A 55,486-nucleotide genomic window follows, 5' to 3' on the forward strand; every position below is an offset into this window, starting at 1 on the left:
GTCGGCGGCCAGCACCGCGATCCCGGCGCGGCGCACCTCGTCGTGGCCGCGGCCCGGCGCGGCGGGGCGCGGGCCGGTCAGCCCGGCGACGATCTGCTGCAGGTCGTACAGGGCCAGGCGAAGGTACTCGCCGGGCGCGGTGTCGCGGACCATCGGCGTGGCGAACTCGGCGGGGCAGCGGCGCCGCCACTCCTGCAGGATCGCCTCGGGCCCGTACCGGACGGTGGCCATGTCCTGGTTGACCATCCGCAGCGACGCCGCGGTCACCGCCGCCAGGGCGTCGGCGCCGGGACGGAACCGGGGGTCGGCCTGCAGCCCGGCGGCGACCTCGTACATGACGCGGGCGATGTGGGCGGCGCCGCCGCCGTCGCCGGCGCCCAGGCGGTTGATGTAGTAGCCGGCCAGGGTGGCGAAGTCGGGCGGCATCATCCAGTGCAGCTGGTCGGCCGAGGTGGTCAGGAACGGGATGAACGACTCGATCAGCGGATGCTCGGTCAGCACCACCGGGGACCCGGCGCACCACAGCAGCGCGCCCCACGCGGCGGCGACGGTGCTGGGCGTCCCGGGCTGGAACATGGGGTCGCGCTGGGCGAACTGCTGCGGGTTGACGGCCAGCGCGGTGGTGAGGGCCTGGGAGATGCGCGCCACGACCGCGGTGTCGGGCACGGGCCCGAGGAACCCCAGCGGCGCGACCCGACCGGCGGACAGGTCCGGGCCGGTGGGGAACAGCTGCGGCGGGACGGGCGGGGTCCCGGCGCCGGGCGGTGCGGGGACCGCGACGCGGCGGTCCTCGAACGCGGCGGGGGGAGGGCAGGGGTGCCAGGCGCCGTCCAGGCCGCACCGGTACCAGCGGCCCCACGCCCCGTACAGCCACCATTCGCCCGCGCCCCACAGCATCCGCGCGGCGATCTGGCCGGCGCGGTCGGCGGGCTGGGCGGTCTGCCACCAGGGGGAGGCGACCAGCTCGCGCACGTTGCCCTCGACCGATGCGAACAGGTCCCCGCTCGGCCCGCCTCCGGTTCCGCCGGGCCCCGCCCCGGCCGCCTGCCAGCTCATTCGGCGAATAGTAGTCCCACCGGGCGGCGCGTCCGGCATCGCCGCAGTCACGGCCCGGTATCCCTGTGCGGGCCGGTGCCCCCGCCATCGACGTGTAAGGAGTGTTATGGCACCATGCTCATTAGCCTGCGCGGGGCGGGTGAGCGGACGGTGCGGCGCGTGCGGCGCGGGGGTGAGCAGTGGCGGCGGCGGACGGGGCGGCGCGGGCGCGCGCCTGGGGCGTCGGCCTGGTGCTGGTGGCGTCGGTGTGCTTCGGCGCGTCCGGGCCGTTCGGCAAGGCCCTCATCGAGGCCGGGCTGGGACCGCTGCAGGCGGTGTGGCTGCGGATCGCGACGGCGGCGCTGGTGCTGGTCCCGGTCACGGTGATCCTGCGGGGACGGTCGGCCGCGCGCGGCCTGCGCCCCCACCTGGGGCGCCTGGTCTTCTACGGGCTGACGGGCGTGGCGGGCTGCCAGGCGTGCTACTTCGTGGCCGCGTCCCGGCTCCCGGTCGGCGTGGCGATCCTGCTGGAGTTCAGCGGCCCGGTGATCGTGCTGGCGTGGCTGCGGCTGGTGCGCCGCGTCCCGGTGCACCGCGCCGCCGCCGCCGGCGTCGCGGTCGCGATGACCGGGCTGGCGATGGTCGTGCAGGTGTGGGCGGGCCTGTCCCTGGACCCGCTCGGCCTGGCCGCCGGGTTCGGCGCCGCCGCGTGCCAGGCCGCCTACTTCCTCATCGTCGACCGCCTCGCCGGGAAGGTCGACCCCCTGGTCATCACCGCGTCCGGCACCGCCGTCGCGGCCGTCGCGCTCACCGCGCCCGCCGCCCCCTGGGCGCTGCCGTGGGGCGTGCTGCCCGCGCCCGTCCCCGTCGCCGGGTTCGCCGCGCCCGGCTGGACGCTCGTCGCCTGGATCGGCGTCGTCAGCACCGTCGCGGCCTACCTCGCCGGCGTCGCCGGGCTGCAGCGGCTCCCCGCGCAGGTCGGCGGTGCGATCTGCTACACCGAGGCCGTCGCCGCCGCCCTCATCGCCTGGGCCGTGCTGGGCGAGCGCCTCACCCCCGCGCAGATGCTCGGCGGCGTCATCGTGCTGACCGGCGCCTACCTCGCCCAGCGCGCCGCCGCCCGCCCCGCCGCCCTGCCCGGCGACGCCGCGCCGGGCGCGCGCCGGGGGTCCTCGCCGCCGAACAGGCGGGCGCCCGACGCCGGCGGCACCACCGTGACCGGCGCCCCCTCCGCGACCGCCGCCGAGGCGTAGCCGCCCGGGCGGAAAGCACCGCGGGAGGGACCGCCGCCCGAAAATGAGTGTCGGGCCGCTCCCGATCGTTCCTACACTCCATGATTGCGGAGGCGAACAATCATGGACACCCCCACGCTCCTTGCCCACCTGCACGACCACGACACCCCCCTCACCCTGCCCAGGGGAGGCACCCTGCGCTGGGACGACGCCGGGCTGCACCGCGCCGCCCACACCCTCGACGCCGAGGGCTACGCGCTGCTCGGCCTCGCACCCGGCGTGCGGACCTGGCAGCGCGCCCGCGTGCTGCTGCAGATCCTCGCCGCCACCCAGGCCGGGCTGGACGAGCACACCCGCGCCGTGCAGGCCCGCGTCGCCCGCGTCCTGACCCTCGCCCTGCCGCCCGCGCACGTCATCACCGTCCTGCTCGCGCTGCGGCGGCTGCGCGCCAACCACAAGCACACCACCCGCACCGCGCTGCGGTTCGTGCTGGAGCACCCCGACGCCGACGCGCTCATCGCCGCGCGCCGCCCCGCCCTGCTCGACTGCTTCGAGCACGCCCTCGGCAAGGCCGCCGCCCGCGGCTGCGCCCGCCGCATCGCCGACGGCGACACCGCCTCGGACTACCTGCGGCGGCGCCTGCTGCGGTTCCTCACCGACCCCGCCGCCGCGCCCGCCCGCGTCCGCGACCTCTACGACGCGGCGCCGCGCCCCGCCGCGGGCCCGGCGGGGCAGCGGGCCGTGCCGAGCGAGCCGGTGCTGCCCCTCGACGCCGCACGCGAGCGTCCCCCCACCGTCACCGCCACCAACCGCGGCGACATCGCCGCGACCCTCGTCCACCTGTACCGGGGCGGCCCCGCCGAGGACCTGTACGCCGCGCTCGGCCGCTACGTCGGCGCCGCCGCCGCCGCGTTCCCCCGCTTCGAGGGGACCGTCGCGCTCGTCCTGGACGCCTCGGCGTCCATGCGCGGCTACGGCGACCGCGAGTGGGCCGTGCTGTCGCAGGCCGCCGCGCTGCGGATGGTGCTGTCCCAAGTGTGCGCGGGGCTGGAGGTCATCGAGGTCGGCGGCGACGAACGCGCCCCGCGCGGCGCGACCGACCTGGCCGCCGGCGTCCTGGACGCCCTCGGCACCGCACCCGACCTGGTCGCCGTCGTCTCCGACGGCTACGAGAACGTGTTCCCCGGCGACCTGGCCCGCGTCGTGGCGAGCCTGCCGCGCGCCGGTGTCACCACCCCGGTGGTGTTCTGCCACGCCCTGTTCACCGGCAGCGACGACCTGACGCTGCGGCGCCCCGCCCCGGCCCTGCCGCAGCGCGGATTCTGGCACCAGGACGACTTCGCCGAGCTGCTGCCCTGGATGTTCGGGCACTGCGACGCCGGCGCGCCCTGGCTGCGCGCCGCCCTGCACGCCCGCCTGGACGTCCTGGACCGGCGGGCCGACGGCCTGGCCACCGGCCTCGCCGCCTGACCCGCCCCGACCCGCCGGTGTGCGCGGCGGGCCCGCCGATCCCGGGCCCGCCGCGCGCGCCGCATGAACGGAAAGGAGCACCGCATGACCCAGATGACGGCGCTCGACACCCTCGTCCCCGGCCCGCTCAGCCTCGCCGGGCACCGCCTCGGCACCCCCCAGCAGGCCGGGGCGCTGACCATGGTGCCGATCTCCGGGCCCGCCCACCCCGGCTTCACCCCGCCCCGCACCGGCCTGAAACTGTCCAGGGTCACCGGCTACGGGCGCGTCGAGCTCAGCAACGCCGCCGATTCCGGCGTCGCGATCGTCCCGCTGCACATCGGCTACATCCAGGACCGCGCCCAGAACCACGCCCTGTGCCGGTCGGCGTTCCTGGCGCCCGGGCAGAGCCTGCTGTTCGACGACGCCTGCTGCGTCCAGGAAAGCCAGGGCGGCTACCTCGCCGGGGCCGACCAGTGGTTCTTCGTCCTGCCGCTGGAACTGCGCGCCCGCGCCCTGGAACTGCGCGGCGTCCACGGCTACAGCAAGCTGTGGGACGACATCTCCGGCCTCAACGCCCGCTACGGCCTCGCGCGGCGCGGGCACCTGGAGCAGATCCTGTCGCGCAAGCGGCCCGTCCTCACCCAGTTCCGGTCCCGCCTGGAACCGCAGCCCGGGCAGGTCGGCGCCCTGTTCCTCATCTCCGGCGCCTTCGCCGGCCTGGAGATCACCCCCGGCCCCGGCTACTTCGCCGAGATGTGGACCGCGCTGGTGTGCTTCGCCTACGGCGTCGCCGCCTGGCACGCCGAGCCCGCACCCCCGGCCGCCGCCGCGCCGTTCGGCGGCCCCGCCGGCGGTGTCGCCGGGCTGCGCGGCGCCCTGGAACGCGACCGCGCCGCCCGCCTCGCCGAGATCGGCGACCGGCTCGCCGCCGTCCCCGCCGGGCCCGCCGACCTGCGGGAGGAGGACCGCTACCTCGGGCTGAGGCTGTCCACCGTCACCGCCCCGCACCTGGCCGGGCAGATCGTCACCGACGGCGACCGCACCGTCTACGCCTCCCTGTTCGCCCGCTGAACCCCCGGGGCCGGCCCTGATAAAGGGGTTGCCCCGGGGACGCGGCACCCAGTTGAATCAGACGCGCGGGAACTGTGCCGGGCACGTCAGGCGGAACCCCGATTCCAAATCCGGGATTCGCGCGATGTTGCAGACGTCGTCAAGGCGAAAGTGAGCCTGACGAGGCGCCGGCCGCCTGTCCCGCCCCATCCCGGCCCGGACCCTCCAGACGGGGCTCCAGGGCCGACCTGACCTCCGGCGGCATCTCCCGCTTGGCCTTGGACGCCGGGTCGATGAACACGTGCCGCACCTCCCCGTCGGCGATGAGCCGTTCCCCCACCCGGAACACCGGACGGACCACCATGCTCGTCACCCCCAGATGCGCCACCGGCATCGACACGTCCAGCAGCTCGTCGAACCGCGCGCCGTCCCGGTACCGGATCCGCGCCTCCGCCACCACCAGGTCGTAGCCGTCCTCCACCATCTGCCCGTACTCGCCGATCAGCGCCCGCCACATCTCCGTCAGCGCCACGTCGTAGAAGAACAGGTAGTGGCCGTTGAACACCACGCCCTGCTGGTCGCACTCGCTGTACCGCACCCGCAGCCGGTGCGTGAAGACCTCACCCATGCCGGGCATCCTGCCTCATCGCGGTGAGGCGGTCGGCGCGGCCCCGCAGATACCGCTGCTCCGGCACGCTCGTCGTCAGCCGCGCCGCCGCCCGGAACTCCGCCAGCGCCCCCGCGCCGTCACCGGCCATCTCCAGCAGATGCGCCCGGACGGCGTGCAGCCGGTGATGCCCCGCCATCCGCACGTCGTCCTCCAGCGGTCCCAGCAGCGCCAGCCCCGCCCGCGGCCCCCGCGCCATCGCGACCGCGACGGCGTGGTTGAGCGTCACCACCGGACCCGGGTCCAGCCGCTCCAGCAGCTCGTACAGCGCGACGATCTGCGGCCAGTCGGTGTCGCGCGCGCGGGCCGCGTCCGCGTGGACCGCCGCGATCGCCGCCTGCGCCTGGTACGGCCCCAGCCGGGCACGCGCCAGCGTCCGGGTGATCAGCCCGGTGCCCTCGGCGATGGACGCACGGTCCCACCGGGTGCGGTCCTGCTCGGCGAGCGGGACCAGGTTCCCGTCCGCCGCGGTGCGGGCGGGGCGGCGCGCGTCGGTGAGCAGCATCAGCGCCAGCAGCCCCGCGACCTCCCCGTCGTCGGGCAGCAGCCCGTGCACGGCGCGCGCCAGCCGGATCGCCTCCCCGGTCAGCTCACCGCGCTGCAGGTCAGGGCCCGAACTGGCCGTGTACCCCTCGTTGAAGACCAGGTACAGGACGTGCAGGACGGCGCGGATCCGCGCGTCCCGCTCACCCTCCGGCGGCATCCGGAACCGGCCGCCCGCCGCCCTGATCCGCTGCTTGGCGCGGCTGATGCGCTGCGCCATCGTCGCCTCCGGCACCAGGAACGCCCGCGCGACCTCCGCCGTGGTCAGCCCCCCGACCGCCCGCAGCGTCAGCGCGACCTGCGACGGCGGCGTCAGCGCCGGATGGCAGCACAGCAGCAGCAGCGTCAGCGTGTCGTCGCCGCCCGGCTCCGCCGAGTCCGCGGCGGCGTCGGCGGCGGGCGCGACCCGCTCGTGCGGCGGCGTCCGCGCCGCCGCCGTCTCCTCCCGCCGCCGGGCCGCCGCCGCACCGCGCAGCAGATCGGTCATCCGCCGCGACGCGACCCGGACCAGCCACGCGTCCGGGCGATCGGGCACCCCCTGCCGCGGCCAGCGCGTCGCCGCCGCCAGCAGCGCGTCCTGCACCGCGTCCTCGGCCGTCTCGAAGTTCCCGAACCGCCGCACCAGCGCCGCCAGCACCCGCGGCGCCGCCCCGCGCAGCACCTCCTCGACCCGGACGCCGGACCCGGGGCCGCCCCCGGCCGCGCCGCCCGGGCCGCTCACATCTCCTGTCCGGACATGTTCATGATCGGGCGCACCTCCACGGCGGCGAACCGGGCGTCGGGGAAACGCGCCGCGATCTCCGCCGCGCGCTCCGGGGAATCGCAGTCGACCACGAAATACCCCGCCAGCTGCTCCTTGGCCTCCACATACGGGCCGTCCGTCGCGACCGGCACACCGTCGCGGACCCGCATCGTGCGGGCGGTCACCGGATCGGCCAGCGCCGTCCCGGTCACCAGCTCACCCGACTCGGTGATCTCGGTGAACAGCTCCTCGGCCTGCGCGGCCAGCGCGTCCCGCTCGTCCTGCGGCAACGCCAGGAACCCCGGATCGCGCAGGAACATCGGATGCTCCCAGTTCTCGGCGTTGCCGTAGATCAGCAGCAGGTACTTCATCACGTCCCCCTCCGCTCGCTCCGCGGCGGGCCGGCGACCCCGACCACGTTGCCCTCGGGGTCGGCGAACCACCCGACGGCGAAATCCCCGCCCGACCGCGGCTCCGGGCCCATCCGCCGCGCCCCGCCCAGGCTCTGCGCCCTCGCCAGCGCCGCCTCCACGTCGTCCACGCCCACGTAGAACAGCACCCGCGGCTCGAAGCCGTCGCCGCCGCCGACACCTCCGGCGATCTCCGCCGTACCCTGCCGCAGGAACCCGTACCCGCCCGGCCGCGACACCTTCTCGCTGGCGGCGTCGCCGACGTCGAACTCCCAGCCGAACAGCCCGCCGTAGAAGCCGCGCAGCCCCGCCGGGTCCTTACCGATGATCTCGAAATGCACCACAGGGCGTCCCATGGCCGTGTCCCTTCCGCCGGTGCGCCCCACCCGGGCGCCTCACACCAGAGGACGGACCCGGAACGGCCTTCTCGACATCCCCCGCGAAATTCCTCCCGCCCCGGCACGGTGCGCCCGAATCGTGGCACGATCACAGCATGGCCGAGGTGCTGCTGTTCCACCACGTCCAGGGGCTGACGCCCGGTGTGCTCGCCCAGACACGCCCCGGCGCGCGGGGCGCGCAGCTGCTGCACGCCTGCGTCCCCGCCTCGGAGTTCGGCGGGGCGTGGCCGCCCGGCGTCCCCGTCCAGGTGCACGGCATGGACGCCGACCCCGTCTTCACCGGCGACGGCGACATCGACGCCGCACGCGCCCTCGTCACCGAAACCACCGACGCCGAGCTGTTCCTCTACCCCGGCGATCAGCACCTGTTCACCGACGCCGGCCTGCCCTCCTACGACGAGGAGGCGACCGCGCTGCTCCTCCGGCGGGTCGCCGCGTTCCTCGCCGCCCTCCCCTGACCCGGATCCCCGCGCGCCGCCCGGCACGGCCAGGAACGGGCCCCGCGGCCCGCCTACCGCGGCGGCACGAATTCGGGCTGGTCCAGGACCCGCAGCCAGCTCCCGTCGGGCTGGCGGCGGGCGACCTGCGCGCGGGCACCGGCCCCGTCCCTCGGCGGCGTCGAGGTCAGCGCGACGTCGCCGCTGACGAGGGTCGGCAGCGGCTCCTCCGGCTCGAAGCGCGGACCGCCGGCCAGCACCTTCTCCCACAGCTCGCGGATCGCTTCACGCCCCACCGTCCGCGAACCGGGCGGGTAGGCCAGCACCGCGTCCCGCTCGTAGAGCGCGGCGACGCCCGCCGCGTCCCCGGCGTTGGACCGCTCCACGAACAGCCGGGTGATGTCCTCCGGCCGCATCGCCTTCTCGTACCGCGTCATGGTTCCCCCTGTGCCTGAGCCGTCACCCTCATCGTCGGCGCGGGACCAGAAGAAGTCAAAGACATGAATCTTCTGGGAATCAGAAGCAATCGTTATGGCGCCTCCCGCAGCGGCCCGCACGGCGGGCGGAACGGATCGCTACGAGCCGGGCCTCTTGTCCCGCTGGCGCTTGTCGCGCACGTAGATGATCCCCGGCTTGCCGTCACCCGGGCTGCGCCGGTCCAGCTCGAACAGCGTCGTCGCCGCGATCAGATCGCTGAGCTTGGCGTAGCCGTAGTTGCGGGAGTCGAACTCGGGACGCTGCTTGGTGATGATGTGGCCGACCGACGCCAGCGCCGCCCACCCGTCCTCGTCCGAGGCGCCCTCCACCGCGTTGCGCAGAAGGTTCACCAGCGCCGTGTCCTGCTTGAGCGCCGCGGCCGACGAAGGCGGCGCCGGCGTGAGCGTCGCGGCGGCGGGCACGGCCGAGACCTGGTCATAGGCCAGGTTCTCGATGTAGACGAACTTGTCGCACGCCGCCACGAACGGCTTGGGCGTCTTGCGCTCGCCGAACCCGTACACGGTCAGGCCCGACTCACGGATCCGCGCGGCCAGCCGGGTGAAGTCACTGTCGCTGGAGACCAGGCAGAAACCGTCGAACCGCTCCGAATACAGCAGGTCCATCGCGTCGATGACCATCGCCGCGTCCGTGGCGTTCTTCCCGGTCGTGTAGGCGAACTGCTGGATCGGCTGGATCGACTGGGCGAGCAGCTGCTCCTTCCATCCCCGCAGGCTCGTCCCGGTCCAGTCGCCGTAGGCGCGCTTGACGTGGGCGGTGCCGTACTTGGCGACCTCCGCCAGCAGCCCCTCGGTGATCGTGGGCTGGGCGTTGTCGGCGTCGATGAGCACCGCCAGCCTGGCGGCGTTCTCGCTGACCATCTCGCTCCTCCCCGGACAGTCGCCCGGCCGCGGGCGGGCCGAGCGGATCCGCTCATCGCCCGCCCTGACGGGTCACCTATGCGGCCGAGCCTATGGGGTGGAAGCCGGCGAGGAGGCGCGCACGCACGACCAGATCACCTGGAAGGCCGCGCCCGACCGGCGGCCCGGTGAAGGCGCCGGCTGTCGGTGGGGGGTGGCATCCTGGGGTGATGATGCACTTCGCGGACGCCGGCGAGTGGGAGGCGTGGCTCGCCGAGAACCACGAGCACGAGGGCGGCGCCTGGCTGAAGATCGCCAAGAAGGGGTCGGCCGTCACCTCGGTCCAGATCGGGGAGGCGCTGGAGATCGCGCTGTGCTACGGCTGGATCGACAGCCACCGCAAGGCCCACGACGAGGACTTCTACCTGCAGCGGTACTCGCGCCGCCGCAAGGGCAGCACCTGGTCGCAGGTGAACGTCGAGCGGGTCGAGGCGCTGACCGCCGCCGGCCGGATGCGTCCGCCCGGCCTCGCGGAGGTCGCCGCCGCCCGGGCCGACGGCCGGTGGGACGCCGCCTACGCCGCCCAGCGCAACGTCACCGTCCCGCCCGACCTGGCCGAGGCCCTGGCCGCCAGCCCCGGCGCCGCCGCCCGCTTCGAGGCGCTCGACAAGACCGCCCGCTACCTGGTGATCCTGCCGCTGCTGAAGGCCAGGACCCCGGCCGGACGCGAAGGCGCCCTCGAGAAGGCGATCGCCGGCCTGCTGAGCCGCTGAGAGCCCCCCGCGCGCCGCGCGCATCGCAGCCGACCGACCGGGCGGACCGGGCCTGCCGGCTGAAATCTCGGCAAAGATCGGCCCCGCGGCGGGGCGGGACGCCCGAAACGGGCGGCGGGACGTGGTTAGCGTGCGGACATGTCGCAGACGCCCGGCGACAGGCCCGCGTACGCGCCCGCCGACGTCCCGCCCGACGCCCCCACCGGACCGCCCGCCGGACAGGACGCCGGCGACGCGCACAGGATGCCGCCCTGGCTGCCGAAGGCGTTCGCGCTCGCCGGCGCCGTCGTCCTGGCGTTCATGGCGGCGATGTGGCTGCTGCAGCGGCTGCGGGACCTGCTGCTGCTCCTGCTGATCTCGCTGTTCCTGGCGTTCGCGATCGAACCGGCCGTCAACCGGCTGGCCCGGCACGGGTGGCGGCGCGGCCCCGCCACCGCGGTGATGTTCCTGGTCGCCGGCGTGCTGGTCGGCGGGTTCCTCGGCGGCATCGGGTCGCTGCTGGCCACCCAGGCCGCCAACCTCATCGAGGGGTTCCCCGGCTCCGTCCGCCAGGTCATCGGATGGGTCAACGACACCTTCGGGACCAGCCTGTCGCAGGACACCCTGTTCCAGCGGCTCCCCACCGTCACCGGCGCCCTGTCGCGGCACCTGTCGTCCCTGGCGACCAACGTGTGGGGAATCGGCGCCACCGCGTTCGGCGTCGTCTTCAAGGCCCTCGGCGTGCTGCTGTTCACCTTCTACCTGTCGGCCGAGGGCCCGCGGTTCCGCCGGACGGTCTGCTCCCTGCTGCCGCCCCGCCACCAGCGGCACACGCTGCGGGCCTGGGAGATCGCCGTCGACAAGACCGGCGGCTACATCTACTCGCGCGGTCTGCTGGCCCTGATCTCCGGCGTCGCGCACTACGCCTTCATGGCCGCCCTCGGCATCCCCTACGCCGCGGTCCTCGCGCTGTGGGTCGGGGTGGTGTCGCAGTTCATCCCCGCCGTCGGGACCTACCTGGCCGGCGCGGCGCCTGTCGTGATCGCGCTGACGGTGGCGCCGTCGGCCGCGCTGTGGATGCTGCTGTTCATCCTCGGCTACCAGCAGCTGGAGAACTACCTGCTGCAGCCCCGCATCACCGCCCGCACCGTCGACGTCCACCCCGCCGTCGCGTTCGGGCTCATCCTGGCCGGCGCCGCCGTCGCCGGCCCGGTCGGCGTGCTGCTGGCGGTGCCGTTCGGCGCCAGCGTGCAGGCGTTCGCGAGCGCCTACGTCCGCCGCTACCACGTCGAGGAACATCCGCTGACCGAACCCGACCCGCCCGGCGGCCACCGGTGGCGGTGGCTGCGCCGCAAATGACCCGTCCCGGCCGCGGCGTCGTCGATCCTTGCCGTGGACGGCGCCGCCGTCCCGGGTTAGCGTGCCGGGAGGAACCTTGATCATCCGCAGTCCGGGGGGCCGGAGGGAGCCGTCATGTACCGTCCCCGCATGCGCCGCCGCCGGTGGCTCGCCGGCCTCACCGCCGGCGCGCTCGCCGTCACCGGCCTCACCGCCATGACGACGCCCGCCGCTCAGGCCGCGCCGCCCGGCGGCGGCCACGGGAAGAACCCGGAGCTGATGCGCATCCTGCGGTCGATGACGCTGGAGGAGAAGGCCGCCCAGCTGTTCGTCCTGCAGATCTACGGCAAGAGCGCCGACACCGCCGACCCCGGGGACGTCGCCGCCAACCGAAGGCTGTACGGGGCCGACAACGCCGCGCAGGTCATGGCCCGCTACCAGCCCGGCGGATTCATCTACTACGGCACCAACATCGACGGCCCCCAGCAGGTCGCCGCGTTCTCCAACGGCATCCAGCGCGCCGCGATGGCGCGGCCCCACCGGATCCCCGCGACGATCGCCACCGACCAGGAGGGCGGCATCGTCGCCCGCATCCTGCCGCCCGCGACCCAGTCGCCCGGCGCGATGGCCCTGGCCGCCGGACGCCGCACCGGCGACGCCCGCGCCCTGGCCCGCATCACCGGCCGGGAACTGCGCGCCATCGGCATCAACCAGGACTACGCCCCCGACGCGGACGTCAACGTCAACCCCGCCAACCCCGTCATCGGCGTCCGGTCCTTCGGCTCCGACCCCCGCCTGGTGTCGGACATGGTCACCGCGCAGATCCGCGGATACCGGTCCGGCGGGGTCACCGCGACCGCCAAGCACTTCCCCGGCCACGGCGACACCACCACCGACAGCCACATCGGCGTCCCCGAGATCGACCACACCCGCGAGGAATGGGAACGGCTCGACCTGCCGCCGTTCCGCGCCGCCATCGCCGCCGGCGTCGACTCGATCATGACCGCGCACATCGTCGTGCCGTCGCTGGACCCGTCCGGCGACCCCGCCACCCTGTCGCGGCCCATCCTCACCGGCATCCTGCGCGACCGCCTCGGCTACCGCGGCGTCGTCGTCACCGACGCCCTCGACATGCAGGGCGTCCGCGACAAGTACGGCGACGAGCGCGTCCCCGTCCTCGCCCTCAAGGCCGGCGCCGACGTGCTGCTCAAGCCGCCCGCGGACGACGACGGCACCGGAGTGTTCCCCCGGCAGCTCGCCGCCGTCGTCGCCGCCGTCGAGTCCGGCGAGCTGACCGAGGAGCGCATCGACGCGTCGGTGTACCGGATCCTGAAGCTCAAGTACGAGCGCGGCCTGTTCCGCGATCCCTACGCCGACGAGTCCGAGGTCGACCGGGTGGTCGGGATTCCCGCGCACCTGGCCGCCGCCCAGCGCGCCGCCGACCGCACCACCACCCTGGTCGAGAACGACGCCGGCGTCCTGCCGCTGCGGCCCGGCGCCCGCGACGTCCTGGTCACCGGATGGGGCGTGTCGACCACCGCGGCCCTCGGCACCGAGATCGCCCGGCGCGGCGCCACCACCACCATCAGCCAGACCGGCGTCAACCCGTCCCAGGCGCGGATCGACGAGGCCGTCGCCGCCGCGCGCGGCCAGGACCTCGTCGTCGCCGTCACCAACCGCGCATGGGACGTCAAGGACGAGCCCGGGCACAACGGCCCCGGCCAGATGAACCTCGTCAAGGCCCTCGTCGCCACCGGCACGCCCGTCGTCGTCATCGCCGTCCGCGACCCCTACGACATCGCCTGGTTCCCCGAGGCCACCACCTACCTGGCCACCTACTCCTACACCGCCGAGGCGCTGCGGTCGGCCGCCCGGGCCCTGTTCGGCGAGCTGAACCCGCGCGGGCGGCTGCCGGTCACCGTCCCCGTCCGCGGCGAGCCCGGCACCGCCCTGTACCCCTTCGGCCACGGCCTCGGCTACCGCTGACACACGGCGGCCCGGTTCCGGGACGGCAGCCGCTGCCGCCCCGGAACCGGGCCGGGACCGGGAAAGGGCGGGACGGGACGAGGCAACACCGCACGGGCCGGGCGGGCGTCACACCCTGCGGGCGCCGATCGACTTCATCAGCGTCGGCCAGATGAAGCCCGCCTCACGGATCCACGCGGGCCAGTTGTGCCGGCCGTCGCCGTAGATGTGCGCCGTGTGGGGGATGTTCAGCGCGTCCAGCCGCTTCTTGAACTCCTTGGTGTTCGCGCCGATCGCGATCTCGCTGAGCAGCCCGATGTCCCACGGCGCCACGTTCGGGTCGCCGGGGCCCGGACGGCCCGTCGTGCCGGAGGAGAAGAAGATGCCGGTGCCGCGCAGCTTGGGCGCCAGCGAGTACGGGTCGTGCGCCGCCCAGTTGGCGTCGTCGGCCCACGGGATCCCCCAGATCGCGAACGGGTCCTGACCGTTGCTGGCGTTGGTGAACATCAGCATCGCCGGCATGCCGATCGACCGCATCGACAGGATTCCGCTCAGCGACGCCGCGTACTTGAACAGCCCCGGGTGCCGGGCCGCGTAGCTCATGGCGCCCGCTCCGCCCGAGGAGTTGCCGATGGCCGCGCGCAGCGCCCCCGCGCCGTAGTTGCGCTCCATGAGCTGGCGCACCTCGGCGGTGTGGAAGGTCTCCCACTTGGGCGTCCCGCCCTTGCCGTAGTTGTACCAGTCGGTGTAGGAGCCGTCGGCGGCCTCGGGCATGGCGACGATGACGTTGTACTTGAGCGCCCACGCCTCGATGTCGGTGTTCCTGGCCCAGGAGGTGTAATCGTCCTGGCCGCCGTGGAAGGCGTACAGGACCGGCCACGTCGCCTGCGCGCCGCGCTTCCAGTTCTTCGGCAGCAGGATGCGGGTCTTCACCGACCGGCCCAGCGACGGGGAGGAGATCGTGATGTCGACCGCGTGGTCGCCGACCTTCTTCTCCGCGGTGATGCGCGCCCCGCTGTCGGCCGCGACCGGCGCCGCCGCCGTCCGCGCGGGAGCGGCCTGCGCGGCGCCCGCGCCCACCGCGCCGATCCCGGCGACGAGGACGACGGCGACCGAGCCGGCCGCCATCGGGCGCCGCCACTGGTACCGGAGTGGCCGACGGCGGACGGAGGGTGACATCTGCTCTCCTCGCGGAATCAGGCCCGACCCCCGTGGCCGCGCGACTCGGCCGAGTGTCCTCGCCTCCGCCGGAACGATCTACAGGGACGTGTAACAAGAAAAGCGCGGCAGGCTGTGGAGAAGTGAGTGATCCGGACGTGTTCGGCGATGCGGTCGTCACCCTGCGGCGGGGTCCAGGGCGGCCACCTCACCCAGCAGCGCGGCGAGGTCGCGCGGCCGTGACAACATCGGCCAGTGGCCGGTCGGCAGCTCCCGGTAGGTCCAGCCGGGCCCGACCATCATCGAGAAGACCGGGTGGCCCTGCTCGCCCATCGCCTTCACCGCCGCGAGCGGGATCGTGGTCGCGATCAGCGTGCGCGGCGTCGCCGGCAGCGGGTCGGGACGCGTCAGCGCCTGCGTCGCCGTGCCGAACGGCTGCGGGGTCCCGCGCTCGCGCATCACGGCGAGCTGATCGGCGGTGAGGCCGGCGAGGTTGTCCGGGTCGGTGTCCGGGTCGAACGGCGGCACCGGGATCTTCCACCCCTCGCCCTCCTCGGCGACCTGCTTCTCCAGCTCCGCGCGCGCCTGCGGGTCGTGGAAGTCGATGCCGGCCAGGCCCGACGGCATCGGCCCGGTGTCGACATAGACCAGCCGCGCGATCCGCCCGGGGATCCGGTCGGACGCCCCCGTGGCGGCCATGTTCGCGCCGCTGTGCGCGACGAGCACGACCCGCTCCAGGCCGCCGTCCTCGACGACCCGCACGATGTCGGCGATGTGGGTGTCGACGTCGACGCCGGGTGCGGCCTCGCCCGCCCGCTCGGCCAGCCCCGCCGGAGTCACCGCGTGGACGTCGTGGCCCGCGGCGCGCAGCTCGGCCGCCACCTCGTCCCACGCCCATGCGCCGAGCCAGTAGCCGGGGACCAGTACGAACGTAGCCATGTCAGCCGTCCTTCCTCAGTGGGTATGACCTCACGCTATGGTCAAAACCGGACAGAAACCGCCCGGATTAAGTGAGTGACCTGTGTCATACCCCGCACCGTCCCATCCGACGACCCGGGTGCTGGCGATGCTGGAACTGCTCCAGGCGCACCACCGCATCGGCGGGGCGGAACTGGCGCGGCGGCTCGGCGTGGACGAGCGCACCGTCCGCCGCTACGCCGCGCGGCTGGGCGACCTCGGCGTCCCCGTCGCCGCCGAACGCGGCCGCCACGGCGGCTACCGCCTCAGGCCCGGCTACAAACTGCCCCCGCTCATGCTCACCGACGACGAGGCCACCGCCGTGGTGCTGGGCCTGCTGGCCGGACGCCGCCTCGGGATGCCCGGGCAGGCCACCGAGAGCGCCCTGGCCAAGGTCCAGCGCGTCCTGCCCGCCGCGCTGCGCGAACGGGTCCAGGCGCTGCGCGACACGCTCGGGTTCACCCTCGCCGCCCGCGACGCCGCCGCGCCCGACACCGGCGCCGTCCTCACCCTGGCCGCCGCGGCCCGGGAGCGGCGCCGCGTCCGGCTGCGCTACCGCTCCTGGCAGGGCGAGGAGACCGAACGGGACCTGGACCCCTACGGGCTGGTGTTCCACTCGGGCCGCTGGTACGTCACCGGCCACGACCACCGCAGCGGCGAGATCCGCACGTTCCGCGTCGACCGCGTCGTGTCCGCCGAGCCGGGCACCGCCGGGTACCGGATCCCCGGCGACATCGACCCCGTCCAGCACGTCACCCGGTCGCTGGCGCGCGTCCCGTACGCGCACGAGGTCGAGGTGCTGCTGGAGACCGGCCTGGCCGAGGCGCGGCGCCGCATCCCCGCCACCACCGCCACGCTCACCGAGGTCGGCGGGGGAGTGGTCATGATCACCCGGGCGGAGCGGCTGGACGGGATGGCGCGGATGCTGGCCGGGCTCGGCTTCCCGTTCGTCATCCGCCGCCCCGCCGAGCTGCGCGACCACGTACGCGACCTCGCCCGGTCCCTGGACGAGCAGGCAGGCCGCTGACCGGGCCCCGGCCCGCGCGCCTCAGGCTTCCGCGCGCCTCAGGCTCCGGCGCGGCCGTCCCACTCGTGCCGCAGCATCGCGTAGACGACCTCGTCGGACCACTCGCCCTTGACGATCTCGTTCTGCACCAGGTGCGCCTCGCGGCGCATCCCGAGCCGCTCCAGCACCCGCGCGGACGCGGTGTTGCGGCCGTCCAGCCGCCCCACCACACGGTGCAGGTCGAGCCCCTCGAAACCGAGCCGCAGCACGACCTCGGCGGCCTCGGTCGCGAACCCCCTGCCGTGGTAGGCGGGATTGAAGATGTACCCGATCTCGCCCTGCCGGTGCTCCCGGCTGCGCCACTGCAGGTTCACCTCGCCCATCAGGTCGCCGGTCTCGCGCCACACCACCGCCAGGACGAGCCAGTCGCCCTCCTTCTCCACGGTGGACGCCGTCATCTTCTGCTTCAGGAACGTCCGCGACTCCTCCATGTTCCGGGGTTCCCAGTACAGGAATCGCGCCACCTCGGGCAGGGACTGGTAGGCGTACAGCCCCTCGAGGTCGTCCTCGCAGAACGGCCGGAGGGTCAGCCGCTCGGTCTCGATCGGGTAGGCGGGACGGAGCATACGATGATCCTATTCACCGTGTTCGGCCTTATGCGACCCGTAGTTACCCGGAAAAGCGCACGGTCCCGCATCGGAGGCGGCCTTCAGGGAGCGGTTTCAGGGGCGGCTTCTAGGAGCGTCCGCCGCGCGGCCGTCCCCGGCGGGGGCCCGGCGCCGCCTCGGGTTCGGCGCGCCTGGCGCCGCCGTCGGGACGCCCGCCCTCACCGTCCGGCCGCCCGTCGACGCCGGTCTCGCGGCGTTCGTCCTCGTCGAACGCGCGGGTGTCGCGGAACTCCACGTACGGCTCCTCCTCGGCGTCGTGGCCGCCGGCGATCGCGCGGCCGCGTTCCAGCTCGGCGTTCAGCTCGGCGCCCAGCAAGATCGCCAGGTTCGTGATCCACAACCACACCAGGAAGATGATGACCCCGGCGATGCTGCCGTAGGTCTTGTTGTAGGAGGCGAAGTTCGCCACGTACAGCGCGAACAGGCCCGAGGCCACCAGCCACAGCGCGACCGCCAGCAGACCGCCCGGCGTGACCCACCGGAAGCGGCGCCTGGCGTTGGGCGAGGCCCAGTACAGCAGCGAGAACAGCATGCTGACCACCAGCAGCAGCACCGGCCACTTGGCGATGTTCCAGATGGTGACCGCCTGGGAGCCCAGCCCGAGCGCGCCACCGATCTCGCGGGCCAGCGGCCCCGACACCACCACCGCGATCACCGAGACCGCCAGCCCCAGCAGGGCCGCCAGCGTCACCGCGACCCGCGTCGGGATCGTCTTCCAGATCGGCCGGCCCTCGGGGATGTCGTAGACGACGTTGGAGGCCTTCATGAACCCCCCGACGTACGCCGACGCCGACCAGATCGCCCCGAACAGGCCCAGCAGGGCGAACAGCCCGGCGCCGCCGCTGCCCTGAAGTTCGCTGATCGAGCTGACGAGCAGGTCGCCGACCGCGCCCGGGGCCAGGTCGCTGACGCTTCCGATCAGGTCGTCGGTGGCCGACCGGCCGGCCAGCCCGACCAGCGACACCACCACCAGGATCGCGGGGAAGATCGACAGGACGGCGTAGTAGGTGAGCGCGGCGGCCCACATCGTCAGGTCGTCCTTCTTGAACTCGCCGGCCGCGCGTTTGAGCGCCTGTTTCCATGACGTGGCGGGCAGTGCGGTCGGTCCGCCTGATCCGGGCATGACCGGACCCCTCTCACAGCATCGTGCGGCGGCGGCGGCGCACGCGGACGGCGCGCTTCTGGCCCGGGCGGAACACCACCCGCACCGGGGCGTGACGGCCTCGCCCGCGCCCCGGGCGCAGCCGCGCCTTGGGGGAGCGGCGCCGGCGCATCCACACCGCCGCCAGCGTGACCGCGCCCGCCGACGCGACGACGACGCCGCCCCGCTTGGCCTGCCCGGCGGCGCCGGCGCCCTTGGCCCACGCGGTGACCTCCCGCGCCGACGCGGCGGTCTCCCGCATCCTGCCCCTGGCCTCGGCGGCCTTCTGCCTGGCCATGGCCTTCACATCGGCCTTGGCGGCGAGCTGCTCCACCGTCTCGCCCAGATCGTGGCGCGCCCGGTCGACCTCCTGGCGCAGCTCCTCGGTCCCGGCGTCGGCGCCCTGCTTGCCCTGCGTGGTCATCGGTGCGTCGCCCTCTCCTTCAGCTCGGCCACGGCCTGCCTCGCCTCGTCCATGGCCTTCTCGGGCTTGGCCGGTGTGGCGCGTCTGGTCTGCGAGCGGCCGATCACGGCCAGGACGCCGGCGACCAGCATCAGGAACCCGCCGATGATGAGCGCGGCCGCCCACACCGGCAGCACCAGCGCGATCGCGGCGACCGCCGCCGCGAGCAGCACGGCCAGCCCGTACAGCGCCATCAGGGCGGCGCCGCCGAACATCCCGGCTCCCGTCCCGGCGTGGCGGCCCTTGTCCTTCAGCTCGGCCACCGCGAGACGCAGCTCGGCGCGCATCAGCTCCGACACCTGCCGCGTCGCCTGCCTGACCAGCTCGCCCGTCCCCGCTTCGTGATCCTCGCGGTGGAACTCGGGGGCGCGCCCGAAGTCCTGCCGGTGCACGCCCGCGGCCTCGGTGTCGGTCCCGGCCTCGGTTCCGCCGTCATGTGCCGGCCGCACGATGCTCATAGCTCCGGCCTCCTCCACGTCCTCGTATCGAAGCCTGGCTACAGCCGTTCCCCCTGGTCGTGGGCTAAACGTGGCGGCACCCGGACCGCGGGTGACCGGCCCGGCCCGCAGCGGCGGCGCGACCGCCGGTCAGCCGCCGGTCAGCCGGTGGTCAGCCGGTGGTCAGCCAGTCGACCCGGTGGGCCTCGGTCGGGTCGGGGATCTCCCAGCGGCGGACGAGACGGTCGATGACCGCGTCCGGGACGGGGGAGCGCCGGCCCCGGTTGCGGTCGCGGAGCACGCCGGGCGGCGCCTCCAGCGCCACGACCTCCACCCGGCCCCGGTAGCGGGCGATGAGCCCGGTGCACAGATCGCGCTGCGTCCGCGACACGTTGGTGGCGTTCCACACGAACGACCGCCCGGCGCGCAGATGCCCGCGGGCCGCCTCGTGCGCGGCGGCGGCCACGGCGCGCTGGTCGCCGGCGGGCGAGACGCCCATCTCGGCGCGCAGCCGGTCGAGGCTGACGACGGGCACGTCCGGGCGGTTGGCGGCGATCCAGTGGTCCTTGCCGGCGCCCGGCAGGCCGGACAGGACGGTCGCGGTCAGGCGCGTGTCGTCGTAGGCGGCGTAGCCGGGGTCGCGGCCGGGCTTGCGGAAGTACCAGAACCGGGCGTGGTCGGACGGGAACACGCGCGGGCCGTCCAGGCACAGCTGCTCGGCGCAGTACTCCCCGTACAGGGCGACGTTGTCGAGCAGTTCCCCGGTGTCGGGGCAGATCCGGCCGAGGATGTCGGCCGACGCCAGCAGCACCAGGTCGTCGTTGCGGGCCAGCAGGCTGACACGGAACGCGATCTGCTGCAGGTCGGGGCGTTCCAGCGCCCAGAACGGCACCTGGTGGTGGCGGATCAGCGCGGCGACGTGCTCGCGCCAGACGGGCGGCGCGCCCATCTCCCACAGGATCCGCCGCACCATCAGGTCGCCGCGCCGCGAATGGCCGCGCGCGGTGATGCGGCCCTCGTCGTCGATGCTCGTGCAGTCCGGCTTGGCGATGTCGTGCATCAGGACGGCCGTGAACAGCCGCACCCGCTCGGCCGGCGGGCGCGCCCGCCACTCCGGCAGCGACGCCAGCGCCTCGCACGCCATCCGGGTGTGGACCTCGACGTCGCCCTCGCCGTGGAACACCGCGTCCTGCGGGACGCCGGCCATGTCGCGGACCCAGCCGAACGCGTCCCGGATCCGCTCCCACGGGACGCTCCAGTGCGGCGGCGCCGGGCACAGGTCATCGAACACCCGCATACAGCACCTCCGGGTCGGCGAGGCCGTTGGCGACGATCGGGCGCTCCTGCCAGTGGGTGCCCGAGTCCAGGATCGCGGTCAGGAAGCTCGGCCGGACCCACTTGTAGCGGTCGACGGTCTTCCCGTCCTCCTCCACCTTGATGTAGAGGCCCTCCATGTCGTCGGAGGTGTCGGTCTCCTCGGCGACGCGGCCGGGGTCGGCGCCGCCCGCCTTCGCCGCGGCGCGCAGCGCGTCGCGCCACCGCGGGGTGCGGCACGTGGACGGCCCGGCGAACGCGGTCAGCTCCGCCACGCCCCGCAGCGGGCCCTCGTGCAGGACGGGCACCGGCACCACCGGCGCGCCGTCGAGCAGCTCACGGCGCCGCCCGGTGGACAGGAACGTCCCGTCGGACCGGTCGAGGACGTCGAACTCGCAGAAGTAGTGGGGCAGCGCGTCGTAGAAGACGGTGTGCTTGGCGTACAGCCACTCCCCGTACAGGACGTACCGGTCCTCCAGCCGTTCCCGCAGGACGTGCTGGACGGACGCCGCCCACGCCTTCAGCGGCCCGAACTGGCGTTCCCGGGGCCCGCCCGTCAGATAGTGGCCGCGGCTCTGCAGCCGCAGCTCGCCGCCGGAGGTGAAGCTGATGCCGGCGTTGGCGCCGTCGAGTTTCTCCTCCACCACCAGGTACCGCCCGGCGATCGCGGTGAACGGCACCGAGGCGAGGTCGTGGTCGCCCGGCTGGAGCCGGGAGCCCTCGATGTGCCGGGTCCGGGGGTATTTGCGGAGCATGTCGACCGTTGTAGTGAACGCCGCCGGTCATGCCAACCGGTTTTCCGCCCCGAGGGCGCCGGGCGCCGCCATGTGAACCGGTGGGTGGAGCGGTGCGGAGGCGGTGGCAGGGCGGTGATGAGGCGGTGGGTCAGGCGGCGGTGACGCGGGCGAGCGCTCCGGTCTCCAGCGCCACCCACAGCGCGCCGTCCGGGCCGAGCGCGATGCCGTGCGGCTCGCATCCCGGTGTCGGCAGCGGGTGCTCGTCGATGCGGCCCCCGGGCGTGATGCGGCCGACGTGCGCGGTGCCCCACTCGGTGAACCACAGGTCCCCGCCGGGGCCGGTGACGATGGCGTGCGGGCGGGCGGCCGGGTCCGGCAGCGGGTACTCGGTGACCTTCCCGTCCGTGGTGATCCGGCCGATGTGCCCGGTGCCGATCTCGGTGAACCACAGCGCGCCGTCGGGCCCGGCGGTGATGCCTACCGGCGCGGACCCCTCGGTGGGCAGCGGGTGGACGGCCAGGTCGCCGTCCGGCGCGATCCTGCCGACGGCGTTGCCCTGGTCGAGGGTGAACCACATCGCCTCGTCGGGGCCCGCCGTGATCATCGAGGGCATGGCGGCCGGGTCGGGCAGCGGGTACTCGGTGAGGTGCCCGCCGGTGGTGATCCGGCCGATGCCGCCGGTGTGCATCCGGGTGAACCACAGGGCGCCGTCGGGCCCGGCCGCGATCCCGCACGGGCCGCCGCCCTCCGGGAGGGCGAACCGCGCGACCTCGCCGCCGGTGGTGATCCGGCCGATCGCGTCGCCGTGGAAGGCGGTGAACCACAGCGCGCCGTCCGGGCCCGCCGTGATGGTCATCGGTCCGCCCGTGAAGGGATCGGGGGGATGCAGGGTGTGCCGCCCGTCCGGTGCCATCCGGCCCACGCGGCCCTCGTGGACCAGCGTGAACCAGAGGGCGCCGTCCGGCCCGGTGGTGATGCCGTACGGGCCCGAGTCCGGTCCGCAGACCGTGAACTCCCTGATCGTGGCGTACGAACCCTGCGTCATGAAGTGTCCCCCCTCATCCCTCAACTGCTGTTTCCGCGCGGAGGCGAGGTTAACGCAACGGCTGTTGCGTTACGATGGGGGCGTGGAAACCCGCCGCCCGTCCCGCCGCTCTCCCCGGGAGCGCGCTTGACCGCCTCCGGGCCCGGCAGCGTCCGCCCGGGAGGCCGCACCGCGCGGGTGCGCGACGCCGTCCGGAAGGCCACTCTCGCCGAACTGGCCGAGCACGGCTACCCCGGACTCACCGTCGACAACGTCGCCGCCCGCTCCGGCGTGCACAAGACCACCGTCTACCGGCGATGGGGGAACGCCGAGGGACTCGTCGCCGACGCGCTGGAACTCGCCGCCGGGGAACCGTGGCCGGTCCCCGACACCGGCACCCTGGCCGGTGACCTGCGCGCGATCGCCCGGCTCGTCCTGACCGGCTTCACCGACCCCGGGCACGGACCCGTCACCCGCGCGTTCGTGCTGGCCGCCGCGCAGAGCACCGGCGCCGCCCGCGCCCTGCACGGCTTCTTCGCGCGGCGCCACGAGCAGTCCGCCGCCGTCGTGGAACGCGCGATCGAGCGCGGCGAGGTGCCCGCCGGGACCGACGCCGCCGACGTCGTCCGGGTCGCGGTCGCGCCCCTGTACTACCGGCTGTTCGTCACCGGGGAGGCGGTCGACGAGGCCGCCGCCGACCGCGCCGCCGCGTCCGCCGCCACCGCCGCCCGCGCCGGAGCGTTCGTCGCCCCCTGACCCCCGTGCCGCTCCCGCGCGGGTCAGGCGCCGCCCAGCCGGGCCGCCTTGCCGTTGAGGTAGCGCTGCTCGGGGACGCTGTGCGTGCGCCCGGCCGCCGCCAGGTACGACGCCCGCGCCCCGCCGGTGTCGCCCGACATCTCCAGCAGATGCGCGCGGACCGCGTGCAGGCGGTGATGCCCCGAGATCCGCGGGTCGGCCGCCGGCTTCTCCAGCAGGGCGAGCCCGGCGGCCGGGCCCCGGTGCATCGCGACGGCGACGGCGTGGTTCAGCGCCGCCATCGGATTGTCGGACATGCCCAGCAGCACCTCGTACAGGGCGGCGATCTGCGGCCAGTCCGTCTCCCTCGCCGTCGCGGCCTCGTCGTGCAGCGCGGCGATCGCCCCCTGAAGCTGGTAGGGGCCGGCGGGCCCATGGGGGAGGACCTCGGAGATCAGCGCCACGCCCTCGGCGACGAAATCGGCCTTCCACAGCGTGCGGTCCTGCTCGGCGAGCGGGACCAGGGCGCCGTCCGGGGCCGTCCGCGCCGGGCGGCGCGCGTCGGTGAGCAGCATCAGCGCCAGCAGCCCGGCCGCCTCGCCGTCACCGGGCAGCAGCCGGTGCACGATCCGGGCGAGCCGGATCGCCTCCGCCGACAGCTCGCCCCGGACCAGGCTCGTCCCCGCCGTGCTCGCATACCCCTCGCTGAAGATCAGGTAGAGGACGTGCAGGACCGCGGCGAGCCGGCCCGCGCGCTCGGCCGCCGCCGGCATCCGGAACGGGACGCGGCTGTCCCTGATGCGCCGCTTGGCCCGGCTGATCCGCTGCCCCATGGTCTTCTCCGGGACGAAGAACGCGCGGGCGATCTCCCCGGTGGTCAGCCCGCCGACCGAGCGGAGGGTCAGCGCGATCTGCAGGTCCGGCGACAGCACCGGGTGGCAGCACAGGAACAGCAGGATCAGCGTGTCGTCGGCGTCGCGCGGCGGCTCGTCGGCGGCGGCCGCCTGCCACTCCTCCGGCGGCGTCCACGCGGCGACGGCGCCCTCGCGGCGGCGGCGCGCCTGCTCGGCCCGCAGCAGATCGGTCAGCCGGCGCGACGCGACCCGGATCAGCCAGGCGCGCGGGTCGTCGGGGACGCCGCCGTCCGGCCACTGCGACACCGCGGCGATCAGCGCCTCCTGGACCGCGTCCTCGGCGGCGTCGAAATGCCCGTACCGGCGGACCAGCGCGCCGAGGACCTGCGGCGTCAGCGGGCGCAGCAGGTCCTCCAGTTCGCCAGCGGTCACGGCGCCCTCACGCCTCCAGGTCGGCGCGGCCGTCGATGATCGGCCGCAGGTCGGCCTTGGCGGTGCCCAGCGCCCCTTCCGGCGCCGGGCACCGCGCCAGCCGCGCCGCGATCTCCGAGGCCCGGTCGAAGCTGTCGCACTCGACGATCGTGTACCCGGCGAGGACCTCGGCGGTCTCGGGGTACGGGCCGTCGGTGACGACCGGCACCCCGCCCTCGGAGTGGAACCTGCGGGTGTGGACGGGCGCGGCCAGCCCGTTGGCGTCCACGAACTCCCCGGACTCGACGAGTTCCCGGTTCCACTTCTCCATGAACGCGTGCATCGCGGCCAGGTCGTCGGCCGTCCAGACCGCCTCGCCCTCCGGCACCTTGCCCGCCATCTCGTCGTACTCCCGCTGCGACGCGTACAGCATGATCATGTACTTCATGGCCGTTCCTCTCGTGCCGGCGCCCCTGAGGCGCCTCTCACCGGAGACGTCGGAGCCGCCGTCCCCCGTTCGACACCTCCACAGGATCGCATCCGGTTCCCGCGCTCACCGAGGTCGAGACCGGATCCGGTGAACCGGCCGCCGGACGCGGAGACCTGACCGCCCCCGGCCCCCTTAGACGAGACCGGCGTCGTGGGCCAGCAGGGCGATCTGGGTGCGGTTGTCCATGTCCAGCTTGGTCAGGACGCTGGACACGTGCGCCTTGACGGTGGCCACGCTCATGAACAGCTCCGCGGCGATCTCGGCGTTGGAGCGTCCCCGGGCGATCGCCAGGACCACCTCGCTCTCGCGGGGGCTCAGGCCCTCCAGCGCCGCGCGGGCCCGCTGGTAGGCGCCCGCCTCCACGGCCGCACGGTCCATGAGCCGGCGCGTGATCCGCGGGGACAGGATCGGGTCCCCGGCCGCGACCTGCCGGACCGCCTGGACGATCTGGTCCGGCGGGGTGTCCTTGAGCAGGAACCCGCTGGCGCCGGCGCGCAGAGCGCGCAGGATGTTCTCGTCGGAGTCGAACGTCGTCAGCACGATCACCTCGGGCGGGTTCGCCCGGGACCGCAGCCTGCGGGTCGCGGTGATGCCGTCCACCCGCGGCATCCGCAGATCCATCAGCACGACGTCGGGGGCGTGCAGGTCGGCGGCCGCGGGCACCTCGTCGCCGTCGGCGGCCTCCCCGGCCACGGCGATGCCGCCGGTCCCGTCCAGCATCATCGACAGCCCGGCCCGGACGAGAGCGTCGTCGTCCACGATCAGCACGCGCAGCGGACGGGTCACGCCGGCCATGGTAGCCAGGCCCGCAGCCGGAACTCGCCCGCGGCGGCCTCGTGGTCGAGCCGCCCGCCGGCCAGCCGCACCCGCTCGGTCAGACCGACCAGCCCCGTCCCGCTGCCGGGCGCGGCGGGCCCGGCGCCGGCCGCGGCGGGCAGCGGGTTGCGGATCTCGATCACCAGCCGGGCACCGGGCCGGCCCTCCAGCACCACCGTGACGGGACGGCCCGCGGCGTGCTTGCGGGCATTGGTCAGGCCCTCCTGGACGACCCGGTACGCGGTCCGGCCGGCCGCCGCGGGCAGGGTGTCACGGCCCGCCACCTCGTCGCGCAGCTCCACCGCCACGCCCGCGTCGCGGGACTCCCGCACCAACACCGGCACGTCCTCCAGGACGGGCTGCGGGCGGCCCTCCTCGGCCGCGTCCTCGGCGCGCAGCAGCAGGATCACCTCCCGCAGCTCGCCGAGGGCCTGATGCACCCCGGCGCGGACCACCCCGGCGGCCTGCGACAGCTTCTCGGGCGGCGCGTCCGGCCGGTACTCCAGCGCACCCGCGTAGGTGGCCAGCAGCGACAGCCGGTGCGCCAGCACGTCGTGCATCTCCCGCGCGATCCGCGTCCGCTCCGCCATCCGGGCCTCGGCGACCCTGCGGCCCTGCTCGGCCTCCGCGCGGCGGGCGCGCTCGCTCAGCGAGATCAGCAGCGCACGGCGCGCCCGGGCCAGCGCGCCCCAGCCGACCAGCGCGCCGTAGCCGGCCGCGATCAGCAGAAGCCACCAGCCGAAGGAGATCCCGCCGGGCGGCCGCCAGAGCCCCTGGACGACGTGCGCGGCGATCCCCGCCGCGCCGACCCCGGCGGCGACGGGGAACGGCCGCCGCTGCGCCACGTGCAGCGCGGCGAGTGTCGCCACCGGCGTCGCGGCCGGTGACACCGCCGCCAGCGCGGTGAGCGCCAGCGCCACCGGGACCGGACGCCACAGCAGGACGGGCGACAGCAGCCAGGCCGCCGCGCCCGCCGCGATGTCCAGGGTCAGCGTCCCGCCCGCCGCGCCGGCGCCGTGCCGGGCCCAGATCGTCACCGCGACCAGGACCCCCGCCACGGCGAACACGATCGCCGCGCCGACCCCGCGGCGCCGCCGCCACGGGTCGGCGTCCGCCCGCCCGTAGGTCTCCTCGTCCACCGGCTCGTCCATCGGCCAAAGGCTAGCTCCGCACGTCACGGCGCCGACACCGACCAAAGTCGGTGCCCGCCCCCACGGCGGTCGGACCCGGTCCCGCCCCCCGCACGATGCGGCGGCCGCGCCGCGGCGGCGACGCTGACACGAACCTGCCATCGAAGGAGAAGCACATGCCGAACGGCAACCTCACCCGCAGAACGCTGACCGTCGCGGGCGCCGCTGCCACCGCGCTCGTCCTGTGGACGCTGACCGGCCCGGTCGCCGGGCACGGGCCGTCCGCCGCGACCGGCGGCGACGTCCACCCCGTCGGTGCGGTCTCGGTCGCCGCCGGCGGCCTGCTCGCCGGACTGGCCGCCTGGGCGCTGCTCGCGCTGCTGGAACGGACCGCCCGCCGCCCCGGGCGGACCTGGACGATCACCGCCGCCGCGGTGCTCGCGCTGTCGATGACCGGGCCGGTCGGCAGCGGCGGCGACACCGCGAGCACGGCGATCCTGGCCGCGATGCACCTGCTCGTCGCCGCGGTGCTCATCCCCGGCCTCGGCCTCTCGGCGCGCGGACGATGACCGTCCCGTACGGCTACCTGGCGTCCGTCGCCCTCGTCGCCTGGTGCACGCTGTTCGCCGTCGCGCCGCGGCGCGGACCCCGCCTCCTGAGCCAGGTGACCTTCCGCTCCGGCCTGGTGGTCAACGAGATCCCGCACTTCGCCTTCGCCGCGCTGCTGGCCTCGACCGTCCTGGCCGCGGCGCAGGGCGACCTCGGTTCCCCGGGCGGTCGCGCCGCGCTGGGCCCGGCCGCCCTGACGGCCGCGGGCCTGGCCGTCATCGCGCGCCGCGCGCTGCTCGCGGGCCCGGCGGTCGACCGGGCGATGACCGAGGCCCTGGGGGAGGGGTGGCGCGGCGGCGGCCCGGCCGCGGCGGCGCGGCGGCTTCCGCTCGCCCGCATCGTGTTCGCCCCGTGGCCCGTCCGCAGCCGCACCGTCGAGCGGGTGGCGGACATCCCCTACGGCGACGCGGGCGAACGCAACCGGCTGGACGTCTACCGCCGCCGCTCCGGCCCGTCCGGCGGCCCCATCCTCGTCTACGTGCACGGCGGCGGGTACCGCGGCGGCCGCAAGAACCGCGAGGCGCGCCCCCTCCTGCACCGCCTGGCGAGCCGGGGCTGGGTGTGCGTCAGCGCCAACTACCGCCTGAACCCGGAGGTCGAGTTCCCCGACCACCTGATCGACCTCAAGAAGGTCATCGCATGGGCGCGCGAACACGGCCCCGGCCACGGCGCCAACACGCGGACGGTCTTCGTGGCGGGCAGCTCGGCGGGCGCCCACATGGCCGCCCTGGCCGCCCTCACCCCCGGCGACCCGGTGTTCCAGCCCGGCTTCGAGCACGCCGACACCTCCGTCACCGCCGCGATCTGCCTCTACGGGTACTACGGGCCGGTCCGCCACGCCGCCGGGCTGCCGTCCTCACCATCGGACCACGTCAGGGCGGACGCGCCGCCGCTGTTCATGGTGCACGGCGACCGGGACCCGCTGGTGCCGGTGGAGGCCGCGCGGGAGTTCGCCGGGCGGCTGCGCAGCGTGTCGTCCAGCCCGGTCGTGTACGCGGAGCTGCCGTGGGCGCAGCACTCGTTCGACCTGTTCCACTCCATCCGCTTCGACACGGTCGTCACCGCGATCGAGGCGTTCACCGCACGGGTGCTGCGGCCCGGCTCGCCGACCGGGCAGTCCTGCCTGTGACCTTCGGGGCTTGAGGGCCGGTTGCTTCGTCGGGAGTTGGCAGGGTGATGGGCAGAAGGCCAGGCGCGGTGCCCGGCCTTCTGGGCTTGCGCAGGACGAGCAGGTACTTTGCGAGGCCGGGGACTACCGCTCTCATAGGCGAGCGCGAGCATCCGTTCTCGGGGGAGCTTGCGGAGTCTCAGGGTGGCGGCGTGGCGTTGTCGTCTCCGAGGGTGCGGGTCTGGCGTCGGACAGCTGTGGCGAGTACGCGGATGCCCCGGCTGATCTGGTGCTCGCTGACGTTGCCGAAGCCGAGCACGAGGGCGGGCGGAAGTGGGTCCGGTTCAGCTTCCGCGTCCGCGGCCGCGAACCGGTATCGGCCGAGTCCGTTGACCCGGACGCCCATGGTGGCCGCGGTCGCCACGACGGCGCGCTCGGATGCTCCGTCGGCGAGGCGCAGCAGGGCGTGACAGCCGGCCGCCAGCCCGTGTAGCCGGCCCGGCCCGAAGGCGGCCTCGGCCTCGGCCGCCAGCACGTCCCGGCGTGCGCGGTAGATCTCGCGCACGCGTCGCAGGTGGCGGTCGAAACGGCCCGACTCCATGAGCAGCGCCAGCGCTTCCTGGTCCAACCCGGGGGCCCCGCGACAGCTGAGCCGTTTCTCCTCGACGATCCCCGCCGCGTACCGCGGTGGCGCGAGCACCCAGCCCAGCCGGATCGCGGGTGCGAGCGTCTTGCTGACCGATCCCAGAGCGATCACGCGGGCGGGGGCGAGTCCCTGCAGTGAGCCGACCGGCTGGCGGTCGTATCGGAACTCGGCGTCGTAGTCGTCCTCGAGGATCACCCCGTCGACCTCGTCCGCCCAGGCGACCAGGTCGCGTCGCCGCGACGGACCGAGCGCGACACCGGTGGGGCACTGGTGGGCCGGCGTCAACAACACCGCCCGTGCCCCAGTCTCGCGCAGGCGGCCCACGTCGAGGCCGTGGTCGTCGACGGGAACCGGCACGGCGTCCAGACCCGCGCGGCGGGCGATGACGTCGTGGTCGCGGGGGCCGGGATCCTCCAGCGCGATGCGCTGGATGCCGTGCTGTGCCAGCGTCGCGAGGGCCAAAGCCAGCCCCTGCCGGAAACCAGAGACGACGACGGCGTCCTGGGCGGCCGCGCAGCCCGACCGAACGCGACGGTGGTAGGCGGTGACAACCTCCCTCAAATGCCTGGAACCGGCCGGGTCCTCGTCAGCCAACTCGGCCGTCGGCAGGGACCGAGTCGCCTCCGACACCGCCCGACTCCAGTCTGTCAACGGCACCGAGCCGAGCTCGGGGATGCCGTACTCGAAGTCGACCTCGGCCGGCAGGGACGGCGAGGACACGGGCGAGGCCGCAACGACGCCGGGCGCATGCGGGACCGGCAAGCCGGCCGGCGTCGCGGCCACCCGCGTCCCGGAGCCGACCACCGACTCGACGTACCCCTCGGCCAGCAACTGCTCGTAGACATCGACGACCGTGCCGCGTGAGACGCCGAGCAGCTCGGCCAGACGCCGAGTCGACGGCAGGCGCTCTCCGGCGCCGAGCCGTCGATCGCGGATCGCGGCCCGCAACTGGTCCTGGATCTGAATCCCGAGCGGACCGGCGCCGCGGTCCAGCGCCACCAGAAGGTCGGGGCCACCGCGCGCCCATTCCACCGTCATGCCACCAGTACACCAAATGGTTCACTCCACGGCTCCAGGAGTGGACCTTCAGAGTGAACCGCATCAGCCCCAGGCTCGATGCCATGAACCTCGGAATCCTCCTGGCGCTCTCGTCGGCTCTCGCGTACGGCGCTGCGGACTTCATCGGCGGCGCCGGCTCGCGCCGGCACTCCTCATGGCAGGTCGTCCTGGTCGGGCAGGCCGCCGGTGCCCTCGTCATGCTCGTGGCCGGGCTGATGCTGCCGGGGAACCCGGCCACACGGGACTTCGCCTGGGCGCTGCTGGCCGGAGCCGGCTCGGCGACCGGCAGCATCTTCCTGTTCCGCGGGCTCGCTCGCGGCCGGATGGGCCTGGTGGCGCCGATCTCGGCGGTCGGGGCCGCGGTCCTGCCCGTGCTGGTGGGCGTAACCGTCGGTGAGCGTCCCAGCTGGCTGGTCGGGGTGGGGATGCTCGCCGCACTTCCGGGGATCTGGCTGGTCTCCCGCGAGACCACGTCGGATCAACCGGCGCGTACGCGGGGAGCGCTCGCCGACGGCGCCATCGCGGGTGCGGGCTTCGGGATCCTCTTCATCGCACTCGCCCAGATCTCGGCTGACGCCGGCCTGCTGCCGCTTGCCGCCAACCAACTGATCGGCGCGATCCTGACCATCCTCGCCGCCGGCAGCCTCCGGCAGCCATGGCGTCCCCGCCGCGGCGTGCTCGGCTGGGGCAGCGCCTCCGGCGTGCTCGGCGCCTCGGGCACCCTCGCCTTCATGATCGCCACCGGGGCGACCAGCCTCGGCATCGCCGGAGTCCTCGCCTCCCTCTACCCGGCCGTCACCGTACTGCTCGCGGCTAGCGTGCTCGGAGAGCGGATCGGCACCGGACAACGAACAGGCCTCGGGATCTGCACCCTCGCAGTTGCCACCCTGGCTCTCGGCTGAACCCCCGACACATCACCACGGCCCTACTTCGAGGGTCACGGGATCGCACGACGTGACGGCCGACCAGCGGCCACGCAGGCCGCGCCGGCAAACCAAGATGACCTGACAGACAGACTCAAGGCAGGAGGCAACGAATGAACGACACCAAGCCACAGACCGTGGAGGGAAAGGTGCTCTGGCACTTCACGATGTCATCGGATGGTTTCGCGGCCGGCCCGACGACAACCGATCGCAAACTACAAGGGGAAGGAGCCACCCCGTGCTGACGCAGATCGCGGAGGGTGTGCTGGTCCACCAGAGCGAGTTGCTCCAGAACAACACCGTTGTCGTGCAAGGCCGGGCCGGCGTGTTGCTCATCGACGCCGGGATAACGGGCTCCGAAATGGTCTGCCTGGCGAACGACCTGTCCGAGTTGGGCCAGCCCGTTGTGGCGGGCTTCTCGACACATCCCGATTGGGATCACGTGCTCTGGCACGCCGAGCTCGGCGAAGCGCCCCGTTACGGTACGGCCCGCTGTGCGGCTTACATGCGAGATGTGCGGTCGAACGCGGACTGGAAGGCCCGCGTCGCCGAGGGACTACCGCCGGAAATCGCCGAAGAGACACCGCTGGACCTGTTCGGCCTCATCACCGCCCTGCCTGCCGAAACTGCGCAGATTCCCTGGGACGGCCCTCATGTCCGGGTTATTGAGCATCCGGCCCATGCCCCGGGCCATGCGGCGCTGTTGATCGAAGAACGCGGGGTTCTCGTCGCCGGCGACATGCTCTCTGATGTCCTGATTCCGATGCTCGACGACCCGAACAGCACCAATGACCCGATCGAGGAGTACCTCGTTGGGCTGCGGCTGCTCGAGGGCGTGGAGGGCGACGTCGATGTCCTCGTCCCCGGTCACGGGTCCGTCGGCGGAGCTGATCAGCTACGCGCACGGATCGAACTTGACCGCGCGTACGTGCATGCCTTGCGTGACGGCCATGCTCCCGATGACCCGCGGCTCGGCCCATCGGCCAAGCCCGGCTGGGAGTGGGTAAGCGACATACACGCAGGGCAAGCCCAGAGCCTCGCCCAAAGAAGCGAGCGCGACGAGACGCCCGGCTAACGATCGGGCTGCGGCACCCGATGACCTGCCAGGATCGATGGAAACTCCTTCTCAACTTCGGCCAGGCCGCCGCGCGGTCCACCCTGAGTGCGCTTCGGGCTGCTGCCGGACCACTACCAGGTCGCCATCGCAGATCGCGGCCTCGATCATCGAGTCGCCGCGGACGCGCAGGGCGAAGACGTCGCCGCGCCCGGTCAATTCGCGGGGCAACGACAGCATGTCGTCGAGGTGCTCTTCGGCTGAGATGGGGGTGCCGGCGGCGATGTCGCCGACCACCGGCACGATCACCGAGCCATCCGCGAACGCTGATGCGGGGCGCTCATGGAGGAACATCCGTACATCGATCGGTCGGGTCATCGAGGCGCCGCGGCGCAGGAAGCCCTTGTCCTCCAGGCTCGACAGGTGCCGGGACACCGACGATGAGGACCGCAGACCGACGGCGGCGCCGATCTGCCTCGTGCTCGGTGCATATCCGTGCCTGACCACCCAGTCCCGGATGGCGACCAGGATCTGCTGCTGGCGCGCAGGCAGAACCGAGGCATCCAGCCCATCGAAAAGATCATCATTGGTGGTCGCCTGTGCGAGTGTAGGGGGCCGCAGGCGCCGAGTCCGGGCGACCGGCGACCGCACCGCCGCCGTCGCACTGGCCGAGCCGTACTCGCCCGCCGCAGTCGACCACGCGCTGGGCACACCGCGCTCACCGCCCGGTTCACCGACGCCCCACCCCGCATCGACCGGCAGCTACGATCCGGAGACTTCGAGCCCACGGACCGTCACCGTGCAACTCGGGGTGCCGGTAAGACTCGCGCAGCCAGGTACAAGGGTTTGAGTTAGGCCAGATCAGCTGAAGGTTTCGGGTGCGCCGGTCAGTGGGTGCGTCGGGGTGGCGCGAGGATCCCGGTGATTTCGGCGACGGCTTCACCGCCGGGCTTGGTGTAGCGCATGGCGGTGCGGGGGCTTCTTGTGGCGGGTCTTGGCCATGATGAGCTGCAGCGGGACTTCGGCTTCGCCGGGGTGGGTGGCGGCCGAGTGCCGGAGTTGGTGTAGGTCGAGGCCGGTGTAGCGCTCGGCCAGGACGCGGGCGCGGTCGTAGCCGAGGCGGGCCCTGCCGGTGTGCGGGCAGACGTGCTCTGGGCTGGGCCTGCGGGCGGGGACGGGTTTGCGCTCGGCCAGGAACAGCGGCCCGTGGATGCGGACCGGCCCGTCGGGGGTGGCCGTCCGGGTGCCGGAGAAGGCGCGGCAGGAGGCGGGCGGTGCCGGCGTCCCAGTACACCCATTCGGTGTCGCCGCCCTTGGAGGTGATCGGCGCTTGCGGTTCTCCAGGTCCAGGTCTTGGACGTCGAGGGCGAGGATCTCGGCGGCGCAGACGGCGGTCTCGTACAGCATCCGGTAGAGGGTTTTCTCCCGCAGCGGCAGGTCGCGACGCGACAGTGTCCGCTCCAACTTGGTTTTGGCGACGGCCTTGGTGTGGTCGGTGTTCACCCGCCGCCGTTCGGCGTCGGCCGGGACCGAGGGTGCGGCCCATCTCTTCTTGGTCTGGCACCAGGTGAGCCAGGAGGAGACGGCGGCGCGATTGCGGTTCCAGGTCGCTGGCGAGCACTCGCCCCACAGGGCGGCTAGGGCGTCGCCGATCTGTTCTTCGGTCACCTCGGCGAGCGGCTGGTCGCCTCCGCCGACGCGGGTGATGGTCCGGTCGATCGCCGAGGCGTAGGCGCGCCGGGTGTTCGGGTTGGCGACCCGGCGGGTGGAGAGGAACTCATCGGCCGCCTCGGTCAGGGTGACCCCGCCGCCGCGCAACGCGGTGATCTTCCGCTGGCCGGCGGCGGTCATCTGGCGTACGCCGCAGGCGCGAGGTACCGGATAACGTGCCTGAGCCGCGCGTCGGCCGCAGGGGCGGATCCCCAGCTCAGTGATGATGGTTCAAGCCTCATGTACGCGATAAGAGTCCGTTGTCACGTACATATGTCAGCCGGTTGGCAGCCAGGCGACGGATCTTGGCTTCCGACTGCAGGGTCTGGTTACGCCGGGTTCTGTTCTTCGTTCCGGGTGCCCGCTTGGTTGTGTCGGCGGTATCTGCCGGGTGCGGTGCCGTACTCGCGCTTGAAGGCGTTGGCGAAGGCGAATGCTGAGGTGTAGCCGGTGCGGGTGGCCACCTCGCTGAGTGGGGCGTCGGATTCGTGGAGCAGTCGTGCCGCGGTTGTCATTCGCCACCAGGTCAGGTAGGTGAGGGGTGGTTGGCCGATCATGGCGGTGAACCGCTTGGAGAAGGCCGCGCGGGACAGTCTCGCGTGTGCGGCCAGTGTCTGGACCGTCCAGTGGTGTGCGGGGTCGCGGTGAATGGCGTGCAGTGCGCCGCTGATCGCCGGGTCTGCCAGTGCCGCGGCCCAGCCGGTGACGGTGCCCTGCTCGGGTTGCTCGTCGAACCAGGCTCGCAGGATGTAGAGGAGCAGCATGTCGAGCAGGGCGGGCACGATGGTGTCGGTGCCGAGGCGGGGGTGGTCGAGTTCGCTGCCGAGCAGGTCGACTGCGGCGCGGAGTTCGGCGCGGTGCCCGAGGCGGGCGGGCAGGTGGACCATGTCGGGCAGGTCGCCCAGCAGCGGATGGGCGCGGGTCGGGTCGAGTTGGTATCCGCCGCAGAGTGTCACGGTGGGGGTGCCATGCAGGGGTTGGCCAATGGACGCTGAGGCGTAGAGTTCGGCTTCTTCGAGCGGGTCGCAGTCGGGTTCGGCCAGCGGGGCGGCTGGGCTGTCGGCCAGACCGTATCCGTGCCCGTGGGGGAAGAACACCACGTCGCCGGCGCTCAGCATGATGGGTGCGCCGCCAGCGGGCGGGGTGAGCCAGCATGTTCCCTGGAGGATCACCTGAAAGCCCGCGGAACCGAGGGCGGCGGGGAAGCGCTGTCCCCAGGGGGCGTGCCATTGAACGCGCGCTGAACGCGGCCGTCCAGTGCGCATGATGGCGATCACATCGCTGAGCACATCCACAGGAAAAGTCTATCGCTGACATTTTGCGAAGACGGTCGCGTATGAATCACAGATTCCTGCGCATATGACGTCTCCTGCTGTCCTCGTACGGTTGATCTCGAACTGATCAATCCTCCGGTCCCGAGGGCCGAGGGCGGCCTGGAAGAGGAACGGTTGATGGCACGGCTGGGCAAGGTTCTGGTTACTGGGGCGACCGGCACGGTTGGTCGGCAGGTCGTGGCTGCGCTGGCGGACGCAGGAGCTGAGGTTCGGGCGCTAGCCCGCGACCCCGAAGCGGCGCGCATGCCGGCCGGCGTCCAGGTCATGGGCGGTGATCTGTCCGAGCCGGACACCCTGCATGCGTCCATGGCCGGAGTCGGGGCGGTGTTCCTAGTCTGGCCTCTTGCCACGGCGGAGGGCATCACGGCAGTCCTGGATGTGGTCGCCGAGCACGCCCGCCGCGTGGTCTACCTGTCGTCGGCGGCCGTGCGACAACACGAGCAACACGTCGAGCAGTTGATCGACGGGTCCGGGCTGGAGTGGACGTTCCTGCGACCACACGTCTTCGCGGCCAACACTCTCAGGTGGGCCGGGCAGATCTGCACCGAGGGCGTCGTGCGCGCGCCGTACGGGGCGGCCGCCATGTCCCCGCTGCACGAGCGGGATATCGCAGCCGTCGCAGTACATGCGCTCACCGGTGACGGTCACGTCGGCTCAATCTACGAGCTGACCGGCCCTGAATCACTGACCCAGGCGGAGCAGGTGCACATCATCGGAGAGGTGATCGGCCGCCCAGTGCGCTGGGCCGAGGTCTCGCCCGGGACCGCGCGGCAGCAGATGCTCGCCCGAGGCTGGCCGCCCGAGGCCGTGGACGGCATCCTCGATGCCCAGGCGGAGATGGTGAACGGGCCTAGGCTGGTCACCCCCACGGTGGAAGAGGTCACCGGCGCGTCGGCGCGCACCTTCCGTACGTGGGTGACCGACCACGCCGGCGTTTTCCGCGACACCATGAAGGCTGCACTCATCCATGAGTACGGCGATGCCGGCGTCATCCGTCATGAGGAGGTGCCGCTGCCGGTGCCCGAGCCGGACGAGGTACTGATCCGGGTCGCTGCGACCTCCTACAACCCCTCCGACGCCGCGCTCCGTTCCGGGTTCTTGCAGGCGGTACTGCCGGTGGACCTGCCCTACACCCTCGGCTTCGATGTGTCCGGCACGATCACACAGGTCGGGAGCGACGTCGGCGCGTTCACCGTGGGCGACCGGGTGGTCGGCCGCCTCGACCATGGCGGAGCTGCGGCCGAGTATGTCGCCACCCCCGCCGACGCCCTGGTCAAGGCGCCCGCCACCGTCTCGCTGGCTGACGCCGCTGCGATCCCGGTCGCCGCGCTCACCGCCTGGCAGGCGGTACATGAGCATGCCCATCTCACCGTGGGACAGCGTGTCCTGATCAACGGCGCGGGCGGAGGCGTCGGAGTCTTCACCGTCCAACTCGCCAAGCACGCCGGAGCAACTGTGGTCGCCACGGCAAGTGGCCGCAGCGCCGCGGCAGTCCGCACCCACGGCGCCGACCAGATCATCGACTACACCCGCACACCCATCGCTGACGCGCTGGACGGCAGGGTCGACGCCGTCATCAACCTCGCCGCGATCAGCCCCGAGGCAGCCGCGGAGCTTGTTCTGCTGATCCGGCCTGGCGGCGTCATCGTCTCGATCGCCACGCCGGTCGAGACGCCCGCCGATGCGAAGGTCACCGCCGTCCACTTTGTCGCCCGCAACGACCCCAAACAACTGACCGAGATCGTCGAGCTCATCGACACGGGCACGCTCATCGTCGATGTCAGCGAATCCCACCCGCTGGCCGACCTCGCGCTCGTCCACCGCAAGAGTGAGGCAGGCCAGACCCGCGGCAAGATCACCATCGTCCCCTAAGCACAGGACCCGTGCATGGGTGCCCCTTCTGGGCGCACGCCAGCGGCCAGTGTGGCCATCCCCCGATAACGAGGGAAGCCGTCATGACCTGGATCCACCAGCTGTCTCGGGCTACCACGTCCAGCACTCAGCGCTGGCGTTTAAGAGCCGCCGCCGTCGGTGGCGCGTCACTCGCTACCAGCCTGCTCTCGCTCATCGCCCGCACGCTGGGAGCCGCGCCATCGGTGTTCTCCTCATCATCGGCTTCACTCTCGTGATCTCTTCGCTCGGCTGGTGTGCGCTTGCCCTGCTGGAGCATTACACCCGGCGGGTCACCACCGTCTGGAGCGCACTCGCCATCGCGATACTTCTGCCGTCCTTCGCGCCGATCCTCCTCGCCGGAGCCAGCACCGGGACCAAGACCACGCAGGCCCTCATCCACCTCACCGTCGCGCGCCGTCCTGATTCCAGCGCTGCAACGAGACTCACCAAAGGGGTCGTGACGCATAACCCTGGTGTTCCCTGAGCCCTCTTCAGCCTCGTCCTTGCTCGTCCGGCCGTCCCACTCATACGGTCCTACGGTCCAAGGTCCGCTTCAGCGACCTTGACCAGCCGCGCCACATAGCCGACGGCCTGATCCGGCAGCTCGTGACGGCCCCTTGGGAACCGGCCGTGCAGCGCGTAGAGCCGCAGCATCAGCGCGAACGCCAGCTTCGTCGGCGCCGCCGGTTCGACAACAACGCCAGCTCGTCCCCGACCAGCGTCCAGTTCCCGACCAGCTCGTCTTCGTCCAACGTGCGCGCCACGGCATCCAGCTCTCTCGCAAGCCGCGACCGCCCTCCCGCCGACCGCCGCAAACCCTACGAATCCAGATCAATACTGACCGCACAAGATCCGGCCCGTCACCCGATCCGCGAAAGATCCCTCGACGCCCCCGCTGACCTGGTTTAACTCAAACACTTGTACCTGGTTGCACGAGTCTTACCGGCACCCCAACTCAGTCCCTTCGACGACGATCGGGGCGTCGGCGCCGTAGGGCTATCGCACGACGACGCCATGGGGGAGGAGGTCCAGAACGGTGCGGGCGTATCTCAGGGGGGCGTGGTGAGCGTCGTTACCGCGGTGGCCGTGTCCGGGGTCGCGGTGGTGAGCCAGTCGCGCAGCAGGTCGGCGAGGACCTGTTCGCCGGTGGCGGCGAGTTGGGCGTTGCGTTCGCCGTGGGAGCGGCGGACCCAGTAGCGCAGGGTGGTTTCGGAGCGCTTGTGGTTGGCGAAGGTCATCACCTGTGCCAGGCCGGCCATGACGCCCTGGTCGCCGGATTGGCGGTGCAGGGCGTCGAGCATGTGGGTGATGCGTGAGGCGCGCCACACGTGCGGGGTCAGGGCACGGCCCTCGAGTACGCCGGCGGCGCGGCCGAGGGCGGCGCTGATCCGCAGCGCGCCGTGCCGGTCCAGGCGGCGGCCGCTGCGGTCGAGCAGCAGCGGCCCGTCAGCGCGGCCGTCCAGGTGGCGGTCGAGCAGTTCGGCCAGCGCAGGGGGGACCTCCAGGTCGCGGACCTGGCCGCCCTTGCGCCGCACCCGCAGATAGCTGCGTCGCCCGCGGGTGTGCAGGTCAGCGGCGTCGGCGGCGCAGATCTCGGTGACACGGCCGGCCAGGATGTACAGCAGCGCGATCAGCACCAGCTCGGCCAGGCCGGTGGCCTGCCGGGCGACCGCGGCGACTTCGTCGGGTTCGAGGATGGGGGTGGCGGTGGCGGCGTCGGACTGGTCGACCGGCGGCCGCACGTCCTCGGTGACGGGATTGCGCGGCGGGGGGTCCAGGACGCCGGCGGCATAGCGGTACAGGCTGGACAGGGTGGCGGTGTACCGGTTGATGGTGCGGGGCGCGGCGCCGGCCCGCGTCATCCGCAGCTGCCACAGCTCCAGGTGGGCGGTGGTCAGCTGTCCGAGCGCGAAACGCTGGTGGCCCAGTTCGCGGGTCAGCGGCGCCCACACCGACAGCAAGTCGTCGCAGTAGCCGCGGCGGGTGGCGGCCGAGCCGCGGTGCGCCGAGCCCAGCCAGCGCAGCACCACCGGCAGCGTCCGGGGGTCGATCGCCTCGCCGAGCAGGTCCAGTCGGCGCCGATAGCGGCGGACCTTGCCGGGCGCGCGGCCTGCGCGCCCGCCGCCGACGGTGCTCCCGCCCCCGGCCGCGGCGCCCGCTGCGGTGCGGTGCTCCTCGGCGCCCGGGCCGGGTCGGCCACCGGCACTCGGGTTCGTGTTCGGGGCGGGATCGCTGACGCCTTCTCGCTCGCCGCGTCCCAGGTCACGGTCACGGTAGGGAGTCTGCCCGGGAGAGTGCTCAGGCGCGGGCCCGGTGGTACGTCCGGGGATGGCGGGGGGCGGTCCCCAGCCGACGCAGCGGGCGCCTAGGTCGGCGTCCAGTGCGCTGAGCGCGTCGTGCAGCAGCGGGGGGAGTGGACGAGTGAGGACACCGGCGCCGCTGGTCGGCACCAGCCCGCCGGCCAACGGGTCGGCGAGCCCGAGGCCGGTGGGATCGGCCGGGGGCGGATCGGCCGGCGGCGCGGTGGTCATAGGTGCCTCTTCCAGGGTGCGGGCGCGTGGTGGTCGTGTGGGCTCGGCGCGGAGGCAGACGGTCTCGCCCGCCTCAGGGCTTGATCATAGCAGCGCACTTAATTCTCTTTAAGTGCACTCGCCGTCTGCAGAGAATCGTTTCAAGACAAACGTGCGATGAAACGTTTGCACGCATACGTTTAATGGGGCGTCCTGCTAAGGTTCTGATCATGAAGGAGCAGGACACGGACACCGCACCGGCCGATCCGGACGCGGACGGCGAGAGCGGCCGCCAGTCGGCCGCCACCCCGGCGGCCGAAGCGGCGCCAGCGGCCGACGGCGGCGCGGAGAGCGCCCCCGATGGTGGTCCAGCGCAGGCGGCGGCCCCGCACGGCCGGTGCGAATGGTGCGAGCGGCCGCTGCCGCCGCCGCTGCCGGGCGGCGGCCGCCGCGCCAAGTACTGCCCCGGCACCAACTGCAAGAGCAAGGCGCACAACGCCCGCCGCAGCGCCGCCGCGCGCAGCGCCGCCGCGGTGGTGCGCGCGCACGACGCGCTGCCCGGCCGGGCGGCGCCGGCGCTGGCCGAGCTGACCGAGCTGCTCACCACGCACACCGCCCGCCACCAGGCGCTGCTGGACGAGCTCGGCGCCCGCACGGCGCTGGAGGAGGAGATCGAGCGGCTCGCCGCGCAGGCCACCGCCGCCGAGGCCGACGCCACGCGCCGCATCCGCGAGGCCGGCGCCCGCGCGGACCGGCGCGTCACCGACGCCCAGCAGCGCGCCGAGCAGGCCGAACAACGCGCCACCGAAGCCGAGCGGGCCCGGCTCGCGGCCGAGGAGAGGGCCGCCGCCGCCCAGGCCGCCAGTGGCCGCGCCGCCGAGCGCGCCGACCACGCCCAGCGCACCGCCGAAACCGCCGTCGCCGACCTCGAACACGCCCGGGGCGAGCAGCGCGCCGAACGCGCCGCCGCGGCCGCCGAACGGAACCGTCTGCACCAGCAGCACACCGCGGCGATCAGCGAACTGGCCGCGCAACTGCAGGACGCCCGCGCCGAACGCGACACCGCGCGCGCCGAACGCGACACCGCCGCCGCCCGCGCGACCGAGGCCCACGACGCGCTGACCGAGATCGGCCAGCAGCTCACCGCGCTGCGCACCGAACGCGACACCCTGGAGCAGAACCGGCGGGCCGCGCTCGATGAGACCGCGCAGGCCCGCGCCGCCGCCGACGCCGCCGTGCAGGAGGCCCGCGCGGCACGCGAGCAGACCGCTCAAGCCGCGGCCGGACGCGCCGCCGCCGACGCCGCACTGGCCGAGGTGCGCCAGGCGCTCACCGCCGCACGCGCCGAAACCGCCGAGCAGCGCGAGCGCGCCGCCACCGCCGAGCAGCGCGCCGCTTCGGCGCAAGCCATCACCACCACCGACCCCGCATGAGACCGGCACGAGCCAACAACCGCTCGGATCTCTTAAAGGGCGGTGTTCGTCAACGACATGCCACCGGCGGCAAGAGCACCGGACGGGGCACCGGAGCGCGACCGGGGCTTGGCCCGTCCATGCCCGTCCGTGGCCACGAACGCCGGGTCCGAACACCAGGGAGGACTTGGGTCAGGACCGTGGCCGGACGGTGGTGGGCGACCGCACGGCCGATCGAGGATCCGGGGCTTCCTCAAGTCCCAGGTAGTTGAGGGGGGTCCCTGGTCGCAATCGCCGAAAATCCAACAGAAATGGATCTGACCTGCGATTACTGGGGTTCTGCTGCCTGGCGCTGATCTCCGTCACTACGGTTCGTGATGCATCGCACGCAACAGCATCCAGGGCTTCCACCTCTACGTGGCGACCGGCCTCACGCCGGGGGAGACCGCCCGGGAGATCGAGGAGCAGGACATGCGGCAGTGCTTCGTCACGCGTGCGGAGTTCAGGCGGTAGGTCCGTGAGGGGTCATCACCGATGACTCCACCGTCGCCGCCTGCACCCTGCTGATGTTGCACGAGGGTGACCGTCACGCCTCCTGAGGCTCCTCCTCCTTGCGCTTCTCCTCGTTGAGGATGACGTTCAGCAGGCCGGGGAATCGCGCCTCCAGGTCGTCGCGGCGCAGTGTGATGTAGAGGTTGCGGCCCTCAGGGCGCTGCCAGATGACGCCGTTCTCGCGTAGCACGCGCCAGTGGCCGGTGAGCGTGGACTTGGGTGCGCCCACGTCGATGTCGCCGCACCACATCTCCTCGCCGGAGGCGATCTCGTGCACGATCTTGTGCCGGATCGGGTGGCCCAGGGCGTGCATGACGTCCACGAGCCGGATCTCGTCGCGGTCGGGGTGCAGGAGCGCGGCCATGTGTACCACTGTACGGGATGTTCGTATGGTCGGTTGACTTCTCCAGTGATTGTACGACAGTCTCGTACAGTCAAACTGTTCGACCCTTTCGGACAATCGTAACGAGTCGATGGGATGTTCATGCCCGCATCGCGTTCGCGCCCCGGCCTGGCCTTGGCGCTCCTGGCGTTCGCCCAGCTCATCATCGCCCTGGACTTCAACATCGTGTACGTGGCGTTGCCGGAGATCGGCCGTGAGCTGAGCTTCTCCGATCAGGGCCTGCAATGGGTCGTCAGTGCCTACGCGGTGGTGTTCGGGGGCTTCTTGCTGCTGGGCGGCCGCGCCTCGGACCTGCTGGGCCGGCGGCGGATGTTCGCCTTGGCGCTCGCCCTCTACGCGGGTTCCTCGCTCGCGGGCGGGCTCGCCCAGGGGCCGGGATTGCTGATCGCGGCCCGTGCCGTCCAGGGCATCGGGGGCGCGCTGCTCTTCCCGGCCACCCTCTCCCTGGTCAACACCATGTTCGCCGAGGGCAGGGAGCGCAACCGGGCCTTGGCGGTCTGGGGCGGCGCCGGGGCGAGCGGGTTGTCGCTCGGCTCACTGCTCGGCGGGGTGCTGACCGACGCCTTCGGCTGGGAGGCGGTCTTCTACGTCAACGTGCCGCTGGCCGGCGGCGCCGCGCTGCTCGCCTTCGTTCTCCTCGTCAAGGACGGGCCGCGCGAGGCGGGCCGCGGCTTCGACCTGCCCGGCGCGCTCGCGGTGACCCTTGGCGTGACGCTGTTCGTCTTCGCGCTCGTCCAGGGGCCGGAGGCCGGCTGGGCCGCCCCGGAGATCCTCGCCGCGTTCGCCGCGTCCGCCGGGCTCCTCGCGGTGTTCACCTGGATCGAGGCCCGTACCAAGGACCCGCTGATGCCGCTGCGGTTGTTCGCCAACCGCAGCCTGAGCGCAGGGATGGCGATCACGTTCACGTTCATGGGCACGTTCGGCGCCCTGCCGTACCTGCTGACGATCTACCTGCAGAGCGTGCACGCGTACAGCCCGCTCCAGACCGGGCTGGCGTTCCTGGTGCCGTCGCTCGCCATCGCCGCGGGCACGCAGGTCGGCGAGCGCCTGGTCGGCCGGATCGGCCTGCGCGCCACCCTGCTCGGCGGGCTGGTCGTGGGCGCGCCCGGCACGGCGCTGATGGCGTACGCGGTCAGCGCCGACGGGCCCTACGCCGCCCTGCTGCCCGGGATCCTCGTCTCCGGCGTAGGCCAGGGCGTCGTGTGGACCGGCATGTGGATCGCGGCCGCCTCGGGCGTCGAGGCGGGCGAGCAGGGCGTGGCCTCCGGCATGGCCTCCACCGCCCAGCAGGTCGGCGGCGCGGTCGGCCTCGCCGTCATCGTCGCGCTCACCAACTCCGGCCTTGACGGACTCACCGGAGACCCGCTGCGGCGGGAACTCGCGGGCGGCATCCAGACCGCGACGTACGTCGCGGCGGCGGCCATCCTGCTCGCTGCCCTGGCCGCCCTGGCACTGAAGAAGCCCTCGCGGCAGCCGGAGCCGCACCGGGCGCCCCTCGCGCCCGAGCCCGTCCTTGTGAACGCCGAAGACTAGGAGAGCAGAACTGTGAACGTGGACTTCGAGGTGGCCGTCGTGGGCGGCGGGCCGGTGGGCATGCTGCTCGCGTACGAACTGGCCCTTCAGGGGGTGCGCCCCGTCGTGCTGGAGCGGCTCCCCGAACCCACGCTCCAGTCCAAGGCCGGCACGCTGCACGCCCGCACGGCCCAGACCTTGGACCGGCGCGGCCTGCTGGACGACGTGGCGGGAGTCAGGGGAGCCCGCCCGGCCCGCCGACCGCCGCGTGGGCTCGTACCGTTCCACTTCGCCGGTCTCTTCGACCTGGACCTGGCCAAGCTGGACCAGGAGGGGCCCGCGATCGTCGGCGCGCCCCAGGCCTGGGCCGAACACGTCTTCGCGGTGCACGCGGCGGAACGCGGCGCCGAGATCCGGCGGGGCCACGAGGTGGCCGGCCTAACCGACCACGGCGACCACGGCGACCACGTCACGCTCGCCGTGCAGGGGCCCCGCGGCCCGTACGACCTGACCGCCGCGTACGTGGCCGGGACCGACGGCGCGCGCAGCGCGGTGCGCAAGCTGGCCGGGATCCCGTTCGCGGGGAGCGGCGCGACCGTGGCCGCGTTGATGGGCGACGTGCGGCTGCTCGACCCGTTCGAGGTCCCGGCCGGATGGCACCGCACGCCGCGCGGCTGGGTCATGCTGTTGATCGACCCGTACGGGGTGAGCCGCGTGTTCACCTACGACTTCCGCGCGCCCCACCCCGACCGCCGCGCCCCCGTGACGCTGGACGAACTGCGCGACACCGCCGAGTACATCGCGGGGATGCCCATCCGCATGAGCGATCCCCGCTGGCTGACCCGCTTCGGCGACGCCGCCCTCCAGGCCGAGACGTACCGCAAGGGCCGGGTGCTCCTGGCGGGGGACGCCGCCCACGTGCACTTCCCCGCCGGCGGCCAGGGCGTCAACACCGGCATGCAGGACGCGGTCAACCTCGGCTGGAAGCTCGCCGCCACCGTCCAGGGCCGGGCGCCCCACGGCCTTCTGGACACCTACCATTCCGAACGCCACCCCGTCGGTGCCCGCGTCCTCTGGAACACCCGCGCCCAGATCGCCCTCATGAACCCCGACCCCGCCATCACCCCGCTCCGCGAGCTGTTCACCGAGCTCATGCACCTCGACCAGGTCAACGCACACCTCGGCAACATGATCAGCGGACTGGACATCGCGTACGACGTGGGCCTGCCCGGCGTGCCGCTGGCCGGACGGCTCGCACCCGACATGGAGCTCAAGAACGACCGGGGGACCTTCCGCCTCGTCGACCTGCTGCACCCCGGCCGTCCCGTCCTCCTCGACCTGGCCGACCGCGCCGACCTGCGCGCAGCCGCGGACGACCGGGTGGACGTCGTCACCGCCGCCACGACCGGCGACGACGCGCCCGACGCGCTGCTCATCCGCCCGGACGGCTACGTCGCCTGGGCCGGTCCCGATCTCACGACGTTGGGCCCGGCGCTCGATCGCTGGTTCACCGGAAATGTGTTGTGACAGGGAATGCACACCCCCTGTCACAACACATCCGGCTGTCGATTCCCGTAGTCCTCTGCACTGGTGTCCTGGAGATATGGGTCGGTTTGCAGAGAACTTCGGATCTTCCTGCTGTCCGCACTCGTGTGCACAACGGTGAGGTTGGGGCATGGACGGCGAGCCGGTCGAGGTCGCTGAGCGGGTGTGCTGACGGCCTCGGACGAGGCATGGCCGGTCGCGCTTGCCGGGCCGAGGTCATCGGCGCCCTGGCACGGGAGCAGCAGGTGGGGTGGAGGCCGCTGACGCCGCGGCAGCCGAGAGGATCCGGTGCGGAGGACCACGGCGTTTCTGAGAAAGAGCGCATAGCCTACGTTTGACTCGCCGCCTGCTCTCGCCAGCGCGCCAAACTGTGGCGGGGCGTTCCGGACGGTTGCTACTCGACGATCATGCCGCCGGTCAGGTTGGCGATCGTCCCGGTCATCCCGCTGGCACGGTCGGAGGCGGCGAACGCCGCCACATTGGCGACCTCGGCGATGGTGGGCAGCCGCTTGCGCAGCGTCCGGTCGGCCATGCGGGCGTGGAAGGCGTCCCGGCTGACGCCGTAGGCGTCAGCGTGCAGGCCGTAGACCTCGTCCAACTGCGGTGATTCCGGCATCCCGGCCGCGTTCAGGCAGAGGACTCGGACGCCGGAGGGCCCGAGTTCGGCGGCCAGGCCACGCGACAGTGACTCGACGGCCGCCCAGGCCGGTGCCATTCCGCCCATGAGGGGGACGGCGGTGCGTGACGGGGACGCGGTGATGGTGAGGATGACGCCCGACCCCTGGCCGGTCATGTGCCGGGCGGCTGCTCTGCCGGTGAGGAAGTTCGCCTTGGGGTAGCTGTCCATGGGCAGGTCGAAGCTTTCGGGTGTCATGTCGACGATCCGGGTGCCCTGGATGCCGGTCTGGGGGAGGCTGAAGAGATTGAAGGAGACGTCGATGCTCCCGGCGCTGGCGACGACCGCGTCGGCGTGCGTCTCGACGGCGGCCTCGTTCAGCACGTCGACGGCAGCGGCCTCGGCGACGCCGCCGGACGCCTTGATCATGTCAGCGACCGACTCCAGCGCGACTTTGTCGCGGCCGGCGAGGAAGACCCGCGCCCCTTCGGCGGCGAAGGTGTGGGCGACCACCCTTCCGACCGCTCCACTCGCCCCGTAGACGATCGCGTTCTTGTTGTCGAGCAGCACTGCCGGCTCCCTTGGTTACGCACGATGGATCTGGTCTTGTGATGAAACCAGAAGGACCGTAACAGTGGGCAGTCTCATCACGCAACTACTCTCATCATGGAACTATCTGGCGTAGGCTGTGGCCATGCTTGGTCGTACGTACGAGACGCAGAACTGCTCGGCGGCGCGAACGCTCGAGATCGTCGGCGAGCGCTGGAGCCTGGTGATCATCCGTCATGCGCTCTTCCGGGGAATCACCCGCTTCGGCGACTTTCAGCGCAGCCTGGGAATCTCCCGCAACATCCTCACCGCCCGGCTCGACTGGTTCGTCGAACAGGGGCTGATGGAACGCCGCCCTGACGCGCAAGGGTCGGCGTACCAGGAGTACGTGCTGACCGACAAGGGCCGTGAGCTGCAACCGGTCATCATCGCTCTCACCCACTGGGGCGATCGCTGGGCCGCCCCCGACGGCCCCCCCGTCGTGCTGCGGCACGCCCACTGCGGCGGCCAGATCCACCAGCACGCGATCTGCGACTGCGGCGAGCACGTGACCATCGACGCGGTCCAAGCCGACCCCGCCGTGCACTGAGCGCCGCCTCGCCGGCGCCCCTCTCCGACATCCGCGCGCAGAATCTGGTCGATGAACGGCCTGTGCGGGTCCAGCCATGACGACCGGGCGGCTTCTTCCGCGGTTCCGGCCACGGCGACGCCAGCGCGTTCTGCACGGTGGCGAATCCCACGCCGTACTTGCGCTGCAAGGCAGCCAGGCCCGCGCGAGGGTCGCGGCGGATCGCCGCGTACAGCTCGGTCTTGGACATCGCGGGCACCGAGACCCCTCGGGCCGCTCAGCATCTCGGTGGTCCCACCGCGACCACCGAGCGCTCTCAAGACTCACCAACACACTGCCCGCCAAGGCAAGCCGCTCCCGGTCCTGACCTACAAACGCTCCCGGGACTCACCTACAGAGCCAGCAACGGGTTCGTCGTGCGGGCGACGATCGCGCTGTTCCCGTGACATGACCCACCATCCGGAGCCCGTGCGGCTGGACGGGCTTCTCGCGTGAGCCCGCGGGACCGGATGAACGGATCGTTCAAGAATCTCAGCGCAGGTATCGCGAGGATTGCGGTCCACCAGGCAGGTGAGGAGGACACGGTGGACGTTCCGCTACGGCTTTCCCGCGAGAACATGCGCAGGCTCGGGTATCGCGCGGTGGACGAGGTCGTCGATCACGTGGCGACCCTTCGAGAGCGACCGGTCGGGGTGCCGCCTGACCGTGAGGAGCTGGAACTGCTCTTCGACCCCGACCTCCCTGATGGTCCCAGCGACGCGATCGAAGTCATGCATCGGGCGGTGGAGCAGGTTCGTGGCTCCATCGTGCACACCGACCATCCACGATTTCTGGCCTACATCCCCGGTCCGAGCACGTACGTGGGCGCGGTCGCGGACTTCATCGCGGCCGGTCTCAACGTGTTCGCCGGGCAGTGGCTGGTCGGTTCGGGACCGGCCGTCATCGAACGGATCACCATCGATTGGCTCCGGAAGATGTGCGGGTTCCCCGAGACAGGCGGCGGCTTGTTCGTCAGTGGCGGCACGATGGCCAATCTGATCGCGATCCATGCCGCACGGAGCCGGGGCGGACGCGTCGCCGATGACACCAATCTGGTTTATATCACTCGCCAAACTCATAGCTCGATCCGCAAGGGACTGCGTTTCCTCGGTTTCGGGGACGCCCAGTTGAGGCTCGTCGACACCGACGAGCATCATCGGATGGACCTGGTCTCTCTGCATGAACAGATCGTGCGGGACCGGCGTGCGGGGTTGCGTCCTTGCTGCGTCGTGGCGACCGCCGGCACCACAAGCACCGGCGCGGTCGACCCCCTCGACGCGCTCGCCGACCTGTGCGCCGGTGATGATCTGTGGCTCCATGTCGACGGTGCCTACGGCGCGGCCGCGGTCCTGTCCGACCGTGTCGGGGATCTGCTCAAGGGCCTCGACCGCGCCGACTCCATCGCGCTCGACCCGCACAAGTGGTGGTACCAGCCGTACGAGGTCGGCTGCGTCCTCGTCCGCGACGAGACCCGGCTGATCGATGCGTTCGCCATGAACGCCGAGTATCTCCGCGAGACCCGACACGGCACGGCGCCGCTGAACTACTACGACCTGGGTCCTCAGCTCACCCGCGGCTTCCGGGCGCTCAAGGTGTGGATGTCGATCAAGACCTTCGGCCTGGACGCGTTCCGGCGGGCCGTCGACCATGGAATCGCGCTCGCCGAGCACGCCCAGCATCTGCTGGCGGACAGCGATCGTTGGGAGGTGGTCACGCCCGCCCAGCTCGCGATCATCACTTTCCGTCCCCGGTCGCTCGACAGGCGTCCCGGCGACGTCGACGCCCTGACCCGGCGTATCGCCGCGGCGACGCTGAAGGACGGTTTCGTGCTGGTCACGACCACGGAGATTCATGATCGACCAGTGCTGCGGCTGTGCGTCACCAACCCGGAGACCACGCCTCGGGACATCGAAGAGTCGATCTCCCTGCTCGAACGCCTGGCGCATGAAGAAGGCTGAACGGTGGCCACCTCATCGCCGGCGAAAGCGGCCGGGCGTTACTCCGACGATCCGGGTGAAGTGCCGATGCAGATGGCTCTGATCGGCGAAGCCGGTCAACTGCGCGATCTCGGGCAGGGACCGATCGGACCGGAGGAGCGCGCGGGCCGCGTCGATCCGCCGGGACAGCACGTACTCGTGCGGCGCGATCCCTAGGTCCTCCCGGAAGTGCCGGGCTAGAGTCGCCGGGCTCACATGCGTCAGCCTCGCCATGTCATTGCGCGATAGCGGAACGGCGTAGTGGTCTTCCAGATAGTCGCGCAAGGCCCGGACCACGGGTGAACGACGTACCGTCGCGCGCTCGCCGCGGGCGTGGGTGTGGAAGAGCCGCGCCAGCGGTGCCGCGAGTTCCACTGCCTTGTCGCGGACGTCCGCCGCCTCGCAAGCAGCCAGCAACGCTGCGGCGCACTCGGGGTCATCGATCACGTGATCCGTGAAGCGAGGCGTCGCCCGGTGGCCGTGCAGCCCGGCCGCCATTGCCTCGGTGCAGGTGATGACGACGTAGTCCAGGCCTTCCTCCGGATGCGCCCGGCTGTGGTGCGCCTCGCCGGGGTGCAGGACGGTGATCGCTCCGGGGCCCGCCTCGTGAAGGGCGCCGTCGAGGTGAATGAAGCCGGTGCCGGCGCGCACGACCGCGACCGACCAGTCGGCGTGCGCGTGCCGTGGGAATCGATGCCCCGGCCGCACCACGTTGCGCTCCCAGTTCAGCATCGCCACACCTTCCCGCAGCGCTTGCTGCCAATCCGGCCGGCACCAGTCTTGCAGGACTGGGACGCGATTCACCGATGCGGGTCATCGATGGGCGCGGTGGGCACCAGCGCCGGCAATGCGGCAAACGAGGCGCTCCAAGGCCGCAAACGCTGCGCCGGGAGGACTACGACCCGGGCGAGCGGTCGCTGCAGATCTCCGGCAAGGGCGACAAGCAGCGGCTGGAGTACGTCCACGAGGGCGCGGGCCGCGCTGCTGGACGCGTGGCTGGCGGCCGACGACCGCCCGTCCGGCCCGCTGTTCAAGCCGGTGCACCGCTCGGGCGCGGTCCAGCACCGCCCGATGACCGACGCGGCGGTGCGCAACGTGGTCGTCAAGCGCCGCAGGCAGGCCGCCCTGCCACCGATGACGCCGCACGACTGGAAACCCCCGGCGGTGCCGCTTCCGGGAGTCCGGGCGCCGTTCATGGACGTGCGCTGAGCCGCAATCCGGGCCGCCTCGTACAGTGGCGGCGGGCGGCCGGGGCCGTCGCGGCGGCGACGCGGGCGGGGGCCTTTTCGCGTCGTCCGGCCTCAGCGGCTCAGCGCCGTCTCCTGCTCCACACGCGACAGTTTCTCGGGGTTGCGTACGTAGTAGAGCCCGGTGATGAGGCCGTCCTCGACCCGCATCGCGACGACGCCGTCGATCTCTCCGTTGAGGCGCAAGATGAGTCCCGGGTGGCCGTTGACCTGGACCGGCTCGACCGACGCCCGGACGGCGAACTTGCTCAGGCCGGCGGTCAGCAGGCGAGCCGCCTTGCCGGCCCCCACGATGGGGCGCGGCACGGCCTGCTTGAGCCCGCCGCCGTCGGACAAGAGCACGACGTCCGGCGCGAGGACGTCCAGCAGGTCCTGCAGGTCGCCGGTTTCGACCGCCCGCTGGAAGGCCGCGAGCGCGGCCCGGGTGTCGGCCGGGGAGACGACGTCGCGTGGTCGGCGCGCGGCGACGTGCGCCCGCGCCCGGTGGGCGATCTGGCGGACCGCGGCGTGGTTCTTGCCGACGGCTTCGGCGATCTCGTCATAGGCCAGGTCGAACACTTCGCGCAGCACGAACACCGCCCGCTCGGTCGGCCCGAGGGTCTCCATCACCAGCAGCATCGCCATCGACACGCTGTCGGCCAACTCGACGTCCTCGGCGACGTCGGGCGCGGTCAGCAGCGGCTCGGGCAGCCAGGGGCCGATGTAGGACTCCTTGCGCCGGCCGAGCGTACGCAGCCGGGTGAGCGCCTGCCGGGTGGCGATCCGCACCAGGTAGGCACGCTGATCCCGCACCGTGGCCAGATCGACGTTCACCCACCGCAGCCAGGTCTCCTGCAGGACGTCTTCGGCGTCGGCCGCCGAGCCGAGCATCTCGTAGGCGACGGTGAACAGCAGATTGCGGTGGGTGACGAACGCCTCGGTGGCGGAGTCCACGCGGTCGCCATGGGCCGGCGGCTCGGCCGCGTCCGTCGTTGTCCTGCCGCGCTCGCTCATAACTCGCTCCCACCTGCTCGTTCTCGACCTGCTGCACGCACAAGACGCCGGGCCCCGCCGCTTTGTGACATCCCCGTGTGGTGGCGCACGTCATATGAGCGCGCCGTCACAGGGAGCGGGCCGCCGGCATCTCGTGTTCGTCAGGGCCGCGCGAACGTTCCGCGCGGCACGCAACCCCACGAGTGAGGACGAAGTCATGGCAACCACGAAGGCGCAGGCCCCGGCGGTCGCTTCACGCCGCTGGGCCGCGCTGTTCTTCATCGGGCTGGCCCAGCTCATGATTGTCCTGGACGCCACCGTCGTGAACATCGCGCTGCCCACGCTCCAGCGGGACCTCGGGATCTCCGACGGCGACCGGCAGTGGATCATCACCGCCTACATGCTGGCGTTCGGCAGCCTGCTGTTGCTCGGCGGCCGGATCGCCGACTACACGGGACGCAAGCGGACCTTCCTCATCGCGCTGCTCGGCTTCACCGGTGCGTCGGCCCTCGGCGGCGCGGCGGCCAACTTCGAGATGCTCCTGCTCGCCCGTGCCCTGCAGGGCGTGTTCGGCGCGCTGCTCGGGCCGTCCGCGCTGTCACTGCTGACGGTGACGTTCACCCAGCCCAAGGACCGCGCCAAGGCGTTCGGGATCTGGGGCGCCATCTCCGCCGCGGGCGGCGCGATCGGGCTGCTGGCCGGCGGGGCGCTGACCGACTACCTGGACTGGCGCTGGTGCCTGTACATCAACATCCCGATCGCCCTGATCGCGGCGATCGGCGGGTACGCGGTGCTGGCCGAGTCGCGGCACGCGGGCAAGGCCCGGTTCGACATCCCCGGCGTGCTGCTGGTGACCGGCGGGCTCGTCGCGATCGTGTACGCCACCAGCCGGGCCGAGTCCGACGGCTGGGGCTCGGCGGAGGTCATCGGCCTGCTGGCCGCCGGCGCGGTGCTCCTGGCCGCTTTCCTCTTCGTCGAGAGCCGGGTGCCGCAGCCGCTGCTGCCGCTGCGCGTCATCGCCAACCGCACCCGCGGCGGCGCGTACCTGGCCGTGGGCCTGGCCGTCATCGGGATGTTCGGCGCGTTCCTCTTCTTGACCTACTACATGCAGGTCGTCAAGGGATACTCGCCGATCAGGACGGGTGTGGCCTTCCTCCCGATGGTCCTGGCGGTCCTGCTGTCGGCCGGCGGGCTCACCACCCGGCTGCTGCCCAAGCTCCCGCCGCGGACGCTGATCGTACCCGGCATGCTCATCAGCTCCTCCGGGATGCTGTGGATGCTCACCCTGGAGGCCGGCACCGCCTACGCCGGCGGCGCGCTGGTCGCGCAGCTCCTGCTCGGCTTCGGAGCGGGCATGATCATGCCGGTGGCGCTCAACTACGCCACCCACGGCGTCGACCCGGACGACTCGGGCGTGGCCTCGGCCAGCATCAACACCGCGCAGCAGATCGGCGGCTCGATCGGCACCGCGCTGCTCAACACCATCGCCACCAGCGCGACCGTGGACTACCTGGCCTCGCACGGCACGAGCCCGGCCGTCGCCAAGCAGGCGGTCGTGGAAGGCTTCGGGGCGGCCGGCGCCTGGGCCGCGGGGATCCTCCTGGTCGGCGCGCTCATCACCGCCGTCCTGATGAACACCCCGCGCCCCGAGCAGCAGGCCGTCACCGAGGACCCCGAGAGTGCCGAGCCCCTCCTCGCACACTCTTGATCGCCTGGCGGATACCACCTTCAGGGGACGACACATGCCGAGCCTTCCGGTTCCAGACCCGGCCGGTCACGTGACCACCCCTTCGCGTCGCCCTGCGATGTCCCGGAGCGGCGTGATCGAGGACACTTGCCGAACAGGCTCAGCCTCACACTGTCTCCTTCAGTGGGCCTTGCGACGGTGTGCTGCCGGGGATGTGCGTCCGGATGGAGGAGTGCGCACGGTTGGAGCTGCGGGGCAAGGTCGCATCGATTACTGGGACGGGTGAAGGAATGGCGCGTGCGGTGTGCAGGGCCGGCATCGGGTGCCTGGCCGCCGTCACCGCTGGCGCCCGGACGTTTTCGAGAGGGCCGCACTAGTTCATGGACAAGGTGGATGAAACCGGACTAGAGGCGCCGGGTCTTCGGCCCGTGCTGGTCCTGCTGGGACGGCATCTGCTGAAGAACCTGGCCGCGCTGATCGTCCCGGTGGGCCTGGTCACGGCGGCCTCGGTGGCGTTGTGCGGGACGATCGGCGTGCTGGCGATCCTGGGCCGGGGCGCGGTGATCCTCAACGATGTGCTGCTCCCGTTCGAGCCCTCACCGGGCCTGGCCGTCATGGCCGTGGCGATGGGTGTGTGCCTGCTGGTGGTGCAGCTGGGCTTGACGGCGTTGGTCGTGGTCGTGGTGGCGGGCTCGGTTCTGGGCAGGCCCGTTTCCACCGCACGGGCGGCACGCATGGTGCTGCGGCGGTCCGGAGCGCTCCTGGTGCTCTTCGTCGTGTACGTCGCCGTCGTGGCACTGCTGCTGGCGATCGCCGCCATGGTCAGAATCGTGCTGCTGGGATCGGACATCGACCTGGGATCCGAAGTCGAGTTGGAAACGCTGGCGACGTGGGCCGGTCTGATCGTCGCCGGTCTGGTCGCCATGGGGCTGTGGTGGCTCCCACTGGCCGTGCCGCTGGTCATGCTGAAGGGCACGGGGCCGTTGCGGGCACTCTCGCGCGCCAAGGAGATCCCCAGGGGGCGGCGCGGGCGCATGTTCGTCCGCCTGATGGTGACCGCGGTCGCAATACCCGCCGTGCTGGGCGCCGGAACGTCATGGCTGGAGTCGCAATTCACCGGGATCGAGCACAACGCGGCGGCGATAGCGACCGTGACCGTCTACATGGCGCTCGGCACCGTCCTGCAGGGAGCCGCACTCGCGGTCGTGGCGCTGGACCAGCGGCCTGTGCGGTCGCGTCCACCGCAACAGGCGGCGGAGCCCGCCGTCATGAACCCCGACATCCTCGACCTTGACGCCGTGGCCGCGCGGTTCCCCGAGCCCGCGTCCGCACCCAGAACCAAGCCACTGCACGCACTGCCGCTGGTGGCGCTCACCATGATCGCGCTCCTCGTCCCCGGACTGGCCTATTGGGGGTACCTCACCGCCAACCCGCACCGGCTTGCGGCCTTCCAGATACAGTCCGTGCGTTCTTCGGACAGGTGGACGGAGGACGGGCCGCTGAGGGGGTCCCCCGTACTGCTGGACGACAGCAGGTTGCTGGTCACGGGGCACTCCCACGGGGACCACAAGCTTTGTTCAGACAGGGAATGCGACAAAGCCCGCGAAGTGCCCCGACTACCGTCCCCGAACCGCGTGCCGGTGAGGGCGACGGCTCTTCCGGACGGATCGTGGGCCTACGTCCAGAACGAGGACATGGGCCGCGGCAAAGCCACGGCCATTGCGCTCAGGCGATGCACGGAAGATGAGTGCACCCATTTCGATGAGGCCCCGCCCATCGCAACCGTGCCGGACGGTGCCGACAGCGACGTGATGGTCAAGGCCTCGGGTCGCGACGTCCTGGTCGCGGTCCTGACCGATACGGAGGATCGTCGGCGCGCGGTCAGCACCTTGCGGCTTCTGCGCTGTGCGAGCGTGCCCTGTGGGAAGCCCCGGCTGCTGGCCGAGTTCAACATCCCGGAACCCCATGTCTCCGGCCGGGAGCCGATCGGGCTCGCGACCCGGGCCGGGGGACGACCGGTGGTCGCCTACGAAGACAGCGCCTCGGGTGCCGTCACCCTCTTCATCTGCCAGGACCGCGATTGCCGTCGCATCATCACACGACGACCAGTCGGCCGGGCCTCCGCAGCGATCATTGAGCGTGGGGGCAAGGACGGCGCCCGGCACCAGAGCGGCGTCCGCCTCGCCGTCCCGCCAGACAACCGCCCCGTCCTCGTCCACCGGGACCTCGCGACCGGAGCCAGCCGCCTGCTGCGCTGCCGCACCCCTGACTGCGCCGAGGCGGACGCCATCATCCACACCGACCCGAGTACCGCCAAGCCGGTGGCGGACCTGGCACTGGGACCCGGCGGCCTTCCCACGCTCGCCTCCTTCGATGTGTCCCGCCGGATGGTCGTCCTGATCGCCTGCGCCGTTCCCGACTGCTCCCGGCGTGACACCGTCGATCTCGGCACCTTTGACATGGGGAGTCCCGGCACCGTCACCGCGGGTGATCTCGGCGTCCTCGACCTGGCCGTGGGGCGGGACGGGCGACCACGGGTCCTCTGGAACTTCACCACCCACGCGAACCTGCTGACCTGCCGCGACACTCGCTGCGGCTCCTGACCGGCATCCCGCAGCGGGCCGGGGTGACGCCGACCCGACCGGATCGGCAGGACCCTGGGAGCCCACGTCTGCCTCATCCCGGCCGAACGGTCAGGCGGGCCTGCGCACCAGGCCGCAGCCTCAACCCCCGCCGACGGGAAACGGACCGTCGAGGGCCTGCCGTCCGAGGATACGCGGCGGTGGGAGGCGATGGCGGGTTTGGACCTGTCGGTGGCGTATTGGGTCCCTGTGTCGGGAGTGGCGCCGCTTCTAGGTTGAGATCA

52 protein-coding genes (1 of these 52 only partly in view) are annotated in these 55,486 nt (G+C 72.6%); 23 read left to right on the plus strand and 29 right to left on the minus strand.

Annotation, left to right across the window (positions count from 1 at the left end; genetic code table 11):
• A protein-coding gene (locus tag ACTWPP_RS20600; RefSeq protein WP_443105923.1) for a hypothetical protein crosses the window boundary here: on the minus strand, positions 1-1,056 show its 5' end (the start). The gene continues 1,854 nt to the left of window position 1, outside the view; the window shows 1,056 of its 2,910 coding nt (coding positions 1-1,056); it begins with the start codon at positions 1,054-1,056; its stop codon lies off the left edge, out of view.
• Positions 1,057-1,235: 179 nt separating this feature from the next.
• Here ACTWPP_RS20600 and ACTWPP_RS20605 point away from each other — a divergent pair, with 179 nt between their 5' ends.
• From ACTWPP_RS20605 to ACTWPP_RS20615, 3 genes are all read left to right on the plus strand, one after another.
• Positions 1,236-2,288 carry an EamA family transporter gene (locus tag ACTWPP_RS20605; protein ID WP_443105924.1) on the plus strand — a complete coding sequence of 351 codons (1,053 nt, stop codon included), beginning with the start codon at positions 1,236-1,238 and terminating at the stop codon, positions 2,286-2,288.
• Positions 2,289-2,390: 102 nt separating this feature from the next.
• Positions 2,391-3,737 (plus strand): hypothetical protein, encoded by a 1,347-nt coding sequence (locus ACTWPP_RS20610; RefSeq protein ID WP_443105925.1) that lies wholly within the window; start codon positions 2,391-2,393, stop codon positions 3,735-3,737.
• Positions 3,738-3,821: 84 nt separating this feature from the next.
• The gene (locus tag ACTWPP_RS20615) at positions 3,822-4,790 is read left to right on the plus strand and encodes an ARPP-1 family domain-containing protein (protein WP_443105926.1); all 969 of its coding nucleotides are present in this window, start codon (positions 3,822-3,824) and stop codon (positions 4,788-4,790) included.
• Positions 4,791-4,929: 139 nt separating this feature from the next.
• Here ACTWPP_RS20615 and ACTWPP_RS20620 read toward each other — a convergent pair whose 3' ends face one another.
• Genes ACTWPP_RS20620 through ACTWPP_RS20635 form a run of 4 tightly spaced genes read right to left on the minus strand, consistent with a single transcriptional unit; the run spans position 4,930 to position 7,487 of the window.
• A complete protein-coding gene (locus tag ACTWPP_RS20620; RefSeq protein WP_443105927.1) occupies positions 4,930-5,397 on the minus strand; it encodes an acyl-CoA thioesterase in 468 nt (155 codons plus the stop codon).
• Positions 5,390-6,700, minus strand: coding sequence for an RNA polymerase sigma factor (locus ACTWPP_RS20625; RefSeq protein WP_443105928.1), 1,311 nt, complete (start codon positions 6,698-6,700; stop codon positions 5,390-5,392). The genes ACTWPP_RS20620 and ACTWPP_RS20625 overlap by 8 nt, the downstream gene beginning before the upstream one ends.
• Positions 6,697-7,092: a YciI family protein gene (locus ACTWPP_RS20630; RefSeq protein WP_443105929.1), complete on the minus strand. Its 396-nt coding sequence runs from the start codon at positions 7,090-7,092 to the stop codon at positions 6,697-6,699. Before ACTWPP_RS20630 ends, ACTWPP_RS20625 begins: the two co-directional genes overlap by 4 nt.
• A complete protein-coding gene (locus ACTWPP_RS20635; RefSeq protein WP_443105930.1) occupies positions 7,092-7,487 on the minus strand; it encodes a VOC family protein in 396 nt (131 codons plus the stop codon). The genes ACTWPP_RS20630 and ACTWPP_RS20635 overlap by 1 nt, the downstream gene beginning before the upstream one ends.
• 137 nt (positions 7,488-7,624) lie before the next feature.
• Between ACTWPP_RS20635 and ACTWPP_RS20640 the strand changes: the two genes are divergently transcribed.
• Positions 7,625-7,987: a dienelactone hydrolase family protein gene (locus tag ACTWPP_RS20640; protein WP_443105931.1), complete on the plus strand. Its 363-nt coding sequence runs from the start codon at positions 7,625-7,627 to the stop codon at positions 7,985-7,987.
• A 53-nt stretch (positions 7,988-8,040) separates the two neighbouring features.
• Here the strand turns inward: ACTWPP_RS20640 and ACTWPP_RS20645 are convergent, their stop codons facing one another.
• Together ACTWPP_RS20645 and ACTWPP_RS20650 are read right to left on the minus strand one after the other, a co-directional pair.
• Positions 8,041-8,403, minus strand: a complete 363-nt coding sequence (locus tag ACTWPP_RS20645) for a YybH family protein (RefSeq protein WP_443105932.1) — start codon at positions 8,401-8,403, stop codon at positions 8,041-8,043.
• A gap of 138 nt (positions 8,404-8,541) precedes the next feature.
• Positions 8,542-9,321, minus strand: a complete 780-nt coding sequence (locus tag ACTWPP_RS20650) for an NYN domain-containing protein (RefSeq protein WP_443105933.1) — start codon at positions 9,319-9,321, stop codon at positions 8,542-8,544.
• Between the two features lie 209 nt (positions 9,322-9,530).
• Between ACTWPP_RS20650 and ACTWPP_RS20655 the strand changes: the two genes are divergently transcribed.
• The 3 genes from ACTWPP_RS20655 to ACTWPP_RS20665 all read left to right on the plus strand — a co-directional run bounded on the left by ACTWPP_RS20655 (position 9,531) and on the right by ACTWPP_RS20665 (position 13,376).
• Entirely contained in the window at positions 9,531-10,073 is a 543-nt protein-coding gene (locus ACTWPP_RS20655) for a YdeI/OmpD-associated family protein (RefSeq protein WP_443105934.1), read from the plus strand.
• 138 nt (positions 10,074-10,211) lie between these two features.
• Positions 10,212-11,411 carry an AI-2E family transporter gene (locus tag ACTWPP_RS20660; protein ID WP_443105935.1) on the plus strand — a complete coding sequence of 400 codons (1,200 nt, stop codon included), beginning with the start codon at positions 10,212-10,214 and terminating at the stop codon, positions 11,409-11,411.
• Positions 11,412-11,525: 114 nt separating this feature from the next.
• The gene (locus tag ACTWPP_RS20665; protein ID WP_443105936.1) at positions 11,526-13,376 is read left to right on the plus strand and encodes a glycoside hydrolase family 3 protein; all 1,851 of its coding nucleotides are present in this window, start codon (positions 11,526-11,528) and stop codon (positions 13,374-13,376) included.
• A gap of 108 nt (positions 13,377-13,484) precedes the next feature.
• On the opposite strand, the gene ACTWPP_RS20670 is transcribed toward ACTWPP_RS20665, so the two are convergent.
• Positions 13,485-14,534: an alpha/beta hydrolase gene (locus ACTWPP_RS20670; RefSeq protein ID WP_443105937.1), complete on the minus strand. Its 1,050-nt coding sequence runs from the start codon at positions 14,532-14,534 to the stop codon at positions 13,485-13,487.
• Positions 14,535-14,690: 156 nt separating this feature from the next.
• Positions 14,691-15,452, minus strand: a complete 762-nt coding sequence (locus ACTWPP_RS20675) for an alpha/beta fold hydrolase (protein ID WP_443105938.1) — start codon at positions 15,450-15,452, stop codon at positions 14,691-14,693.
• Between the two features lie 82 nt (positions 15,453-15,534).
• Between ACTWPP_RS20675 and ACTWPP_RS20680 the strand changes: the two genes are divergently transcribed.
• A complete protein-coding gene (locus ACTWPP_RS20680; RefSeq protein ID WP_443105939.1) occupies positions 15,535-16,497 on the plus strand; it encodes a helix-turn-helix transcriptional regulator in 963 nt (320 codons plus the stop codon).
• Between the two features lie 38 nt (positions 16,498-16,535).
• Here the strand turns inward: ACTWPP_RS20680 and ACTWPP_RS20685 are convergent, their stop codons facing one another.
• The 7 genes from ACTWPP_RS20685 to ACTWPP_RS20715 form a co-directional block, all read right to left on the minus strand.
• Positions 16,536-17,102: a GNAT family N-acetyltransferase gene (locus ACTWPP_RS20685; RefSeq protein ID WP_443105940.1), complete on the minus strand. Its 567-nt coding sequence runs from the start codon at positions 17,100-17,102 to the stop codon at positions 16,536-16,538.
• 109 nt (positions 17,103-17,211) lie between these two features.
• Positions 17,212-18,267 (minus strand): YihY/virulence factor BrkB family protein, encoded by a 1,056-nt coding sequence (locus ACTWPP_RS20690; RefSeq protein ID WP_443105941.1) that lies wholly within the window; start codon positions 18,265-18,267, stop codon positions 17,212-17,214.
• Positions 18,268-18,280: 13 nt separating this feature from the next.
• Positions 18,281-18,709 (minus strand): DUF3618 domain-containing protein, encoded by a 429-nt coding sequence (locus ACTWPP_RS20695; RefSeq protein WP_443105942.1) that lies wholly within the window; start codon positions 18,707-18,709, stop codon positions 18,281-18,283.
• Entirely contained in the window at positions 18,706-19,206 is a 501-nt protein-coding gene (locus tag ACTWPP_RS20700) for a phage holin family protein (RefSeq protein WP_443105943.1), read from the minus strand. The genes ACTWPP_RS20695 and ACTWPP_RS20700 overlap by 4 nt, the downstream gene beginning before the upstream one ends.
• Before the next feature lie 151 nt (positions 19,207-19,357).
• Complete coding sequence (locus tag ACTWPP_RS20705; RefSeq protein WP_443105944.1) at positions 19,358-20,482, minus strand: AAA family ATPase; 1,125 nt, start codon at positions 20,480-20,482, stop codon at positions 19,358-19,360.
• Positions 20,466-21,254 (minus strand): RNA ligase family protein, encoded by a 789-nt coding sequence (locus ACTWPP_RS20710; protein WP_443105945.1) that lies wholly within the window; start codon positions 21,252-21,254, stop codon positions 20,466-20,468. Before ACTWPP_RS20710 ends, ACTWPP_RS20705 begins: the two co-directional genes overlap by 17 nt.
• Before the next feature lie 130 nt (positions 21,255-21,384).
• A complete protein-coding gene (locus ACTWPP_RS20715) occupies positions 21,385-22,281 on the minus strand; it encodes a Vgb family protein (protein WP_443105946.1) in 897 nt (298 codons plus the stop codon).
• A gap of 126 nt (positions 22,282-22,407) precedes the next feature.
• On the opposite strand from ACTWPP_RS20715, the gene ACTWPP_RS20720 reads away from it, so the two are divergent.
• Entirely contained in the window at positions 22,408-23,016 is a 609-nt protein-coding gene (locus ACTWPP_RS20720; protein ID WP_443105947.1) for a TetR/AcrR family transcriptional regulator, read from the plus strand.
• 23 nt (positions 23,017-23,039) lie between these two features.
• Here the strand turns inward: ACTWPP_RS20720 and ACTWPP_RS20725 are convergent, their stop codons facing one another.
• The 4 genes from ACTWPP_RS20725 to ACTWPP_RS20740 all read right to left on the minus strand — a co-directional run bounded on the left by ACTWPP_RS20725 (position 23,040) and on the right by ACTWPP_RS20740 (position 26,717).
• Complete coding sequence (locus ACTWPP_RS20725) at positions 23,040-24,281, minus strand: RNA polymerase sigma factor (protein WP_443105948.1); 1,242 nt, start codon at positions 24,279-24,281, stop codon at positions 23,040-23,042.
• A 7-nt stretch (positions 24,282-24,288) separates the two neighbouring features.
• Positions 24,289-24,708: a YciI family protein gene (locus ACTWPP_RS20730; protein ID WP_443105949.1), complete on the minus strand. Its 420-nt coding sequence runs from the start codon at positions 24,706-24,708 to the stop codon at positions 24,289-24,291.
• Positions 24,709-24,882: 174 nt separating this feature from the next.
• Positions 24,883-25,545 carry a response regulator transcription factor gene (locus ACTWPP_RS20735; RefSeq protein WP_443105950.1) on the minus strand — a complete coding sequence of 221 codons (663 nt, stop codon included), beginning with the start codon at positions 25,543-25,545 and terminating at the stop codon, positions 24,883-24,885.
• Entirely contained in the window at positions 25,533-26,717 is a 1,185-nt protein-coding gene (locus tag ACTWPP_RS20740; protein WP_443105951.1) for a sensor histidine kinase, read from the minus strand. Before ACTWPP_RS20740 ends, ACTWPP_RS20735 begins: the two co-directional genes overlap by 13 nt.
• 155 nt (positions 26,718-26,872) lie before the next feature.
• Here ACTWPP_RS20740 and ACTWPP_RS20745 point away from each other — a divergent pair, with 155 nt between their 5' ends.
• Together ACTWPP_RS20745 and ACTWPP_RS20750 are read left to right on the plus strand one after the other, a co-directional pair.
• Positions 26,873-27,265 carry a DUF6069 family protein gene (locus ACTWPP_RS20745; protein WP_443105952.1) on the plus strand — a complete coding sequence of 131 codons (393 nt, stop codon included), beginning with the start codon at positions 26,873-26,875 and terminating at the stop codon, positions 27,263-27,265.
• Positions 27,262-28,434, plus strand: coding sequence for an alpha/beta hydrolase (locus ACTWPP_RS20750; protein ID WP_443105953.1), 1,173 nt, complete (start codon positions 27,262-27,264; stop codon positions 28,432-28,434). The genes ACTWPP_RS20745 and ACTWPP_RS20750 overlap by 4 nt, the downstream gene beginning before the upstream one ends.
• A 178-nt stretch (positions 28,435-28,612) precedes the next feature.
• Here ACTWPP_RS20750 and pdxR read toward each other — a convergent pair whose 3' ends face one another.
• Positions 28,613-30,097 carry a MocR-like pyridoxine biosynthesis transcription factor PdxR gene (gene pdxR / locus ACTWPP_RS20755; protein ID WP_443105954.1) on the minus strand — a complete coding sequence of 495 codons (1,485 nt, stop codon included), beginning with the start codon at positions 30,095-30,097 and terminating at the stop codon, positions 28,613-28,615.
• An 83-nt stretch (positions 30,098-30,180) separates the two neighbouring features.
• On the opposite strand from pdxR, the gene ACTWPP_RS20760 reads away from it, so the two are divergent.
• Together ACTWPP_RS20760 and ACTWPP_RS20765 are read left to right on the plus strand one after the other, a co-directional pair.
• Entirely contained in the window at positions 30,181-31,020 is an 840-nt protein-coding gene (locus ACTWPP_RS20760) for an EamA family transporter (protein ID WP_443105955.1), read from the plus strand.
• 259 nt (positions 31,021-31,279) lie between these two features.
• Complete coding sequence (locus ACTWPP_RS20765) at positions 31,280-32,116, plus strand: MBL fold metallo-hydrolase (protein ID WP_443105956.1); 837 nt, start codon at positions 31,280-31,282, stop codon at positions 32,114-32,116.
• A 51-nt stretch (positions 32,117-32,167) separates the two neighbouring features.
• On the opposite strand, the gene lexA is transcribed toward ACTWPP_RS20765, so the two are convergent.
• The 3 genes from lexA to ACTWPP_RS20780 form a co-directional block, all read right to left on the minus strand.
• Complete coding sequence (lexA, locus tag ACTWPP_RS20770; RefSeq protein WP_443105957.1) at positions 32,168-32,806, minus strand: transcriptional repressor LexA; 639 nt, start codon at positions 32,804-32,806, stop codon at positions 32,168-32,170.
• 228 nt (positions 32,807-33,034) lie between these two features.
• A complete protein-coding gene (locus tag ACTWPP_RS20775; protein WP_443105958.1) occupies positions 33,035-33,946 on the minus strand; it encodes a tyrosine-type recombinase/integrase in 912 nt (303 codons plus the stop codon).
• A gap of 188 nt (positions 33,947-34,134) precedes the next feature.
• Positions 34,135-35,100 (minus strand): AraC family transcriptional regulator, encoded by a 966-nt coding sequence (locus ACTWPP_RS20780; protein ID WP_443105959.1) that lies wholly within the window; start codon positions 35,098-35,100, stop codon positions 34,135-34,137.
• Between the two features lie 156 nt (positions 35,101-35,256).
• Here ACTWPP_RS20780 and ACTWPP_RS20785 point away from each other — a divergent pair, with 156 nt between their 5' ends.
• Positions 35,257-37,011, plus strand: coding sequence for a zinc-binding dehydrogenase (locus ACTWPP_RS20785; RefSeq protein ID WP_443105960.1), 1,755 nt, complete (start codon positions 35,257-35,259; stop codon positions 37,009-37,011).
• The gene (locus ACTWPP_RS20790) at positions 36,917-37,516 is read left to right on the plus strand and encodes a DUF6069 family protein (protein WP_443105961.1); all 600 of its coding nucleotides are present in this window, start codon (positions 36,917-36,919) and stop codon (positions 37,514-37,516) included. Before ACTWPP_RS20785 ends, ACTWPP_RS20790 begins: the two co-directional genes overlap by 95 nt.
• A gap of 565 nt (positions 37,517-38,081) precedes the next feature.
• On the opposite strand, the gene ACTWPP_RS20795 is transcribed toward ACTWPP_RS20790, so the two are convergent.
• On the minus strand, positions 38,082-39,563 hold the full coding sequence (locus ACTWPP_RS20795; protein WP_443105962.1) for a tyrosine-type recombinase/integrase: 1,482 nt from the start codon (positions 39,561-39,563) through the stop codon (positions 38,082-38,084).
• A 209-nt stretch (positions 39,564-39,772) separates the two neighbouring features.
• On the opposite strand from ACTWPP_RS20795, the gene ACTWPP_RS20800 reads away from it, so the two are divergent.
• Positions 39,773-40,975: a hypothetical protein gene (locus ACTWPP_RS20800; RefSeq protein ID WP_443105963.1), complete on the plus strand. Its 1,203-nt coding sequence runs from the start codon at positions 39,773-39,775 to the stop codon at positions 40,973-40,975.
• A gap of 565 nt (positions 40,976-41,540) precedes the next feature.
• Here the strand turns inward: ACTWPP_RS20800 and ACTWPP_RS20805 are convergent.
• Complete coding sequence (locus ACTWPP_RS20805; RefSeq protein WP_443105964.1) at positions 41,541-41,870, minus strand: ArsR/SmtB family transcription factor; 330 nt, start codon at positions 41,868-41,870, stop codon at positions 41,541-41,543.
• 120 nt (positions 41,871-41,990) lie between these two features.
• Between ACTWPP_RS20805 and ACTWPP_RS20810 the strand changes: the two genes are divergently transcribed.
• Positions 41,991-43,442: an MFS transporter gene (locus ACTWPP_RS20810; protein ID WP_443105965.1), complete on the plus strand. Its 1,452-nt coding sequence runs from the start codon at positions 41,991-41,993 to the stop codon at positions 43,440-43,442.
• A 12-nt stretch (positions 43,443-43,454) separates the two neighbouring features.
• Complete coding sequence (locus ACTWPP_RS20815; protein WP_443105966.1) at positions 43,455-44,948, plus strand: FAD-dependent monooxygenase; 1,494 nt, start codon at positions 43,455-43,457, stop codon at positions 44,946-44,948.
• Between the two features lie 412 nt (positions 44,949-45,360).
• Here ACTWPP_RS20815 and ACTWPP_RS20820 read toward each other — a convergent pair whose 3' ends face one another.
• A complete protein-coding gene (locus tag ACTWPP_RS20820) occupies positions 45,361-46,152 on the minus strand; it encodes an SDR family NAD(P)-dependent oxidoreductase (RefSeq protein WP_443105967.1) in 792 nt (263 codons plus the stop codon).
• 124 nt (positions 46,153-46,276) lie between these two features.
• Here ACTWPP_RS20820 and ACTWPP_RS20825 point away from each other — a divergent pair, with 124 nt between their 5' ends.
• Together ACTWPP_RS20825 and ACTWPP_RS20830 are read left to right on the plus strand one after the other, a co-directional pair.
• Entirely contained in the window at positions 46,277-46,720 is a 444-nt protein-coding gene (locus ACTWPP_RS20825) for a winged helix-turn-helix transcriptional regulator (RefSeq protein ID WP_443105968.1), read from the plus strand.
• Between the two features lie 563 nt (positions 46,721-47,283).
• Positions 47,284-48,696 (plus strand): pyridoxal phosphate-dependent decarboxylase family protein, encoded by a 1,413-nt coding sequence (locus ACTWPP_RS20830; RefSeq protein ID WP_443105969.1) that lies wholly within the window; start codon positions 47,284-47,286, stop codon positions 48,694-48,696.
• A gap of 12 nt (positions 48,697-48,708) precedes the next feature.
• Here the strand turns inward: ACTWPP_RS20830 and ACTWPP_RS20835 are convergent, their stop codons facing one another.
• Positions 48,709-49,446: a helix-turn-helix domain-containing protein gene (locus ACTWPP_RS20835; protein ID WP_443105970.1), complete on the minus strand. Its 738-nt coding sequence runs from the start codon at positions 49,444-49,446 to the stop codon at positions 48,709-48,711.
• A 96-nt stretch (positions 49,447-49,542) separates the two neighbouring features.
• Here ACTWPP_RS20835 and ACTWPP_RS20840 point away from each other — a divergent pair, with 96 nt between their 5' ends.
• Positions 49,543-49,923: a hypothetical protein gene (locus ACTWPP_RS20840; protein WP_443105971.1), complete on the plus strand. Its 381-nt coding sequence runs from the start codon at positions 49,543-49,545 to the stop codon at positions 49,921-49,923.
• A 92-nt stretch (positions 49,924-50,015) separates the two neighbouring features.
• Here ACTWPP_RS20840 and ACTWPP_RS20845 read toward each other — a convergent pair whose 3' ends face one another.
• Positions 50,016-50,954 (minus strand): RNA polymerase sigma-70 factor, encoded by a 939-nt coding sequence (locus ACTWPP_RS20845; protein ID WP_443105972.1) that lies wholly within the window; start codon positions 50,952-50,954, stop codon positions 50,016-50,018.
• A 196-nt stretch (positions 50,955-51,150) separates the two neighbouring features.
• Here ACTWPP_RS20845 and ACTWPP_RS20850 point away from each other — a divergent pair, with 196 nt between their 5' ends.
• Positions 51,151-52,641 (plus strand): MFS transporter, encoded by a 1,491-nt coding sequence (locus tag ACTWPP_RS20850; RefSeq protein WP_443105973.1) that lies wholly within the window; start codon positions 51,151-51,153, stop codon positions 52,639-52,641.
• Positions 52,642-53,000: 359 nt separating this feature from the next.
• Entirely contained in the window at positions 53,001-55,223 is a 2,223-nt protein-coding gene (locus ACTWPP_RS20855) for a hypothetical protein (protein WP_443105974.1), read from the plus strand.
• Positions 55,224-55,486 lie beyond the last annotated feature (263 nt).

The organism is Actinomadura sp. 3N407 (assembly GCF_052245875.1).
Taxonomy (GTDB): Bacteria; Actinomycetota; Actinomycetes; order Streptosporangiales; family Streptosporangiaceae; genus Spirillospora.

What these genes read in the sequence shown, in the direction of transcription:
- ACTWPP_RS20610 (WP_443105925.1), top strand. Translation starts at nt 2,391, where the DNA reads ATGGACACCCCCACGCTCCTTGCCCACCTGCACGACCACGACACCCCC.
- ACTWPP_RS20615 (WP_443105926.1), top strand. Translation starts at nt 3,822, where the DNA reads ATGACCCAGATGACGGCGCTCGACACCCTCGTCCCCGGCCCGCTCAGC.
- ACTWPP_RS20620 (WP_443105927.1), bottom strand. Translation starts at nt 5,397, where the DNA reads ATGGGTGAGGTCTTCACGCACCGGCTGCGGGTGCGGTACAGCGAGTGC.
- ACTWPP_RS20630 (WP_443105929.1), bottom strand. Translation starts at nt 7,092, where the DNA reads ATGAAGTACCTGCTGCTGATCTACGGCAACGCCGAGAACTGGGAGCAT.
- ACTWPP_RS20635 (WP_443105930.1), bottom strand. Translation starts at nt 7,487, where the DNA reads ATGGGACGCCCTGTGGTGCATTTCGAGATCATCGGTAAGGACCCGGCG.
- ACTWPP_RS20640 (WP_443105931.1), top strand. Translation starts at nt 7,625, where the DNA reads ATGGCCGAGGTGCTGCTGTTCCACCACGTCCAGGGGCTGACGCCCGGT.
- ACTWPP_RS20645 (WP_443105932.1), bottom strand. Translation starts at nt 8,403, where the DNA reads ATGACGCGGTACGAGAAGGCGATGCGGCCGGAGGACATCACCCGGCTG.
- ACTWPP_RS20650 (WP_443105933.1), bottom strand. Translation starts at nt 9,321, where the DNA reads ATGGTCAGCGAGAACGCCGCCAGGCTGGCGGTGCTCATCGACGCCGAC.
- ACTWPP_RS20655 (WP_443105934.1), top strand. Translation starts at nt 9,531, where the DNA reads ATGATGCACTTCGCGGACGCCGGCGAGTGGGAGGCGTGGCTCGCCGAG.
- ACTWPP_RS20660 (WP_443105935.1), top strand. Translation starts at nt 10,212, where the DNA reads ATGTCGCAGACGCCCGGCGACAGGCCCGCGTACGCGCCCGCCGACGTC.
- ACTWPP_RS20665 (WP_443105936.1), top strand. Translation starts at nt 11,526, where the DNA reads ATGTACCGTCCCCGCATGCGCCGCCGCCGGTGGCTCGCCGGCCTCACC.
- ACTWPP_RS20670 (WP_443105937.1), bottom strand. Translation starts at nt 14,534, where the DNA reads ATGTCACCCTCCGTCCGCCGTCGGCCACTCCGGTACCAGTGGCGGCGC.
- ACTWPP_RS20675 (WP_443105938.1), bottom strand. Translation starts at nt 15,452, where the DNA reads ATGGCTACGTTCGTACTGGTCCCCGGCTACTGGCTCGGCGCATGGGCG.
- ACTWPP_RS20685 (WP_443105940.1), bottom strand. Translation starts at nt 17,102, where the DNA reads ATGCTCCGTCCCGCCTACCCGATCGAGACCGAGCGGCTGACCCTCCGG.
- ACTWPP_RS20690 (WP_443105941.1), bottom strand. Translation starts at nt 18,267, where the DNA reads ATGCCCGGATCAGGCGGACCGACCGCACTGCCCGCCACGTCATGGAAA.
- ACTWPP_RS20695 (WP_443105942.1), bottom strand. Translation starts at nt 18,709, where the DNA reads ATGACCACGCAGGGCAAGCAGGGCGCCGACGCCGGGACCGAGGAGCTG.
- ACTWPP_RS20700 (WP_443105943.1), bottom strand. Translation starts at nt 19,206, where the DNA reads ATGAGCATCGTGCGGCCGGCACATGACGGCGGAACCGAGGCCGGGACC.
- ACTWPP_RS20705 (WP_443105944.1), bottom strand. Translation starts at nt 20,482, where the DNA reads ATGCGGGTGTTCGATGACCTGTGCCCGGCGCCGCCGCACTGGAGCGTC.
- ACTWPP_RS20710 (WP_443105945.1), bottom strand. Translation starts at nt 21,254, where the DNA reads ATGCTCCGCAAATACCCCCGGACCCGGCACATCGAGGGCTCCCGGCTC.
- ACTWPP_RS20715 (WP_443105946.1), bottom strand. Translation starts at nt 22,281, where the DNA reads ATGACGCAGGGTTCGTACGCCACGATCAGGGAGTTCACGGTCTGCGGA.
- ACTWPP_RS20730 (WP_443105949.1), bottom strand. Translation starts at nt 24,708, where the DNA reads ATGAAGTACATGATCATGCTGTACGCGTCGCAGCGGGAGTACGACGAG.
- ACTWPP_RS20735 (WP_443105950.1), bottom strand. Translation starts at nt 25,545, where the DNA reads ATGGCCGGCGTGACCCGTCCGCTGCGCGTGCTGATCGTGGACGACGAC.
- ACTWPP_RS20740 (WP_443105951.1), bottom strand. Translation starts at nt 26,717, where the DNA reads ATGGACGAGCCGGTGGACGAGGAGACCTACGGGCGGGCGGACGCCGAC.
- ACTWPP_RS20745 (WP_443105952.1), top strand. Translation starts at nt 26,873, where the DNA reads ATGCCGAACGGCAACCTCACCCGCAGAACGCTGACCGTCGCGGGCGCC.
- ACTWPP_RS20750 (WP_443105953.1), top strand. Translation starts at nt 27,262, where the DNA reads ATGACCGTCCCGTACGGCTACCTGGCGTCCGTCGCCCTCGTCGCCTGG.
- pdxR (WP_443105954.1), bottom strand. Translation starts at nt 30,097, where the DNA reads ATGACGGTGGAATGGGCGCGCGGTGGCCCCGACCTTCTGGTGGCGCTG.
- ACTWPP_RS20760 (WP_443105955.1), top strand. Translation starts at nt 30,181, where the DNA reads ATGAACCTCGGAATCCTCCTGGCGCTCTCGTCGGCTCTCGCGTACGGC.
- ACTWPP_RS20775 (WP_443105958.1), bottom strand. Translation starts at nt 33,946, where the DNA reads ATGACCGCCGCCGGCCAGCGGAAGATCACCGCGTTGCGCGGCGGCGGG.
- ACTWPP_RS20785 (WP_443105960.1), top strand. Translation starts at nt 35,257, where the DNA reads ATGGCACGGCTGGGCAAGGTTCTGGTTACTGGGGCGACCGGCACGGTT.
- ACTWPP_RS20790 (WP_443105961.1), top strand. Translation starts at nt 36,917, where the DNA reads ATGTCAGCGAATCCCACCCGCTGGCCGACCTCGCGCTCGTCCACCGCA.
- ACTWPP_RS20795 (WP_443105962.1), bottom strand. Translation starts at nt 39,563, where the DNA reads ATGACCACCGCGCCGCCGGCCGATCCGCCCCCGGCCGATCCCACCGGC.
- ACTWPP_RS20800 (WP_443105963.1), top strand. Translation starts at nt 39,773, where the DNA reads ATGAAGGAGCAGGACACGGACACCGCACCGGCCGATCCGGACGCGGAC.
- ACTWPP_RS20805 (WP_443105964.1), bottom strand. Translation starts at nt 41,870, where the DNA reads ATGGCCGCGCTCCTGCACCCCGACCGCGACGAGATCCGGCTCGTGGAC.
- ACTWPP_RS20810 (WP_443105965.1), top strand. Translation starts at nt 41,991, where the DNA reads ATGCCCGCATCGCGTTCGCGCCCCGGCCTGGCCTTGGCGCTCCTGGCG.
- ACTWPP_RS20825 (WP_443105968.1), top strand. Translation starts at nt 46,277, where the DNA reads ATGCTTGGTCGTACGTACGAGACGCAGAACTGCTCGGCGGCGCGAACG.
- ACTWPP_RS20835 (WP_443105970.1), bottom strand. Translation starts at nt 49,446, where the DNA reads ATGCTGAACTGGGAGCGCAACGTGGTGCGGCCGGGGCATCGATTCCCA.
- ACTWPP_RS20845 (WP_443105972.1), bottom strand. Translation starts at nt 50,954, where the DNA reads ATGAGCGAGCGCGGCAGGACAACGACGGACGCGGCCGAGCCGCCGGCC.
- ACTWPP_RS20850 (WP_443105973.1), top strand. Translation starts at nt 51,151, where the DNA reads ATGGCAACCACGAAGGCGCAGGCCCCGGCGGTCGCTTCACGCCGCTGG.
- ACTWPP_RS20855 (WP_443105974.1), top strand. Translation starts at nt 53,001, where the DNA reads ATGGACAAGGTGGATGAAACCGGACTAGAGGCGCCGGGTCTTCGGCCC.